We start from the raw sequence: 42,092 nt of genomic DNA on the forward strand, positions 1-42,092 counted from the left end.
GATCAACGCAACCTGAGAAAAATCCTGCAACGGTAAGTGTCGCCTGGTTTGAATTATCACGTTGGAAAACAACGCGGTCGGAAGGAAATGTTACTGAGATTTGGCCAAAACTGATTTTTGAAACACAAAGGAGGATAACAAAAACTTGTAGAAATTTTAATTTCATAAAAATATGTTGATCAGGATTTTACATAACGCAAAGGTTTCCGTTGGGCAAATCTTTGCAAATTGAGTATATAGGTGATTATTATTTTGGGAATACTATTATTTGATTGACAATGGAAAAAAACTACAACCTTTTTCCATTACAATGGCTTTACCATACCCGCCGGCTGAATTTGATAAGGGGCGTATTTCGGATGTTGGTCCAGGACAGATCGTTAGATTTGCACTTGCAGTTAATGACTTGGGTAATTGTGCATATCCGGCCTGGCTTAGTTTGGCAATGCCCTGAGGCACAGTGACTTTATTGTCACTGGTGCTAATCAGATTTATTACATTGGTTAGAGAATTGTTGCCGAGAATAACCTTCGCTCCTCTGGATTCAATCCTCAATGTTCCTATGGAGACAGTCCCGTTATTGATAAAAGTGGAATTTCCTCCTGCCATATTTAGTTCGGAAGATCCCCAGTCCATTTTACTCTCAGTATTCTCATTAATGACATAATTGTTTCCGCCTGTCATATTCACTTTACCCATATACGTAATTGTGCCGCTATTGCTTAGGGTTAAATTCTTGAGCGACATCGGAGGCAAAAGTACATAACTTGACTTTGTAACCAATATTTTACCACTTTCTATTGGTAAATTATTAATTCTGACATTTCCATCAATTAGTAGTGTTCCACCTTCTAAGGTCAGATAGGTGATGGTTGTGTTTCCTGTGACACATCTCTTCTCGCCTTTTTTGATTACAGCATAGTCCTTTGCCGGCTCACAATCAGAAGAATTATTAATTTGTGCTTTCCCGGGTATTGGCAAAAGCAAATGAACAAGGAGAATTATCGTAAAGCTCTGAATAAGAGCTTCGGGCAATGAACGAGGAATTGACATCCGGATTAAGATTTTAGTGTGTGTGTTTGGAAAGGGATTGATACCTTACAGGTTTCTTCCTGTAAAGTTATTGATTAAAAAAATATTATTCGGTAGAATAAGATCGACGGTATAGTAGAAATGAATCGACCTAGATGGTCCTGATATTCTGGATTTATGATGCTGGTAGCCTGGATAGCTACCAGCGTTTTACAGCTTGCTCAGATTTTCGAGCTTATGGAGGAGGGTTTTGATGTGATAAACGATGGTGGATGTGTGTATAGATCTGCCATCAAAATTAGAAGCATATTCGACCGTAAGCAATCACCCATAATGGGGGATTTTGTATTTTACATAGTTTAGATCCGTGAAAATGAAGAAGCTATGCTTAATTTTGTAATGCCAAAATTGAAAGTATGATCCCAGAAAAACTGATACATTATTTCCTGACGCCAGCCATGCGTAACCAACTGCATCCGGAATATGATCAGGTTCGGACCATTGTCAGCGGTACCATTGTCGCGACGGCACTGTTGCTGATTTTGCCAATTCCTTTGTTCTTTTTTCCGCCTACGCTCGTCGGTTATTATGTGCTTGCTTTTTTAGGAATTTGTACTTTGCTGTGTCTGAAATATTATGGGGTTTATTGGCCGCCGTTGGTTCTGGCCCTTATGACAAGTTATTTTGTTATTATAAGAGATACGCTGGAAACAGGTGCCATCGATTCACCGGCTGTCACAACACTATATCTTGTATTACTGACTGGTTTTTGGTTTAATAGAAAAATTGGTCTTGTCATGATCGGATTGAACATTATCGCGATAATGATTATCTATTACGCTGTACCTGAAGCCACTGCTCAGAGTTCGTATGCTGCGGTATCACATATTGTTCTGACGATTTTTTTTGGGGCCTTCTTTTGGTTTGTTCAGGAACAACATGACGCGGCCCGCTTGCAGATACGTGAGCAGCAACATATCCGAATTGACTTATTGAACAGGGCGGTAAAAGACCGGACGCAGCAACTGTCGACGATGCGTCAAAATCTGGCGAGTGATTTTCATGATGAAACAGGAAATATGCTTTCAGCGGTTACCCGACAGGCGGCCATGCTAAGGTTAAAATTGAAAGACCACCCGGCTGTCATTCCGATCGTTGATACAATCATCGCAAACAGCGATCAGTTGTATGCATCCAGCAGAGACTTTTTATGGAGTGTTAATAACAACAGCGATGACCCGCAGGAGCTTTTCGCTTATCTCACCTCTTTTGGTCAGGTGTTTTACAACCAGTTTGATATTGCCTTTTCTGTTCATTCTGCGATCAATTCCGGAAATGAAGCTGCTCAGTTAGAGCCTTTCGCCTCAAGACATATTATCTTCATTTTTAAGGAAGCCATGACAAACGTGGCAAAACATGCCGGAGCGACGGAAGTGGTTCTGGAGATGGCCGTTTATGCAAAACATGTCAGCATCGCTTTAAGAGATGATGGCAAATGGAAAGAGCCTGATGCCGGGATGCAGCATAACGGGCTTTTGAATATGCAAAAAAGGAGTAAGGACAACGGATTTAAGCTCAGCATTTGTGGGAGTCCGCAGGGAACCAGGTTGCAGCTGGATGCTCCTGTTCATTTTACTATTATTGAATCGTGATAGTTTCAGCTATGAAAAAGAAAATAATTATTATCGAAGATAATTGTTCAATCCGTGAAGGGTTTAGCGCGGTGCTTGATACCGTTGAGAATTATGAAGTTGTAAATTTATATGGAAACTGTGAGGACGCGTTGGCAAATTTATATAACGATAATCCTGACCTCGTATTAATGGATATTGAGCTGCCAGGAATGGATGGTATCGCCGGAACTACCAGAATAAAAAAGCAGCTTCCTAATTGTATTGTGCTCATTATAACCGTATTTGAAGATAGTGAAAAGGTTTTCCGATCCTTGTGTGCAGGAGCTGGCGGTTACATAGTCAAAAACTCTAACATATCAGAAATTGTACAGAATATTGATGAGGCGCTAGCCGGCGGTGCTCCGATGAGTTTATCCATTGCAAAAATGGTTGTTCAGTCTTTTCGCCAGCAGCAGGATTCACCTCTGACAGAAAGAGAGACAGAGGTTTTGCAAAGTATAGCCGAAGGTAAAAGTTATTCTAAAATCGCACTGGACCTCTTTGTTAGTAAAGAAACCATCAGGACACATATCAAAAATATCTATCGGAAGCTGGAAGTATCCAGTAAGGCAGATGCAATAAAAATTGCGAATTCAAATAAATGGGTGATAGGGAGACCTCTATAAGCCGATGTCAAACACCGCCTGGCATCGACTTATGAAGCAAATTAAGCCAGATTAAGCCAATATACTTTGACGTTCTTCAAGATACTCAACTAGGCTTTTTAACGTAACAATTTTAGAGTAATCTTCATCGGGAATTGCGATATTAAATTCCTGCTCAACCTGCATCATCAGATCAACCGTATCCAGACTATCAAATCCCAGATCTTTAATAAAATTGGCATTGTCTGAAACCGCGCTGTTATCAACGCCAAAATTATTTAGTATTTTAATAATACGTTCTCTCATGATTTCTCTGGCTAATGTGTAAGATTTACAATTTTCATGGACTACTAATTTTCGTATGAACGAAATTAATGTAGGATTAGTACCGCTAAATAGTGCAAATCGTTCAGTTCATGTCGAATAATTTATTTTAACCTCGCCCTGAAATGGGTAGGGTGTCTTCACACGTACATTTAGAACTGGACTGAAACTGTAAAATTGATGCTCGTAGCTAGAATTTCTTTAACGCAGACCAGTAGCATATAGCGATTAAAGAATAAAAAGTTATTAAAATTTGGCTTATAGCTACTACAACTAATAGGAATATATTTTATTCAAATTTGTCATATTATTTGTGTAGGAATATTTCAAATATTAGCTTGCTTACCAAATCTCAACTTATCAAATTCTTCTTTCGATTTAACCGGTGATTAATTCACAGGCATAGGCGTGTTTAACTTTTACACACCTGCCCTTCGAAAAATCACCTTGAAAATCATATTGTCGAACTGTGGATGCACACCTGAATCGTGCAGCAGAAGGACAATGTCTCATTTTTAAATTTTCTGGTATATCCAAGTATAAAGAAAAGATCCGTGATCCGGCAGACTGGTGATCCGGCAATCCGGCGGCCCCCGAAAAGCCTTAACAGAGTAGGGATACTATTTACATACATTAATAAAATGAAACACAGTTATTTACAGTTCAAGAGAAGTGCTTTTTTATTTCTTATTGCGTCAGCTTTATTTGGAAAGGTTAATGCACAAAGCGATTCTTTGAGATCAGCACGCACGGATGGTACGTTGTCTTTTAATGGTACGGTTACGTATGATGGTACTGGAGCGGGGACTGCTGGTGAGTATGGGACATTCTTTGGTAATTACGCGGGCCGAATTAATACTGCAGAAAAGAATTCCTTTATTGGCGGTCTGTCGGGTTATTCAAATACAACTGGTAGGTTCAACACTTTTTTAGGATACAAGGCTGGTTATAGTAACTCTACCGGAAAGGAAAACACTTTTCTTGGGACTGTTGCAGGCCAGAATAATACTACTGGTAATTATAATGTTTTTTTGGGTGGAACATCAACAGGAACTGCGAATACTACTGGTTCTGCGAACGTTTTTGTAGGTAATGCGGCAGGGGGGGTTAATACCACCGGGAGCAATAATACTTACGTTGGAACCGGAGCCGGTTTATATAATCCTGCGGGGTCAGACAATGTATTTTTAGGAATGAAAGCAGGAATGAACTCCACTGAAAGCAACAAATTAATTATTTCAAATACAGAAACGGTTAACCCGCTTATCTACGGAGATTTCACTGCTAAGAATCTAATCTTTAATGGTAAGGTGGGCGTCAATACATCTGTTTTTCCAGCGTCGGTTGGTGGGGCGGACGTAAGTGCTTATCAGTTATTTGTGAAGGGAGGAATTCTAACCGAAGAAGTTCGTGTGCGTTCAGGATGGGCGGATTATGTTTTTAAGGAGGATTATAAACTGAAACCACTTTCTGAGGTAGAGGATTTTATTTTAAGTCATGGACATTTGCCGAACATACCAAAAGCCAGTCAGGTTGAAAATCAAGGGCTGGATTTGGGTAGAATCTCTGTTTTGCAACAAGAGAAAATAGAAGAGCTAACACTGTACGCCATTGACTAGCAAAGGAAGATTGAACATCAAAAACTGCAATTGGATATTCTGGAAAGTCAGGTTGTTCAATTGAAAGAGTTGATCCAAAGTTTGATCGATAAGAAGTAATCATGCGTAATCGAACTATAAAATTCTTTGAAATGATGAAATGGATCACTGGAAATGAAAAAATCCTGCAACGATTGATGTTGTCTGTCATAGTCATGACTGGCATGGTTTGTATTGGGTTTGCGCAAACTCCATGGAGCGGGGTTTACGGTAATGAATGGTTAGCCGGAAAGTATGGGCAGGAGTGGTTGAAAATTAATGTTAAAAATAAGGGAATTTACAAGGTAACACTACCTGGTAATTTTCAAAACAAGGCCGCTTTTTTACATTTATACCATAGGGGAAAAGAAGTTTCTTTACTAAATGCCACGGCTACTGAAATTCAATTTTACGGGGTACCCAATGACGGGAAATCGGATGAATTGTTATTTTACTCTAGCAAAAACGAGCCTGATACTACTGCAAGGGTAAATACTTTTTTTAGTCTTTATTCTAATGAAAGTGCTTACTTTCTTACATATTCATCTGTTCCTGGAAAAAGGGCCTTAGTAATTGATAGAGTAATGGCCGATATTCCCTCCGAAAGCTATCATGTCAAAGAAGAAATTCAACTTTTTACTGATAACTACAGCTATAGTATTGACGATTCTTTCGAATCACCAACCGTTGCACCGAGCTACTGGATCAGTGAAAAGGGAATGACAAGCAAGGTTTATGGAAAACATAGTACCTTGACAAATCCTAAATTATTTGGTGATTTTTGGACAAAGTTTCCTATCCTTAATCTTTTTGGAAGTGCGGATTGGCAACCAACACTTGAAATTCTTGTATATGGAAGACTTTTGTCAGGTGAGAATGATTTAACCGTAAAAGTGGGCAAGGATTCTCTCACTGTTAGAGATTTAACTTTATCAAATCATATGATTTTCAAGGGGGTAAAGCCGATAAAAAGAGAATTTATTCTAAACGTCTCTTCAGATACCTTGAATTCAGATCTGCGTAACAATGGCTTTTTAAATGTTGGAATTTTTACAAATAAGATGGGAACGAACCCGGACCCACGTTTTTTTACTGTTGGTACCGGGATGTTTTCCCTGTCCTACGCGAAACTAAGATATCCACAGATGTTTTCAATGAATGGCCAAACCCCAGTTTCTTTTGAACTTCGAGCTACCAGTGATACGCTTAGTAAAGTCATTATTCCGGATGCACCAGCTAATGCGAAAGTTTTTGATGTAACAGATTTACATAAGCCACGGATTTTGAAAAGCTATGTTATTAATTCTGAGCTGAATGTAATGGTTTCAAGGAAGGTGAATAAATCACTGACATTGTTGGTTACCGATGATAGTCCGGTAGATTTATCTTCTAATACTACTACAGTGAGTTTCTCAGAGATCTCTCCCTCAGCGTATGACTATTTGATAGTTACCACGGATAATTTGAAATCTGCTGCGGAAGAATATAAGTCTTACCGGGGGTCATCACTAGGAGGTTATATGCGTCCGCTTGTAAAAGAGATAAAAGAAATATATAATCAATTTAACTATGGCGAGCCAAGTCCGGTAGCAATAAAACGGTTTGCTGATTACATGCTTTCAGGCGGTATAAGAGATAATCATAATTTACTATTGATAGGGAATTCTGTTACCATTGGAGACTCAATAACGAAAAATAAAGAACTGCCAGATCAGGTTCCGACTTTTGGGTATCCCGCATCCGATGTGTTATTAGTATCGGGTCTTGCCGGAGTACAGGATGATCTACCAGCCATTCCGGTTGGGCGAATCGGGGCGAACAGTCCTCAACAGGTGCTTAATTATTTGGCAAAAGTAATTGAGTATGAACAAGACACGACGAACAGGGAATGGAGAAAGAATGTATTGCATCTTACCGGTGGTGCGGACGTAGGTCAGCGAGATCGCATGAAGATTTTTATGAACACACAGGCCTCAAAAGTAACTTCGATACCGTTTTCTGGAAATATTGCAGCAAAATGGAAGCAAAATGCAAGTGCTTATCCTTCAGAATTTGTTGATATTAGTTCTGAGGTTAACACCGGAGTGGGTTTTATAAGTTACTATGGCCATGGTTATCCGGGTTATACAGAGCTGAATATGGGGAATGTCTCCGATGTCGGTAGGGGATATTCAGCTTCAAAAAAGTATTCTGTGATGTCCTTTGCAGCCTGTGGTGTTGGAAATATTTTCGTTAGTCGAAGCAATACGCTCGCTAAGGACTGGTTATTAACACCTAATAAAGGTTCGATAGCTGTAATTGGACTTTCCACTTACGGATGGGAATCTGTTGAAACTAAAAACATTCCTTTTCTGTATGAACATATTTTCAAAACTTCTGAGGAGGCCAGAGGAACTATTGGGGCAATTCTTCAAAAAGTGGGAGGTAATATGTATGCAGCCACAAATACTAATGCCGTCACAAACGTTAATTATGTGTACGACTATCAGAACAATATATCCAATGGCATCCATCAAAGAATTTTACTTGGTGATCCTGCACTTCAAATTTTGAGAACCAGTACTCAATGTAAGCCCAGTTTAAACGTGAGTGGAACTGTGGCTTCGGGAGCAAATGATCATAAACAGGCACAAAACTTTCTTATTGTAACAAACACGATTAATTCAGGAGCGGTAGCAAATTATCATGCGGGAACTGAGGTGTTACTTGCAGCTGGTTTTGATGCTTTGAATGGATCTGTTTTCCGTGGATATGTTGAGCCATGTTCTGGTAGTGACGATCCTGCTTCAAGAAAAGGAGTGGAGGTGGCAACTGATACGGTGGAAAACTTAATTGAGCCGGAATTAGCCGTATTCCCAAATCCGTCTAATGGGTTGATTAAGATAGGTTTGAAAAATATACCCGATGGTACTGTCGAAGTTTATGGGGCAGAGGGCTACAAATTTGTCAGTAAATCGTTTTATATGGAAAGAGAAGTTGATGTTAATATCAAAAAGGAAAAGCCAGGGCTCTATGTTATCCGGGTGATTTCTGGTAATAAAGTTTACACCAAAACGATTGTGAAGTTTTAATCATTTCTGTTTCACGCAATTCGGCCAGGATAACGCAATCTTATGTTGTTATCCTGGTTATTTTGTTTTAGTAGATTTTGGAAAAAGGAACAGACCAATTCAGTTACTCACAATGTATTTGATTGCCGGATTATCGGTGCCTTTGTCGAGGTTAGTTATATTAAAATTTTGAAATTCAGTTACCTTTAATATCACCAGGCGTCTTAAAATTATTGGTAAAAGTCGATTCTTTATCAGGAATGGAAGATGTACAATTATTCCAAAGGTTAATTGTAAGAATTACTTGTACAGATATTTAACTTGTTGTAATTTTATCCTCAATTGATTAAAATCTATTAACCGCTGTTTTTCTTTAATCTTAGGTTCTAAGCAATAGTATGGTTATTAATCAGTTAAATAGAAAATATCGTAACAAAACGGGTTCCACATTATGCACAAAAAATCTACTTTACAGGCAATCAGGCTGATCGTTATTGCAGCAATTGCCCTTTTTAATTTTACGCTCCCGATATCAGATGCCTTGGCGCAAAGCCCTTGGAGTGGGGTTTATGGGAATGAGTGGCTTGCCGGGAAATATGGACCTAATTGGTTAAAAATTAGTGTTAGCCAAAAGGGAGTTCATAAAGTTACGCTGCCTGCTGGGTTCCAAAATAAGGCTAATCAATTACATCTTTATCATAGAGGGACGGAAGTTGCATTAATAAGTGCAACTAATACTGAAGTTGAGTTTTATGGAGTTCCTAATGATGGTGCTTCGGACGCGCTCTTATACCGGCCCTTTACAGGAATCAGGGCGAATCCTTATTATAGTTGGTTTTCGGATGAGAGTAGTTATTTCCTGACTTATTTCGCATCACCAACAGAGCTAGCTGTCACACAGCAACAATTTACAGTGTCCGGCACCGCTGAGCCTTATCACTTACAAAGGGATATTACGGTATACTCTAATGACTATACCCATGACGAAACTACAAATCCTGCCAGTATTTCACTAGACAATAGTTTTTTTCAAGACGGAAAGGCGGCCACCGGTAATTTGATCTGGAAGTATCAACCAGATAGTAGATTCTTGACATACATAGGGGATTCTTTATTTACTTTTCCCTTTCAACTTAAGAATTTGTATGAGGATCCAGTATTGGAGCCTCAGGTAGAAGTCTTGATTAACGGAAGAACCTATGCCGGTGTCAACAATAAGGTGAGAGTATCTCGTGGGAAAACTTCCGGAAGCTTAGTATCGTATCCAAATTTCTGGGAATTCTCAGGATTTAATGCTGTTAAGAGACAATTCTCACTGAACTTTTCAACAGCGAATCAAGGTAGCTCCGATATTGACGCGAATGGTAATGGAGTATTTTCTTTGGCATGTACATTTGCCTCAAACTTTCTAACAGCCACCGGCGCTTTTTCAGTCACTTATCTGAAATTTACATATCCCCAGGGCTTTAACATGGCAAATACAAACTCTGCAACGTTTAATTTAATACCTTCCAGTAATAGCAGAAGTTTGGTGAGAATTACAAATGCGCCACTAAATGCGAAAGTATTTGATATTACAAGCCAAGATGCGCCTCGCATAATTCCCACGAGTTATGATGGAACGACATTAGTATTGATGGTTGATAGGATCGCTAATCAAGAATTAAATCTATTTGTGACAAATAATACTTTTCAAGTTGATAACTCAAAGATTAACGGTGTGACTTTTACAGAATATGCTCCTGCTAACAATGATTATCTTATTATAACAAATAGTACACTGCTTTCTGCAGCAAATAACTTCGCAAATTATAGAAGTTCGGCCATTGGAGGCGGCTACAGTACGCTGGTTACGCAAATTAAGGACATTTATAATCAATTTAACTATGGAGAACCAAGCCCTGTTGCTATTCGTAGATATGTTGATTATATGATTCGTAACAGTGTTCGCGAAAAACATAATTTGCTGCTTATTGGCCCTTCGACAACCATTCAATCAAAATTAAAACTACATAGAGAATTGAATGAAGAGGTACCTACAATAGGATACCCTGGATCGGATGTATTACTTGTTGAAGGTTTAACATCCGGTACTGCCGAGGTTCCTAGTATTCCGATAGGAAGACTATCTGCGACTACTACCATCCAAGTTGAGAATTATCTTCAAAAAGTAAAAGATTATGAGGGTCAGTATAATCAAAATTTAGATTGGAGGAAAAGAGTTTATCATGTGAGTGGAGGGTTAAAAGCAGGGGAAAATACCAGATTTGCCAAATATTTGTCCGACTACAACTCGTTGGTCACTAGCAGTCCGTTTTTGGGAAATGTAACTGCAAAAGTGAAGCCAGATGGTGACTATGGTTATCCATCTGCCGGGCTGAATATTCATTCGGAAGTTAATAGTGGTGTTGGAGCCTTGGTCTACTATGGCCACGGTAGCCCCACACAAACCGATTACAATATCGGATATATTTCAGATGGAACTTATAATAATACTGGCAAATATCCATTTTTATATTTTAATGGATGTGGAGTAGGGAATCTATTTAGCGGAAGGTTTTCGCCATATCCGACCTCAACGGATCAGATACCCCTCACTTCGGACTGGTTGCTAGGCCAAAACAAAGGTTCTATCGCTAATATTGCTAATAGTTACTATGCATTTGAAGAAGCATCGCATCAATATATAGGTGCGCTTTACCAGAACCTGTACAAAGCAAGTATGACAATAGGCCAGATTCACAAAGCTGCTGCTAAAATTATAATGGATAGGGGCAATGCTGGGTCGTATGATGTTGCTAGTAATCATCAGTCGTTGCTTCACGGTGATCCAGCACTGCGTCTTTTACTTGTATCAAATCCATTGCCTGTTGATTTAAAATCTTTTGGAGCAAAATTACTTGGCACTGATAGAGTTCAACTAGAATGGATAACTGCTTGGGAAAGAAATAACAGCCATTTCAAGATTGAAAGAAGTTATAACGCAAAGAATTTCCAAGAGATAGGAAGGGTTGAGGGAAAGGTAAATTCTGATTCTGAAAACTCTTACTCCTTTATTGATAGCGATCCAACTCCTGGTATTAACTATTATCGTTTAGTTCAGGTGGATGGAGTGGGCGAAGTTGGAAATGCAGTAGAAAGTAAAATAACTTATTCGAAGATCGTTTCTGTTGAATTGCCGAGCTTAGATAAACTTTATCTGTCACCAAATCCAACAACAGGAAGTAGTAAGATAGAGCATATGAAGTCAATGGAGATAAAATCCTGGAATTTGATAGACATCAAGGGTAATCTCCTTCAGACCAACGGTGTTGGTAATCAAGTTAATCTTTCAAATTATCCTGCTGGGGAATATATTCTAGAAATAAAAACTTCTAATGGTGATATTTTTAGTAAAAAGCTGATCAAGCAATAAGTAAAGGGGAGTTTCAGTTAAGCAGAATTAGTTGGAACTCCCTCAATGAATAATCAATGATTTATTATGCACTATATACCACTCTATCGGTTTCGCTTAACATTACTGTGGCTTGTTAGTCTATTAAGCACTACAATTTTATTTGCACAAGTTCCATGGGGCGGTGTAAACGGTAGCGAGTGGCTAGCTGGAAAATATAACCAGGAATGGCTTAAAATAAATGTCAAGACTCAGGCAATACACAGAGTAACACTTCCGGAGAATTTCAAAAATAAACAGGGGCAATTACACCTTTATCACAGAGGTGTGGAAATTGCTATGACCAGTATCTCTCCGACTCAAATAGAATTTTACGGAATTGGCAATGATGGTGCTTCCGACGCTTTACTTTACAGACCTTATACAGGTGTTAGAGCAAACCCGTATTATAGCTGGTTTTCTGATGAAAGTTCTTATTTCCTTACTTATTCAAACATATCGATTAAATCTATTGAAAAACAAGAAATTTTGTCACCAACTAGTGATGCGGAGCCTTATCATATTCAGGAAGAAATAGTAACTTATTCAGATGATTATACACACGATGAAAGGACAAACTTTGTGTTGATACCTTTGGATCAGAGTTATTTTTCTGCAGGCAAGGCTGCAACTGGAAAGCTAATCTGGAAAAGTAAAAATAGGGATAGTGTTATAATCGGAGATCCAATTTTTTCTTACCCTTTTCAATTAAAAAATCTAGTACGTAACCAAAATATTAAACCTCAGTTTGAAATACTTTTCAATGGAAGAACTTTTAGCAATAACAAAATAAAAATATCTATTGGAAAATCGGCAGAAAGCCTTGTTGATTATCAAAAATTCGTTGAGTTTTCAGGATTTATACCATATAAACAGTTTTTTGACCTTGATGAAAGTACCGGGTATGACGGCACGGGTAAGGGGCAGTTGCAAATAGAAACGGCAAAAGTTACAAATACGTTTAATACAACCGGAGCCTTTTCCGTTACTTATTTAAAGTTAAGATATCCGCAAAGTTTTGATATGTCTAATTCTGGCTCAATGGTTTTTAATTTGATGCCAACGAAAAGTCAATCTAGCACAATCATCATAACAAACGCGCCTCTGAATTCGAAAATATATGATGTTAGCGATTCCGAAAATGTTAGAATAATACCAGGGAATATGAGCGGGTCAACACTTAATACCGTAGTTGCTCGAAAGGCTAATGCTGCAATTAAGTTGTTAGTAGTGGCGGAAGCAACCACTGTACCTAACGACAAAGTCACACCAGTCAAATTTAATAACTTAGATCCATCTACATACGATTATTTGATTATTTCAAGCGATCCTTTGATTGAGGCAGCCAACAAATATAGTGAGTATAGAAAATCGGCATCTGGTGGAAATTATAAAGCTTTGTCATTAAAAGTAACTGACGTATACAATCAATTTAATTATGGAGAACCTAGTCCTGTGGCGATAAGACGCTTCACGGATTATATGGTCAGTAACGGGATCAGAAGTCAACATAATTTGCTCTTGATTGGTATCTCAACTACGATACAATCCAAGATGAGGTTAAACAGAGAATTAAAGGATGAAGTGCCTACGATAGGTTATCCCGGTTCTGATTTGTTATTAGTTGAAGGTTTAGGCGGTGTACCAGCAGATGTTCCGACCATACCAGTGGGTAGAATTAATGCTGTGAGTGTTGATCAGGTAAACAACTACCTTGAAAAAGTGAAATATTATGAATCAGATGCCGCTTCGCCAAGCTGGAAGAAAAGAATTCTTCATTTAAATGGCGGGAAAACTACCAGTGAGGTTCTGGAATTTAAAGCTGCCCTTTCCAGCTTGGTGCCCATAGTGGAAACCGGCGAGGTAGGGGGAGTAGTGGAGGCAGTAAGTAAACAAAATGCAAGTGCACCTACTGAAAAGGCTAACATATCTAAGCAGGTTAATGAGGGGGTAGGTATGATTTCTTATCTTGGACATGGGGATCCTACTATCACTGATTTTGATATTGGTTACATTTCTGACGCTACTAATTCGTATCAAAATTTTGGAAAGTATCCATTGTTGTATTTTAACGGCTGCGGTGTTGGTAATATTTTTAGCGGGAGGCATAACGCAAGCCCAACCGCCGCTGATCGTATTCCTTTATCTTCGGATTGGATAAACGGTAAGGATAAAGGATCCATTTCAATTATTGCTAATTCCTATTATAGTTATGCTGCTACATCAATAAATTACTTAAACAAGTTGTATAGCCTGATCTTTAATGAACCTGTTGAGACCCTTAGTATTGGACAGATTCAACAAAGGGCAGCCTTGGAAATTTTAAGTAAAAATCGAAGTGATTACGATGTGGCTAATATCCATCAGTCATTGCTACAGGGTGATCCAGCTGTTCAATTAGTAAGAGTAAGCAAGCCAGATCTCGCGGTTGATCGTTCGGAGGGGGTATTCATTGTTTCTGATGCTAATAATATCAGCATAGGAGAATCTAAGTTGATAAAGACTGGGATAATCGTTTCCAATGGGGGTAGGTATTTTAAGGAGCAGAAAGTTCCGGTGCAAGTTACCTACTTTTATAGTGATGGTTCGAAAGCAATTAAGAAGAACGATTATCCTTCAATAGCTTTTAAAGACACTCTTTATGTCGTAACGGATAATATTAAGCCATTAGCGCGCATTGAAGTTAAAATTGATCCAGACAATTTAATTAGTGAATTACTGGAAAACAACAATATTTCTGAGCTATTGGTAGATTGGGAATTAGCAAAAGCCAATTCGCTATATCCTGTCGAAAGTGCTAGGGATAATATAGCTCCTTTTGTAAATGTTACTTTTAATAATGTGAGAATTGAAAATGATGAAATAATTTCCCCTAAACCCGTAATTGATATTACATTAACTGACAATAATAGTTTTTATGCTGATACGACTTTACTTGATGTATTTATAAAAGCTTGCGGAGATGATAATTGTGATTTTAAGAGGCTTTCTTTTTTTACTAATGATATAAAAATTACTTCCTTAAATTCGAAATCATTCACACTAGAGTTTACCGGGTCTAATATGATAGAAGGAATTTATGAATTATTGGTCGTAGGGAAGGACATAGCAGGAAATAGCAATTCTCCTGGATACAGGGTTCGATTTTCGGTATCTGATGTTGCGAATGCTGTTGAGCTTATTGTCTCTCCTAATCCTGCCACGGATTATGTTCGTTTCAAGTTTAGAGGAGCTTCTGATGATATGAGGATAACAAATGTTCTGATATTTGATTTAAAAGGAAATATTGTAAAAGATGTTATTTTACCAATTGCGATTTCTGAGTGGTTTTGGATTCCAGATATAACTTCAGGGCTCTATTCGTATAAAATATTAACATCAAATTCAAAAAGTATCAAGCAGGTTTATAGTGGAAAAATTGCACTGATAAGATAATGTCGCTATGGATTATAAAAATCCTGAGATGAAACCATCCTTCTTCAATATGTCAAGCCAAATAGCAAGGTAAATTGTTTTAGTTACAAAATAATTTACCTTGTTATAATAATGAACTGGGAGATTATCTTTAACTAATATTTTGACACATTTGTCGAATTTACTTTTTTCCACGAAATCCCAGACTTCGTTATTGTAAGTCAGTAAATCTTGGCTTTGTTCGTAAAGTTTTAACGCAGTAATTCTACCATATAGACCAAAATTAGCTTTGCTTACTCTGGTTCTCACATTTTCGGGCAAAACCCCTTTCATAGCCTCTCTAAAATGCCCTCTTCGAAGTCCATTGTCATATTTAACTTCGCTAGGAACGAATAAACATAATTCAAAAAGTGACTTGTCGTAAAAAGGAAATTCATGATGGGTTCCATAATAATTATCCAGCGTATGAAATTGCTCATTGATTAGTACAGACTGGATTCCAAAAACACTGTCGTATTGGTTTGCATATATATCCTCAGTCCCTCGGTACAATGGAAATTGATAATTCACCTTCGATTGGGGGTCATGTGATACTTGTCTGGATGATATATTCGACGGTATACTAAAATATGTGTTCATTTTAGTCAAACCTTTTGCTATAAAGAATTGAAGTGGTATTTTAAAAAAACGAGATACTTTACCTACTAGTAAGGCTAATTCAAGGGTCTTTAAAGATTCTCTTTTTCTTAATAATAGTGCAAAAAGTAACTCTTTCACCAAATCTGACTCAGTTTTTTCATCATTATATCTTAGGCTTTGATGTGTAGGGGCAGAAAAAATTTCTTTAAGCCTATTCCATTTCCCCTCATTAAAAAGGTTGAAAATAAAATCTCCTCCGTAGCCGACTATTGAGTCGCCAGCGTGACCGCTAAATAATGTTGTGCAGTTGGATTCTAGGGCTGTGTGTATAACACTTCTATTCAAAGAAGAGCCATTTAGCATGTATTCCGGGTGCCCATATAGGGATGTGTGAAGAACGGAACTCTCGAATAAATTATCGAGTGGAGGGGTTATAATATGATGTTTTGAGTTAATATGTTCAGCAACGCTAATGGCAAAGTTGCTTTCTTCTGTCAAACTGGTACTGGTCTCTGCGTATATGGTATGAATTGAAATTTCAGGTTTAATCATTTTTATAAGACAGCATATTGACGAAGAATCAAGTCCGCCACTCAATGTAGATGCAACGCTGGTAGAATTTCTAAGTGAGTCTCTAACTGAACTTTTTAAAAGTACCTTAAATTCTTCTCCAAATTCCTCTTTACTTTTAAGTGGGACCCAACGTAAGGGATTAAATACCCAAAAATCAGTATAATAGCTATGATTTGGATTGATCAGCAGAGACTTTCCAGGCTGCGCATTTTTAATGTCATTGTAAAACGTGTCAGAAGAGTATAACGAGCCATCAGAGCTCCATTCTAAATAGTTATTTATACTGGAAATATTTAGGCTTCGATAAGATCGAACAATGTCCAATTTAAGAAGAGCCGTTAAACTGGATGAAAATGCAAAAAAGTTGTTTAAGATGTGGATATAATATAAAGGTCTTACTCCAAACAGGTCTCTTGTTAAGGTAATTTCCCCACTGTCCGCATCGTAAATAATTATTGACATTTTAAATGAAAAATATTCTTCTCTAAGATATTCTTCCAAAGCATATAATGAAGAAAAACCCACTGGGAAATTAATATCCAGTGGGTTTACAATTTCAAGATTGCTATCAGTTTTAATTACCAGTAACTGTTTGCAAAAACGACTTTTTTCTTCATCAAATAAGAAATAGCCCGTTTCAAACTTTCTTAATGTTAAGCCGCGTAATAAGCCATAATCAGAGAGATTATTACTCCTATTAAAACAAAAACAGCCTAAAATCATCAAGAATTAATTAGATAACATTTTAACCAATGTTTCCGCCGACCCCTTGAAAATCTGTACTTCCGCCTTTTTGACCGCGGGTCAACTTAGCAACAGATCCTTTTTTTAATAAAATAGGCTTAACATACGTCTTTTTCGTCTGTGTAGAGTGTAGATTAACCATTTTTTGCTGTTTTAGAAGTTTATTATAAATACGGTGTAAAATTAGCAGGTTTTTTTTTATTTCCAAATCTTGAGCTTTAAAATCCAGTCAGATTTGTAATATGAAAGGGAAATAACTGATAAGAGGTAACAATTAAACATTTTACACAAGAAAGAGTTTTACACAAAATGCTATTACTTTAACGATTAATTTTTGAATAATTTGTTGAAAATTTACATTGGGGTGGATGATCAATTAGTTCTTTCCATAACTAATGATAACTTTATTTCTTCTCTTCCCGGAAGCAATTATCTTGTAGCCTTCTAATTCTCCGTTGTTTTGTAAAAATTCAAAATCCGCTTCATTTTCAGAAATCAGTCCAACTCCCTCTGCATAATACTTTACTGCTAAATTATATTTTATAAGACCCGTCGTATCAAGTCGTTCCTCGACTTTAACCGTATTTTTAAATTCCTGATTGCCATAAGCAAATGGTACCCCGATCTCTTGATATTTTGACTTGTAGCCATAACGATAATCCTTGTCATTCAGATTAAAATACATAAATGCATTCCATTGCAAGTCTCGGCTTATCGGAAAAACCAATGGTACATTTATCTCATTATTTAAATCAACAACTATTTTGTCTGGCACGCGTTGAACTCTGTACTCTCTATTTTTTTGCCAGAATCCCGATTCGCTGGCTCGGGAAGAACGCGATATCGTGTATGTGTCAATACCAGATTGATCTGTTGTTAAACTGATTACTTCGTCTTTTTCTTGAAATGAGTTGACAACAGAATCTTTTTGTCCTGATGAGTAAATTACTTCATTAACTTGATAAATAGAAAATTGACCAATCGATAAAGGATAGTAGTCATAAGGACTTACAGATGACACAGATTTGTCATTACATGATTGAAATGTTAAAACGAAAAGGATTAAAGCGATTTTTAAAAATCGCTGATTACACTTTTCAGAGTAGCATGTGTTACTTTTCACTAGATGTAAGTATTTGATTTAATAATTTGCAAACAAAGAGTTAAATCCCTTAGCCAAGGTTTCTATTTTCTCAAAAAATTTCTTCTTCGCAAAGATAGTTACAATAATATTATCAAGCAGTTTATGAAATGTACCGTAACTGATTATTGTTGGTCCTTCCGCTCCGCCAACTTCTTCTTCAAAAAACCAACCAGAACATCCAATCCCGTATCAAAACGTGTATTGTTGTTGATAATCATATCAGCTTCTGAACGTAATGGCAGGATATATTTGTCATACGTTGGTGCCACGTGATGTTCCCAGCGATACAAAACATCATCCAGGTCATAACCCCGCTCGTTATTATCACGAATAATCCGCCTTTTTATTTTAACATGTTCTTTCGCATCAACGAATATTTTTAAATCAATAAGACGCGCAATATCTGGGAAGTAAAGAACGAAGATTCCTTCTACAATGATAATCGGGCGCGGCTCAAAAATTAAAATCTCTGGTTTGATTAGCGGATTATTAAATGTGTATTCTTTCTGCTGAACTTCACGGCCTGCTCTTAACACAGCAATATGTTCAGCAAAAAGATGATGGTCGATTGTTTCCGGCAGGTCAAAATTTTCAACCCCGTTTTCGTCTCTGGGGATTTCATGAATCGGGCGGTAATAATTGTCCTGGGAAATCCGGCAAACATCTTCAGGCGCGAAAGAGTCTATCAGGCATTTCATGAAAAAAGTTTTTCCGGATGCGCTGCCGCCTGTGATACCGATGATATAAGGTTGTTTTTCGTGGGGTGTCATTTTCGTTAATTTTCGGATTCGCTCCGGATTTGCACACAAGGTGTGATTTATGATTGTAGTCAGGTATGTTTAATTGATGATCGCAAGTTTCCCAGCTGTTTTCTCTTTTCTATCGGAAGATACAACGATTATTAAATAAATTCCGCCCCTTGCCCGTCTGCCAGTGTAATCATTCAAATTCCAGGACGCGGTTCCTCCTTGTGATCGCGTTTCGAAAACCAGTCTGCCGGAAAGGTCTGTTATTTTAACAATAGCATTATCGGTTAGTCCTTTAAGTCCAAGATTACCTTCAAATTCTGGTCTGACAGGATTTGGGAAAATCGTTACGGATGATAAATTTTCCTGCGCAATGGAGGCATCACTCCGGTAGACAACCATGCCGTTTGGCGTATCAACAAACAGCAGACCGGTTTCCGCCTCGAATGACAAATCTTTTATCAAAGTAGAAGGCAAAGGGCTGTTCTCAGACGTGAACTGTCTGAGAAGTTCTGTTCCATCCGCTGAAAACTGAAATATTCCAGTCTCAGTTCCAATCCATTTGCGATTTCCCGGTTCAACGACTATTGCGTTACAACGTTCGTTGGCAAATAATTTACGCTGGCCATAAATGGGCAAAATCGCATCCAGGCGCGAGCCGTTTAAAACCTCATCAGCGATAAAATATCCAATGCCGCGTTCACTGGCAAACCAGATCAATCCGTCCGTATCAACGGCCAGACTATGGATGATCGAAGAGGGCAAACCGCCATTTCCTGGTGCCACTGAAAGAATGCGCTGTTGATTGTTTAACGGATTTTTGACAGAAATTCCACCACCTAAATAAGACGGCAGTTTTGTCCATACCAATCCGTTTAAATCAATGACGGAAGAATCCATTTTGACAACGATAGTTGTATCTCCTTCGGAGGGACTGTAAGATTTGAAAGCTCCGTCTTTGTTGCTCAACAAACCTTGGCGTGCGTCAGCGGTCCAGAAATATGTGTTGTTTAATATTGACGAACCTAAAAAGTTAAATAAAGGATTTTCGTAAACATCAGGTTTTTCCTTCCCAATATCCAGAATTCTGTCTGATAAGGTAACAAGATTTTTGGAGAAGGAAATTGTCGGGCTCGAAGAAGCATACACCAATTCCCAGTTTCCATTTTTTCTCTTAAAAATCCCCTGACCATTTAGACCTGCATATAAATTGCCATTTTGGAAAGAAACGGAAACTGGCTTGTAAGGTGTTGAAATGGTTTTCCAGTTCGCAAAATATTGTCTGTTAATATTTGCAGACAATGACGTTCCGAGTAAACCGTAGGAAGTTGCGGCAAAAAGCGAATCATTCGTAAAAGTTATGTCAGTGACCTGTGCCTCGGTCCCATTTGCTCCGATATAACGATAATTTTCAACAACCTCTCTTAATTTAGGATCTGTAACGATAATCCCGAAACTGGTTGTCAGGTATGCCCTGTTTTCTCTAAAAAGTATTTTGCCGATTTTTTTATTGGCAGGAAGGTCAGGAGAATCCAGTAAAAACGGCCAGTTGATCACTTGTTCTGCTTCCTGATTTTCATTTAAATAAACAAGATCCAGATTTCCGTTACGATAGGCCAGCAACAGCAACTTTTCAGTGGAATCATATGCCATAGCACTGATCCCAACGTCATGCAGGCCGGTTGCTTTTGAAAAGATTGTAACCTGATCATTATCCGGATCGATACTAAAAAGTCCGTTATACGATGAACAGAAAATTTTGTTTTCAACTTTTAAAACTAACCTGGTGGAGCGGTAACTGAAATGCGTTTCCCAGGATCCAAGTGGGATATTTTGGGCGATCGAACAGGTATTTAAAAAACCCAAAAGCAAAAGCAGTTTAAAGGTGCGTATCATTCCGCTTCTTCTTTTGGGTTTGTAAATTATTTATCAACGGTAACAATGGCTGAGCCTGTGGCAACGCCAGTTCCGCAACCACTTTTCAAAGAACTGATGGTATATTCCGTTGTAACTTTTGGGGAAACAGTAATTAAATATGGATTTAAAAAAGTACCATTCACAGCGGTTCCATCCGATAAAGTGAAGGACCAGGGCGGCAAGCCGTTTTTAAATTTAAGTGTGATACGCGTAGATCTGCCTCCCGAAATAAAAGCTTTTCCGGATACTTCACCCACAGCTTTATTATTGGCAATCACTCTGATCTCCTCCTCTTTACTTGAAACCGCAGGCGACGACGAGATAATTCGGATTTTCTGAGCTCTTACTGTATCGCCGGGCGACACAGCGGAGGTAACTTTTGCGGTAAAAGTCGTCGGTGTAACAGTTGTAGGCAGGTCAACGAAGCGTCCGCTTTTATCCGTTATCTGCACGACAAAGCGGTTGGTTGTGGAATAGCGGCCAACGGTTTTGTAGGGAATTTCAATTGTACTTCCTGCGCATACCATCGATTGTGGTAATTTTTCCATCGTGATACTGGCCGGTGGCGTGGTAACTGTTACTTTCGCACGTCCTGAGAATTTTCCAACGCCGCAAAGGCCTCCTGCTGATGAAATCTGGAAGTTTGTATCGTGATAAGGTTTCACCGTAATCTTATGCGGTGAGTCCATGATATTGTTTTCATAAGTACCATCAGATAATAATACGAACCATGGTCCTCCACCTTCAAAACGAACATGTAAGTCTCCGGATCCGTTTTCCGGCAGATGCAGAGAATCCCTTTGTAAAGTCGCCACGGTTGGTGCGGCGATGCTGATATTGGCAACCTGACTGATTAAGTAAGGAGCAGATGACATCACGCGTAAACGATAATCGCCCGGCTTGTACGTGGTGGGGATTTGCGTCGTGATATAACCTGTTGTATCCGGTGAAGATATTGTTTTGAAAGCACCTGCGTGGTCTGCAATCTGGACTACAAATTTATTTCCTGCTTTAAATTTTCCGGTTGCACTAAACGGAACCTGAAAAGGAATACCGGAACAAAGCCTGACCAGCTTATCAACTTCTTTTAGTTCCAGTTTAGGTTCAGGATTGTCATCCACGTTGACGATCGGTTCGCCTGTTGACGTTCCGCTGCCGCAGGCATTGGAAATACCGACAATGCTGTAAGCCTGAACATGCGTGGGTTTGACAGTCAGGTAATGGGGATTTGATAAGGTTTGGTATACCGTTGTGCTATCCGAAAGGCGGAAAGACCAGGGCGCGGTGCCTTGCAGATTAATTTTCAGTTGAACTTCCCGTCCGGGCATTACCCGAACAGCCTGTGTTCCGTCAATAATTTCAATCCTGGCCGTTGGTGTTTGTAATAAACGGATAGGAACTTCCTGACTTTTAATAACGGGAATTGTGCTCAGGACTTGAATTTTATATACTTCCCCACCAATTTTATAGGAGGGGATAACGGCGCGAATCGGCCCTTCTTTGCTAGGCAACGAAATTGGGATAGACCTTCCAGCGGGATCAATCAGGTGAACGATGAAGTTATTGTCAGCATCAAAAGGGCCTTCCGGAATAAAGGGAACGGTAATTGTTGTGCCCGGACAAACGGTCAGATAGGATAAGTCGCCGGTTGTTATTTTATAAGCATAAACGGTATCACCATTTGCCTTTGCAGCCTTCAAAACCTGCTCCTCCGCCTGTGCTTCTGATAAGGTATCAGCAACAACTTCATTTGAATTTTTATCTTGTTTTTCCTTAGGACTGGTTAAAGTACTGTCGGTTTGCGGCGTGGAAGGTAATTCCTGCGCGTGCACCCACGTCGTGCTTATGGACAAAGCAAGGAAAGCAATGATGAAGAATTTTGACATGTATAGTTGTTGAAACTTAATAATTAACGAATTTGAATATCAATTCATGGCAACAAGTGTAGTCCCTCTTAAAACAGGAACGACGTCATATAAATCTTTCTGCAAACAATAGGCAATATCTTTATGAATGCCCAGACGCTGTAATCTTCTGACATGTGATGAGTTTGAAACGGCGCCAAGCAAATTGTCCTTACTCTGATTGTAAAGTCTTTGTGCCATCAGCGTACCATCTTCTCTTAACATAAACTGATCTTTTAATTCCTCAGCCAGGGCTCCTGCAAACAAAGTGTCTTCCAGGTTTGGCCGGCCTTTCCAGCCTGCGCAAAGCACCAAAACATCATATTGTTCAGATCTTAAATGATTTGCCAACGCACCAAGATTTAAGAAAGCACCTACCATCACTTTTACCGCCGAGGCCCGTGCTTTTGCAATAGACAACGTTCCATTGGTCGTCGTCATTGCAATTTCTGATCCAATTAATCGCTCGTTCATATAACTGAACGGAGAATTGTCAAGGTCAAAACCTTCTACTTTGTGCGCATCACGCTCAGCTGCTGCGATGAAACCTCTGTCTTGCAGGAGTTTACATTCTTCAATGGTTGCCACTGGTGTTATACATTTTACACCATAGGCCAGGCCGGTAACCATGCAGGACGTCGCCCGGAAGATATCGGCTACGACAACAATTGAATTATCAAGTTTATGTAAATGCAGTAAATCAGGCGTCAAACAAACATCAAGGTGTTTCATAATAAAACAAATACGGAAAATTAAGTATCAAAGTTTTTGAGATAATGGATGATACCGGATATTGGTTTTTGTCCGGTATCAGATTTTTTAACCTTTTACGAAAGGTAATTTTACGACTTTCGCTTTCAAAAGGCGGTCTCTCACCTTAACAAAAACTTCGGTATCCGGTTTGCTGTAAGCTGTTGGAACATAACCCAAACCAATTCCTTTCTGCAAAGTTGGCGATTGTGTTCCTGATGTCACGTCACCTAATTTATTTCCTTCGGCATCGCACAATTCGTAATGCCCGCGTGGGATACCGCGATCGATCATTTCAAAACCAACCAGTTTATTTTTTAAACCAGCTTCTTTCTGGCCTTTCAGATTTTCTGAGTTGATGAAATCTTTCGTGAATTTGGTAACCCAGCCTAAGCCGGCTTCCAAAGGTGAAGTTTTGTCATCAATATCATTTCCATACAAACAGAAGCCTTTTTCAAGACGCAGAGTATCACGTGCACCTAAGCCAACCGGCTGTATATTAAATTCTTTACCTGCTTCAAAAATAGCGTTCCACATTTTTTCGGCATCTTCTTTTTGAATATAAATTTCAAATCCGCCCGCACCGGTATATCCCGTTGCTGAAATAATCACCCCTTCAATATCAGCCATTTTCCCGATTTTGAATGTGTAATATTCCATGGAAGCCAGGTCAACTTCGGTAAGTTTTTGTAAGGTCGCCGTCGCATTTGGTCCCTGAACAGCGAGCAGACACAAATCATCAGAAAGGTTTTTCATTTCAACACCTTCTGTATTATGGCTCTGGATCCAGTTCCAGTCTTTTTCAATGTTGGAAGCATTTACCACAAGAAGATATTCCTCTTCATTGTATCGGTAAACCAACAAATCGTCCACAACGCCACCATCAGCGTTTGGCAAATAACTATACTGCACTTTTCCATCAAACAAAACAGAAGCATCGTTAGCTGATACTCTTTGGATCAAATCAAGTGCTTTGGGGCCTTTGACGCTGAATTCCCCCATGTGTGATACATCAAAAACGCCGACATTATTGCGGACTGTGTGATGCTCTTCCATATCTGAAGAATAACGTACTGGCATCTCAAAACCTGCAAAGGGTACTATTTTGGCACCTAGTTGAACATGGACCTGATGTAGGGGAACAGTTTTCATAAAATGGATTTTGGTTCTCTTTAAAGTACAAAAGTATGAAAAGCAGAACAAAGCGACGCAAAAATGTATGTTTAGAAATATAGCTAACGAGGTTTTTGAAGTATATTGTGAAAAAGTATGCTTTAAGGCTTCTGTTGAAGTCAAAAATTGAAAAATTAATCTATGAAAAAACAAATATTACCATTCGTTATTCTTTCACTTTTCCATCTGAGTACCAAGGCACAAACGGCAACTTTCAAAGGAGAGGTGATTGATGACCAGATAAGCATCGGATATGGTGTGGTGACGGGTGATGTGGATGGAGATGGCAAGCCGGATATTCTGCTGGCGGATAAAAAAGAGATCGTCTGGTATAAAAATCCCGGGGTGAAAACTGGCAAGTGGATTCGTCACGTGATCGCAAAAGATTTAACAGAGCAGGATAATGTCTGCATAGCAGCCCGTGATATTGATGGTGACGGAAAAGTTGAAGTTGCCGTTGGCGCGCAATGGAACCCTGGAGAGACGAAAAATAGTAAACTTTCCGGGGCCGTATTTTACTTATCGCCGACGGAAGATCGCACTCAGCTTTGGGAGCCGGTACGCCTTCATCATGAGGTGACGATTCACAGAATGCATTGGGTGAAAAGAACGGATGATACTTTCCAGCTGATCGTACTTCCGTTGCATGGCGAGGGAAACGTGAATGGAGTAGGAGCGGGGGTAAAAATGATTGCTTTCGATGTACCGGAAAACCGCAAAGGTCTTTGGGGTTATGATCTTATCGAAACAAATATGCACATGACGCATAATTTTCAGCCGATGGAAGTTTCCGGGCGGTTTGCAGGTTTGGCTGTTGGAAGTAAGGAAGGTGTTCAGGTTTTTCTTAATGGTGCCGATGGCTGGGCTCCTTCGGGAAACTGGATGGTGCCGGGACAAGGCGTTGGTGAAATCCGAATGGGGACTCTTGGCAAAAACCAATTGTTTTCTACAACCATTGAACCTATGCACGGCAACTCGCTGGTCGTTTACTCGAAGGATAATCGGACCGTATTGACCGATAAAATGAAAGAAGGGCACGCACTGGCCTGCGCTGATTTTTTTGGACAAGGCAGAGACCAGATTGTTGTTGGTTGGCGAAATCCAAACGTCGCTGATATTATGGGTGTACGCATGTTCGTAGGTATGGATCCGGAAGGAAAAAAATGGCAGGAATATTCGCTGGACGATAAAATTAAAATTGCCTGTGAAGATCTGACAGTGGCGGATCTGGATGGTGATGGAGATTCGGATGTCATAGCTTCCGGACGTTCCACGCACAACGTCGTAGTATACTGGAATCAAAAAAAGTAAACTGAAAAAATAAAAAATGCGGGGAGTTACACTTAATTTTTTTAGTGTCACTCCCCGCATTTTCATTTATAAAAGAATCTAGGCTACCTCGGGACTAAGTTTTTGCTCCGTCCAGTTGATAATGTTTTCTGCTGCCTGAAAACCAATCGCAATTACTTTCGCATTTTGAGCTCCGTCGTAACCCATTGAAAGATGGAGTATTTCGTAGGCATCCGCGAATGAACCCATCACTTTTTTATCTAATTTTGATAATTCAAGCTGATACCACTCAACACTTTTACGTGCATTGCTTTTCTTATTTCCAAGCAATGCATCCAGAGCGAGCAGCACACCAGTATATGCGGTATGTCCTGCCATTTTGATATACTTTTTATCCTGGTAACGCCCATCTTGCTTTTTTGCCTTTTCGCTTAATATTTCTTTCGCATTAACTACATGGCGACGGGCTTCTGAAATTGAATACATGTCTTATATCTTTTGATTCAAGTATGTTGTGTGTTTTGATAGTCGTCTTTTATCAAAGATAACAAAAAAGAAACGTCAACCTTTTGAAGGCTGACGTTTCAGTATGTATTCCAAATTCGCTTAATCTTACAATTAATCTCTTCTTCCCATTAACAGACTTACGTAATATAACAAGGTTGCAAGGGAACCGATTGCAGCAACAAGGTAAGTTCTTGCTGCCCATTTCAAGGCGTCAGCAGCCATTACATATTCTCTTTCGTTAACAATCCTGTTGTTTTGAATCCAGGCCAATGCTCTGTTACTCGCATCGTATTCGACAGGAAGGGTGATGAAACTGAACAAAGTTGTCACAGCAAACAACGCAACACCGATCGCTAATGGAATTGGCGTTGTGTTTAACAACAAAACACCACCCAGAATAACCCACTGCATATAACGCGATGAAACGCTTAAAAACGGCACCATTTGTGAACGGAATTTCAACCATTGGTAAGCCGTCGCGTGCTGCACAGCGTGACCACATTCGTGAGATGCAACGGCTGCTGCGGAAACGCTTCGTCCATGAAATACATCGGGACTAAGGTTAACCGTTTTGTCCTGCGGATTGTAATGGTCAGTCAGCTGGCCTTCCACAGATACTACTCTTACATCGAAAATATTACTGTCCCGAAGCATTTTCTCTGCAATCTCGCGACCGCTCATGCCATTGCTCAGGCCAACTTGTGAATACTCTTCAAACTTACTTTTCAATCGCCATTGCACATACATGCTCACTGCCATGACGAGTATAATCAATACATATGAACCAGCCATATTTCTCTTTTTAGTTTTGTTAAGAAAATTAAAATTTACACTTAAACGAGCGTAACTATCTGCGTCTTAAATCCAAGATACACCATTCCTAATATCCTTCCTTGATCTTTTCAATAAGTGCCGAAGTTGAATAACCCTTTACCAAAGCTATCGTTTTTACCTCTCCTCCATTAGCAAGAACAAAATCTGCGCCAGCAATTGTTTCGACTGTATAATCGTCACCTTTTACCAAAATGTCAGGTTTTAATGCCTCAATTAACTGACTTGGGGTTTGTTCGTCGAACAAAATGACAGCATCGACAAAGGACAGAGCTGCCATCAAACGTGCTCTGGCATATTCATTTACAACCGGACGAAGAGGGCCTTTCAAGCGGCTCACGGAGGCGTCAGTATTCAATCCCAAAACGAGACGACCGCCCAAAGCGTGTGCTTTTTCCAGATAATCGATATGCCCTAAATGTACGATATCAAAACAACCGTTGGTAAAAACCACTTTTTGCCCGGCTCTCTGCCAGTCTTCTATAACTGTTTTGGCTTCTTCTAACCGTAATATTTTATTTTCTGTTGCATTCATCTTTGAAACTGATTTCAGGTTTTATGACGGACTTAGCTATTCTGGGTAACAACTACGGGCTCCTCTTCTGTCTTATTCCGGATTAAAACGTAGAGGAATGCAAGTGCGCCGACCACGAGCATAAATAACATTTGTGTGCCGTGGATGAAAGTTGCCAGCGTAATCCCGTCCTTTTGTGTCAAACCATAAAGCACCATAACACTTCCAACCAGTAAATGATAAGCACCAATTCCGCCTTGCGTGGGTGCGGTCATGCCGATTGAACCAACAACCAGCAATGTGAGTCCAGCCAATAATCCAAGTTGAGAAGTTTCAGGAATACAGAAAAATAACACATAAGATACCAGGTAATAAAATACCCAGATCATTACCGTACTCAGGAAAAACATGCCGGGGTTTTTGAGTTTTCTGACGCTTAACAAGCCTTCTAGCATGCCTTGCAGAAAAATCGCTATTTTCTGAACGATGGCATTTTCCATCAGTTTGTTACGCAAAGAAGCATTGCGGAAAATAACAATCGCTCCAATAATAATAGCAAGGAAAAGCACACCAATAATAATCAATATCGGACTTGTGCCAGTACTCGCCTGTCCGTTTCCTTGAATTTTGCTTTGAAAAATTTCGGTAAAAAAACTGCTTAAACGATCGAATTCGAGAATGAAATTTAATCCGATGAGTCCTAAAAGAATGATAACATCAAAAATACGTTCAGCTACGACGGTACCGAAGCTGAGATTTACAGGAATTCGTTCCAATCTGTATAAGGTTCCGCAACGGGTAACTTCGCCCATTCTTGGCACTATGTAATTGGCAAAATAACCTGTTAAGACAGAAATTGAACTGTTGACAATTCCCGGTTTGTAGCCCAGCGGCTCCATCAGCATTCCCCACCTCCATGCTCTGGTGACGTGGGCGCAAAGTAATAGAAAACATGAAATCGCCATCCAACGCCAATCGGCCTGACTAAACCTGTCGAGCATATCTGCCAGATTGATATCCTTGAATACAAACCAAATCAGACCACCCGCCAGTCCCAGCGAGATAATGTAGCGTAAAGCGCTTTTCATAAATTAAATATTGATGATGAGTAAGTTAGTTTTAACCTCGTGCTGTAACGCTGATAATCTCGTTGTTCTGGTCAGGAAAAACAACCATCGGTTTGAAGGTTTTAGCTTCCTCCGGCGTCATGCTCGCGTATGCAATGATGATGATAATATCGCCAATCTGCACCTTGCGGGCCGCAGCACCATTCAAACAAATCATTCCTGTTTTGCGCTCTCCTGTAATAACATACGTAACAAATCGTTCGCCGTTGTTATTATTAACAATATGTACCTGTTCGTTTTCAATCAGTCCCGCAGCATCCATCAAATCCTCGTCAATGGTTATACTTCCTACGTAATTCAATTCGGCCTGAGTCACCTTCACACGGTGAATCTTCGATTTCATTATGGTTATTTGCATTACTCAGCTAGATGAGTGAATATTAATATTTTCGCATATCAGTCCGGCAAAGTTACAGGAATAATACACAGCCTTCAAAACATCAGGCTATCAGGCGTAGTTCCAATTTTTAAATGCGGTTTTGTGGAATGGATGTCTCGTGATTTAAGTACCTGCTAATCAAATTAGTATGTGATTATTTGAGCGATATCAAATCCTGATTGAAATCTTAATTATGAATTAATTGAATATGCTGTTCACTTACATCCGAACATCATTATATTTAAGCCCTGATTAATTCAATTCAGTATGATTTAATGAAACAACGCTTTTGATCAATATTAACCTTTATTTTAATACCAAAACCCGATGAATACAGAGAATGAACCAAAAGGGGTCACCCGTCGTGACTTTATACAGAAAACGACCGCAGCGGCTGTGGGAAGTTTCTTTATTGTTCCCAGAAACGTTCTGGGCAAAGGATTTGTAGCGCCAAGTGACAAGTTAAATATTGCTGGTATTGGCGTGGGAGGAAAAGGATTTTCGGATACCAATAATGCATGGAATAAAGGAGCTGAAAATCTGGTTGCGCTTTGTGATGTGGATTGGAACCAGGCTCAAAAGAATTTCGAGTTGCATCCTACCGCCAAGAAATACAAAGATTTCAGACGCATGTTTGATGAAATGGAGAAAGATATTGATGCCGTTACGGTTTCAACAACCGATCACATGCATGCAATCATTGCCATGGCTGCCATGCAAAGAGGAAAACATGTGTATGTACAAAAACCGCTGACGCATGATATATATGAAGCACGTATGCTTACTGAAGCGGCAAGAAAATATAAAGTCGTGACCCAAATGGGAAATCAGGGCGCCTCGAATCCTGCTCAGACCCAGATGAAAGAATGGTTTAAAAAGGGCCTGATTGGTAATGTGCATGAAGCGCACGTTTGGACGAACCGCCCGGTATGGCCGCAAGGGATTCCGGTACCCGTTGGAAAAATGCCTACACCGGAAGGATTGGATTGGGATCTTTGGGTAGGTTCTGCGGAATGGGTAGATTATAATCCTGCCTGGCATCCATTCAAATGGCGTGGCTGGTGGAATTTTGGAACAGGTGCATTGGGCGATATGGGATGTCACCTGATCGACCCGGCGTTCAGAACACTTGGTTTGGGTTATCCGACAGAACTGGAATGCAGCGCTGGTTCAGTTTTTATTAAAGACTGGACACCGGAATATATTCCAGAAGGCTGCCCGCCGTCTTCTCGTGTTCAATTGAAATTCCCTGCAAACAAAATCAATAAATCAGAAGTTACGCTTACGTGGCATGACGGCGGGTTGCGTCCTTTCCATCCGGATTTGATACCGGCGAATGATCCGCTGGGTGAACCAGATAGCAGCAATGGAGTTTTGCTGATTGGTGAAAAAGGGGTAATGACTTGCGGAACGTATGGAAAAGATCCGAAAGTGTATCTTAAAAACGGAACGAAACTTGAATATAAGGATGGTGACTTCGGCAATAAATACACCGTAATGCCTGAATTTGGGCACCATGTTTCATGGTCTGACGCCTGTAAGGCGGGTTACCAAAGCAAGGAACACAAAGCGTTAACGTCATCTTTCGACTATGCCGGTCCTTTAACTGAGACTGTTATTATGGGTAACCTGGGGATTCGCAGTTATAACCTTCGTCAGGCCAGAGCTGATGGAAAAGGGTTTGACTATCCGGGCCGCAAGAAACTCTTGTGGGATGGTAAAAATATGAAGATCACCAACTTCGAAGAAGCGAATCAGTTTGTGAAACGCACCTATCGCGGTGACTGGAAACTTGAATCATAAAATTATTTCTAACCAAAAAAGGCCTCATTCGAGGCCTTTTTTGGTTAGAAATATAAAAGTCTAAAAAATGATGTTATCGATCAATCGAACAGAACCGAGGTAAGTAGCGATACAAAGCGCTGTAGTTCCTTCATTTCCGATGGTATGGATCGGCTGTAAAGTTTTTATATTAACGACTTCAAAATAATCAAGTTCGAAACCGGCAAGTGCGTGAAATTCCAGTTGAACAGACTCTTTCACTTCATCAATAGCCTCGCCTGCGTTAAGTTTCTCTTTTGCATCCAACAGTATCTTGTAGATAATCGGAGCATGCGCTCTTTCTTCTTCACTAAGACGTCTGTTGCGGGACGACATCGCGAGTCCGTCCGTTTCTCTTATCGTAGGACAAATGATCAGTTCAAGATTAAAAGAAAGATCTTCAACCATTCTTTTGACGATGGTTACCTGCTGTAAATCTTTTTGTCCGAAGTAAGCGCGATTTGGTTCAACAATATTAAACAGCTTTGATACGACAATCCCAACGCCGTTAAAATGCCCTGGTCTTGAAGCGCCTTCCATAACCGTTTCCAGTAATCCAAAATTGATTGTCAGCACTGGTTTTTCAGGATACATTTCCTCAACCGATGGAGCAAATACGGCGGAGCAACCGGCTTTTTCCAGCATCGCGCAATCTTCCTCCAGTGTTCTTGGATATTTTGCCAGATCTTCCGGGTTATTGAACTGAGTAGGATTAACGAAAATGCTGCAGACAACAATATCATTTTGGATTTTTGCAGCCTCTATCAGCGAAATATGGCCTTCATGCAGTGCGCCCATGGTCGGGATTAAACCGACGGATTGATTTTGGAGACGTAATTGAAGAAGGTAATTTTTTAAACTGTGTATTGAAGTAAAAACTTCCATGAATTGTCTTATATAGTAGGGAAGGTGCAGGATTAATACCAACTGAACCTGTTTTTCCTAGTTATGAAAAAATGGTTAATCCGGCTTGCTCGCAGGGGGTTTCTAAAATATTTGGCATAGATAAGCCCAAACTCTGCGCAATATTACAATTAGTTTTGAATTTCTATTGAAAATGCAGATTTTTTTATGTAATTTTGCAAAACTTTTTTTCACAAACTGCTTTTAATATCTATGGACAAACTACGAATCTTGTATGTAGCCAGTGAAATCAATCCTTTTCTCCAGACCACAGATGTTGCCGATTATGTAAGAAGACTTCCGCAGGCAATGCAGGAGCGCGGAGCAGAGATAAGAATTTTGGTACCTCGATTTGGTCTAATCAATGAGCGTAAAAACAGGCTTCACGAAGTAGTTCGATTGTCAGGAATTAATATTACGGTTGGTGATGAAGAAAAACCGCTAATTATCAAGGTTGCTTCTATTCCAAACGCAAAGCTTCAAGTTTATTTTATAGATAACGATGATTATTTTCACCGTAAATCTGTATTCTTCGACAAGGAGAATAATTTCTACGATGATAACGACGAACGTGCAATTTTCTTTTGCAAAGGCGTTTTAGAAACAGTTAAGAAACTAGGTTGGGCTCCTGATGTTGTTCATTGCAACGACTGGATGACTGCTTTGATACCGATGTATCTTAAAACAACTTATCGCAATGATCCTATGTTCAAGGATACGAAAAGTGTTTTCACTGTTCATAATAATGCTTTTGATTATAAATTCGATGCAGATTTGATGAGCAAGGCGAAAGCGATTGACGTGAGTGACGAGGCTTTGTCTCACTTGCATTCAGCCGATTTCGAAGGTTTTGTTAAAATTGGTTGTGCCTACGCTGACGCAGTTGTTAAAGCAGAGGAACATTGCAGCGATAGTCTGAACCAGATTTTTAATGATGCACCTAAACGTGTAGAGCTTGACGAAGAGGATGAAAAATTCTCAGAATCTTACTACAATCTGTATACTGATTTGATGAGCTAGTCAGATAAAATAATATTGAAGCGGCGGCCAGATTCTGGTCGCCGCTTTTTTTTATGCTGACTTTTTATGAAATAGGCTTTTCTGGTTAATAAAGGTAAATTTCCAGATCATCATGGAATGATACAATCGCTAATTTTTAATATTTTTTAAGATATAAATCCTTCATAATGAATATACTGGGTGTGTTCGAGCACTCACGAGAAATTGGATAATTTTTAGTATTTTATTTGTTATCGACTTCTTATTCACATTTATTTGCACCTAATATTATACACACATTTACTAAACATTAACAAATTTATGTGCGGAATTGTCGCTTATATTGGATGTAGGGAAGCGTATCCATTAATTATCAAAGGCCTGAAAAGACTTGAATACCGGGGATACGACAGCTCAGGCGTTGCATTGCTGGATGAAGGAGAATTGAATATTTATAAGAAAAAGGGAAAGGTTATTGACCTGGAAAGCCAGCTGGTTGATAAAAAGCTAAGTGCAAAAATTGGTATAGGTCACACGCGTTGGGCAACCCATGGTGAGCCGAATGATGTAAATGCGCATCCGCACTTCTCAAATGATCACAAATTGGCCATTATCCATAATGGTATTATTGAAAACTATGCTTCGATCAAGCAAAACCTGATCAAGAAGGGCCACGTTTTTCAAAGTGCTACAGATACAGAAGTTCTCATTCATTTTATTGAAGATATTCAAAAGGAAACAGGCACTTCGCTTGAAGAAGCAGTAAGACTGGCGTTGCTCGAAGTTGTGGGTGCTTATGCGATTGTTGTCATGTCGGTAGATTTTCCGGACCAGCTCATCGCTGCGAGAAAGGGGAGTCCATTGGTTATTGGTGTTGGTAAGGATGAGTTTTTCTTTGCTTCCGATGCTACACCGATTATTGAATACACCAAAGATGTTGTTTATCTGGATGATTATGAAGTTGCGGTCATTCGCGATGGAAAACTCAGTATTCAGAATCTTGATAACACGCAAAAGGTACCCTATATTCAAAAACTTGAAATGGAATTGGAAACCATCGAAAAAGGTGGTTATGATCATTTCATGATCAAGGAAATTTTTGAACAGCCACGTTCGATTGCCGACAGTATGCGTGGGCGTGTAAGGGCTGATGAAGGACATTTGCAGCTTGGCGGATTAGCTAATTACATTGACAAACTGGCCGCCTCCGACAGGATTGTGATCGTTGGCTGCGGTACTTCCTGGCATGCAGGTTTAGTCGCTGAGTATCTTTTCGAAGAGCTGGCCAGAATTAACGTGGAAGTAGAATATGCGTCTGAATTCCGTTACAGAAATCCGGTTATTAAAGAAAATGATATCGTAATCGCAATTTCCCAGTCTGGTGAAACAGCAGATACGCTGGCAGCGATTGAACTTGCAAAATCTAAAGGTGCGACTATTTTTGGCGTTTGTAACGTCGTCGGCTCATCAATCGCGCGGGCTTCCCATGCAGGTGCCTACACGCACGCCGGTCCGGAAATTGGTGTTGCCAGTACGAAAGCATTTACTGCGCAAGTGACTGTATTGACTCTGATCGCCATTGCAACTGCAAAACGGAAAGGCACGATTTCAGAAGAAACGTATCGTCAGCTTCTGGTTGAACTGGAAACAATTCCTGCAAAAGTGGAGCAGGTGTTTGAAAATGCATCTAAAATTAAAGAGATCGCTTTCATCTTTACCTACGCCAGAAACTTTATTTACCTCGGCCGTGGTTTGAATTTTCCCGTTGCGCTGGAAGGTGCTCTTAAATTGAAAGAAATTTCTTACATCCATGCAGAAGGATATCCTGCGGCAGAAATGAAACACGGACCGATTGCGCTCATAGATGAGGATATGCCGGTTGTTTTTCTGGCAACAAAAGATAGTTCCTACGAGAAAATCGTATCCAATATTCAGGAGGTAAAAGCACGGAAGGGGCGTGTTATTGCAATTGTTACGGAAGGTGACACGCTTATTCCAACAATGGTCGACTTCGTTATTGAAGTACCAAAAGTACATGAAATACTGACGCCGCTGGTATCTGTAATTCCATTGCAATTATTATCCTATTACATCGCCGTCATGCGCGGGCGGAATGTGGATCAGCCAAGAAATCTCGCAAAATCGGTTACGGTGGAATAGATTATCGTTTTATAACTTGAATAAAATAAGAAACCCGTCCCGGTGACGTTGGTTTCTTATTTTGCTTAAGACAGGTTCGGTTCGTCAGTAAGTCAAAATATTGTAAAGCTCTTTTCGTTAGCTTTGCAGTCAAAATTTCCTTTAAGAGAAATCACCACATCAATGTTTAATCGTCTTCCTGGTTTTTTAATTTATATCATCGTAACAACGCTGCTTTTTTCCTGTGGAAAGGAAGAGCAGGCTTATGTGCCTAAACCAAAAGGATTTAATCGTATTGATCTGCCGCCGCAGCTTTATCAGAAGTTAACTGAGGACCGACCTTATTCCTTTGAATATTCAAAATCCGCGAGAATTCTGCCTGATACTTTCGCGCTGGCAGGGAAAGACTGGATATTTATATACTATCCGAAATTTAAAGCCAACATACAGCTGACTTACAAGCCGGTGAAAAATAACCAGCTATTGTTGAAAGATTACATCAACGATTCTTTTAAACTGACCGGTAAACATCAGGTCAGAGCTTCATCTATTCAGGAGCAGAGATTATTGACAGACAACAATCTGACAGCTATGATTTTCAAGATCGAAGGTGATGTTCCCAGCCCGTATCAATTTTATACGACAGATAGTACCAGGCACTTTTTACGTGGTGCGATCTATTTTTCAACGGCTACAAAGAATGATTCCTTAACCCCGGTGATCGATTTCATACAAAAAGATATGATCCACCTTCTCAATACGTTACAGTGGAGATAATCTCAACAAGAATATTGTTGTGAAAAATATAAGGATGTATCTTTGAAATTAATACTTAACACTTCTCAAAAAATGGCCAGAAAGCAAATTAAAAATCAGCTCCCACTCGATTTTTCAGTACGCGGAAACAGAATTATTCTGCATCTGGGACAAACGGAGAGTCAGCGCTCTGCTAACCAGCTTTTTGAGGGTTTGGTAAATGGAGAATGGGTGATTGAACCGGCCGGAGAAGTTGCAGATGTTTCGTATGCGCAGGATATAGTGCATCAAATTGGTCATAAGTTGCCGTATCCTGAAGGGATTAAAATCGCACAGCTTCACAATATTGATCCGATCTTCAAAGGTTTTTCATGTATGTATCATCAAAAAGGGTGGGTTTTTGTGAATGCGGCTTCTGAGATTAACGAGCGCAATTATCATATTCACTTGCTTACTGTCTCACTCGGTCTGCACAGCTCTTATGCAAATCTGGTTTCACTTGCGAACCGTTCTGAGCAACTAATTTTTGAGGCGCTGTTGCCATACAAAGATGTCGAAAGTTTTTTCAGGGAGGATATTTCAAAAATTCCTGCCTTTTTAGCATCTGATATTGCCAATTTTTTCAAAGTTCCTTTTCCAATGGTGCTGAAACGGGCACTGCAATTGAGGATTATTACGGACGAACAATACCGCAATTTCATGACTGTGAAACCTGCCTCTTCCGCAAAACCAAGAGAGCTTTTTATATCCAAAGAGGGGAATATTGATGATCTGGAAGCTCAGTTGTTTGCGGAAGGTTTGGGCGAAGGAGAATAATTTATTTCTAAACATCCATATTACTCAGGTCGGGCAGCGGACTAACGGACGACCAGCCTCCATCTACGATCAGGCTTTGACCGGTAATATGTCCGGAATGTGGTGAAAGTAAAAATAGTGCTGCATTGGCTATGTCCTCACAGATTGCAGGTCTGCCCATGGGTGTGATTGCCGACCATGTTTTCGGGTATGTTGGATCTGTTGTTAATGTCCTTTCGGTTAAGGTCGCTCCGGGCGCCACTGCGTTGATCGTGATCCCGTGAGGAGATAACTCCAAAACCAGGTTTTTTGCAAGCATTTCCAATCCTGCTTTTGTCATGGCATAGGCACCCAGAAATTGATGTGACTGGTGTCCAACAACTGAAGACATCAACAATATTCTTCCTCCAGATTTTTGTGAACGCATCTGTCGGGCCGCTGCCTGGGTAAGCAGGAAAGATCCCATGAGATTTACTTCAAGAACTTTTTGCAAATTCTCTTTTGGATAGTCAAAAAAATCTCCAAAAAGCGTAATGCCGGCATTAGCAACAGCGATTGTCAGTTTACCAAAACAGCGGACAGCTTCCTCAACCATGCCGTCTATAATTTCTGAATTTGAAGCGTCTCCTGCAAATGCAATACATTCTCCACCCAAATCACGTATCATTTTAGCTGCTTGTGCGGCAAGTTCAGCATCAGCATCATTCAAAATTACGCCGGCTCCCTTTGCAGCTAGTTGTTTCGCTATTTCAAATCCAATTCCCTGTCCCGCGCCGGTTACAATAGCTATTTGATTATTAAATAATTGGGTGCTCATAATTTTTCATGGATTAGGTTTTGTTTTTCGCCTGTTGATTAATATCTCTTGACTTTTGGTTTTTTACCGGTCGGACGGCGAAAAAGCCGTCCGACCGGGTCGCTCAAATTCAGATTTGTATACGAGCCACCGGTCCGACGGTTTTTTTTACCGTCGGACCGGTAACAAACCACTGCAATAATTACATTATTTTATCTAAATTTTCCTTTGAAATAATTCCGTTAGAAAGTTTCAGAAAAGCAGAACCATCATCAGGTAGATCAAATAATAAACGTGCTTTTGCCAAATTGCATATTGTATAACTTCTTGATGACGCATAGTCTTTTACAGAACTAAACTCCCAATTTTCAATATCTCTCACTAGTCCGGCTCTTAATGGATTCTGGTGTATATAATGAAAACAAGTTTCCGCATATAAAGCATTACTTTCTAACGATTTGGCTTTTGTATGCTGTTGAAATAACGAGCCAGTCCTGTTTTCTTGTTTATTAATGGCTTGCGAATACGAACTTAAAATGGTTTGAATAGCCTTATTAATTTGGTCATCGGACAAATTTTTCTTCGTTTCTATTAGTAAATGAAAGTGATTTGGCATCAGGCAATACGCTAACAAATCACAGTATTTCAGTAAGTGTGCTTCGATTTTTTTGAGGAAATAAAGATAGTTTGCGTAAGTAAAGAAAATCTTCTGGCTATTATTTCCCCGGTTATACACGTGGTATAGTGTGTTTGGTTTAAATTCCATGAAGTGTGTGTTAGTGTGTAATGTTTTTTACCGGTCGGACGGCGAAAAAGCCGTCCGACCGGGTCGCTCAAATTCAGATCTGTCTATATGCCACCGGTCCGACGTTTTTTTTACCGTCGGACCGGTAAAAAAAACTTTAATGCATGCCAACAAATTAATCCCAACGCATCAATGTGAATCCCGCGTCACCTTATCACCCGATCCTCCTTTCAGGAAATCGAGATCAGCACCCTCATGAGCTTGCATCACATGTTTGATATGTAAATTCACATAACCGCGATTGTAACCTATATCGAGAGGTTTCCATAATTTGCGTCGCTCTTCCAGTTCTTCGTCAGAAACTTCCAGGTTCAGTTTCCTGTTTTCGACATCCAGTTCGATAAAATCACCATCCCTTACCAAAGCGAGAACACCGCCCACAGCTGCTTCCGGAGATACATGCAGAACAACAGTTCCGAAGCCCGTTCCGCTCATCCTTCCATCAGAAATCCGTACCATATCAATAACTCCTTTTTCCAAAAGTTTTTTAGGCAACGACATATTTCCAACTTCCGGCATACCCGGATAACCTTTTGGACCAACATTTTTCAGCACAAGAATGCTGTTTTCATCCACATCCAGATTTGGATCATCCAGACGTGCCTTGTAATCGTCAATATCTTCAAAAACTACTGCCTTTCCGCGATGCTGCATCAATTCAGGTTTTAGCGAAGCCGACGGCTTGATCACTGCACCATGAATGCTCAAATTCCCCCGAACGACTGCCAGCCCGGTAAGATCTTTTACAGGTTCTTCCAATGTTGCAATAACTTCCGGATCGAAACACTCGGCAGATTCGCAATTTTCAGCTACTGTTTTTCCATTGGCCGTTATCGCATCTTTATGTAAAAGAGAAATCATCTCTTTGATTACCACCGGCAGGCCGCCTGCGTAATAGAAATCCTCCATAAAATATCCACCTGATGGTTGCAGGTTAAGAAGCAATGGTATTTTTTCGCATAATGCGTTGAAGTCATTCAAAGAAAGTTCTACCCCGATTCGGCCTGCAATCGCCAGCAAATGGATTACAAAATTTGTCGAACCGCCAATTGCAGCATTCAGCATGATGGCATTCTCAAAAGCCTCGCGCGTTAATATTTGTGATAATCTCAGATCATCTTTTACCATCTGAACAATGCGACGACCGGACAATTGAGCAATCACTTTCCTGCGGGAGTCGGCAGCTGGGATTGCAGCATTCTCTGGTAAAGTCAGACCAAGCGATTCCACCATACAAGCCATCGTTGAGGCAGTTCCCATCACCGCGCAATGTCCCTGGCTACGGCACATACATGCTTCTGCTGTCGTTAATTCATCCTGCGATATTTCGCCCTTCCGATACATTTCGCTAAAACGCCATACGTCGCTGGTGCCAATTGTTTTTCCACGATAACGGCCCGTCAGCATCGGTCCTCCCGATACGACGATCGTAGGTATATCCACACTTGCAGCACCCATTACAAGCGAAGGCGTAGTTTTGTCGCAACCACAAAGCAGCACAACCCCGTCAAGCGGATTGGCGCGGATAGATTCTTCCACGTCCATACTGGCCAGGTTTCTGTACAGCATCGCCGTTGGTTTTATCAATGTTTCACCCAGCGACATCACCGGAAATTCCAATGGAAATCCGCCGGCTTCCCAAACTCCTCTTTTCACAGATTCAGCCAATTCACGGAAATGGCCGTTGCAGGGTGTCAGTTCAGAAAATGTGTTGCAAATACCTATAACAGGGCGTCCTTCAAATTCATCTGCCGGAAATCCCTGATTTTTCATCCATGCTCTGTATATAAAACCGTCCTTTCCTGACTTACCAAACCAGCCGCGGCTGCGCAATTTATTTTCTTCCATTATTCGCCAATGTTTATATTCGTTTAAGTAAAGGCATAAAGTAGTTAAATATAATTCCGCTCATCCTTTAAAATGTAAAATATAGTATCTTCGTTAAAACACGTGCTCCCGGTTACCTATGATTTCATCAGATAATATCAGATCACTTTCGTTAAAATTACTTACCTGCTTTCTCTCTGGTATGCTTGCAATTCCGGCATCTGCGCAAATCCACAACGGACAATTTCTTGAAAAGCTTCTCAAAAAGCACTCGCAGCATTTGACAAGTGTCCTGGATAATCCTGATAAGTACGAAGTCCAGATTCTGTATACTAAAATTGACAGAAATAAGAAAAACGAGCCGCATTTTACGACCTACGGATATCATGTCAATGACAAACAATATTTTTATCCGGCGAGCACAGTAAAATTACCTGCCGTTTTGCTGGCTTTGGAAAAAGTCAATAAACTTAAAATTGATAAAAACACACCGATGCTTACCGGTGCAGACAGACCGGAACAAACTGCTATCAATGCTGATACGACCGCCGAAAATAAGTTGCCCTCTGTTGCTCATTATGCAAAAAAGATTTTACTGGCGAGTGATAATGATGCTTTTAACAGGTTGTACGAATTTATAGGACAGTCAGATTTTAATGATTCTCTGCATGCGAAGGGATACAAAAATGTAAGAATTACGCATCGGTTGGAATCATCCATCGGGACGGAGAATAATCGTTATACCAATCCTGTGAAATTTGAGAAGGATGGAAAAGTGATTTATGAACAGCCAGGGAAATATTCGGAAAAAAAATATACTGCAAGTGAGACAATCAAAAAGGGTAAGGGATATCTGAAAAATGGCAATCTGGTAAACGAGCCGTTTGATTTTACTGAGAAAAACTTTTTTGCGTTAGAAGAACAACATAAGCTTTTGAAAGCTATATTTTTCCCGGAGTCGGTTCCGGCACGTGAACGATTTGATCTTTCAAAAGATGATTACAGTTTTCTGTATCAATATATGTCGCAGTTTCCGGTTGAAACGGAGTTTCCCGCGCATTATACGGATGACTATTACGATGGATATTGTAAATTTCTTCTGTTCGGCGGAACAAAAACCCGCTTACCGAGACATATTCGATTGTTTAACAAAGCAGGAGATGCTTATGGATATCTGCTGGACAATGCCTATATCGCAGATTTTGAGAAAGGTATTGAATTTATGCTGACTGCGGTGATTTATTGTAATGAAGACCAGATCTTCAACGACGACAAATACGATTACGAGACAGTTGGTCTGCCTTTTATGCGGGATCTTGGAAAAGCAGTTTTTGATTATGAATTAGGCAGACACCGTCCGACGCGCCCGGATTTGAGTAAATTTGAGGTTAGATACGACAAATAATCAGGAGACTTTGAATTTCGGCTGTGGAGCGGTCTGGCAAAGATATAAATTGATCAAATGTCCTGTTATTAATAACGCAGAACCAAGGTATCCCAGCCATTGGAAAACAATATTGCGTTCTTCAAAAATTAGCGAAACAGCAAAAATCGCCAATGCAACCCATAGGAAAAGGTTCACAAAAGAATTCTTGTGCCCACGCGTTGCAAAGTATACGGCTACGGCGTTTATTAAAATAAATAAGTAATCAAGGGATATAAAGCCAATGTGCGCGTGGTGGTCATGACCAAAAGTTGAGCCTAATGCAAGAACCGGCATGGCTATACAATGCACAATACAGAGCACAGAGCCAAGTATTCCTATATAATCCGCTTTGTTGTGAGTATGGCTGATTTTCATGCGTAAATACAATAAGGTTGCAAAAGTAACAGTAATCTGTATTA

Annotated in this window: 34 protein-coding genes (1 of these 34 only partly in view); 13 read left to right on the top strand and 21 right to left on the bottom strand. The window is 39.9% G+C overall.

Translation table 11 applies throughout. The annotated features are described in order from the left end of the window. Nucleotides 1-166 carry the 5' end (the start) of a T9SS type A sorting domain-containing protein gene (locus AC1XUO_RS27520; RefSeq protein WP_483333054.1) on the bottom strand. Its footprint begins 2,318 nt before the window's first position, so the window shows 166 of its 2,484 coding nt (coding positions 1-166); it begins with the start codon at nt 164-166; its stop codon lies beyond the left edge, outside the window. A gap of 98 nt (nt 167-264) precedes the next feature. After that, nucleotides 265-1,053 carry a hypothetical protein gene (locus tag AC1XUO_RS27525; RefSeq protein ID WP_483333055.1) on the bottom strand — a complete coding sequence of 263 codons (789 nt, stop codon included), beginning with the start codon at nt 1,051-1,053 and terminating at the stop codon, nt 265-267. Between the two features lie 395 nt (nt 1,054-1,448). On the opposite strand from AC1XUO_RS27525, the gene AC1XUO_RS27530 reads away from it, so the two are divergent. Both AC1XUO_RS27530 and AC1XUO_RS27535 read left to right on the top strand, forming a co-directional pair. Beyond that, nucleotides 1,449-2,684 carry a sensor histidine kinase gene (locus AC1XUO_RS27530; RefSeq protein ID WP_483333056.1) on the top strand — a complete coding sequence of 412 codons (1,236 nt, stop codon included), beginning with the start codon at nt 1,449-1,451 and terminating at the stop codon, nt 2,682-2,684. Between the two features lie 11 nt (nt 2,685-2,695). Then, nucleotides 2,696-3,331 (top strand): response regulator, encoded by a 636-nt coding sequence (locus AC1XUO_RS27535; RefSeq protein ID WP_483333057.1) that lies wholly within the window; start codon nt 2,696-2,698, stop codon nt 3,329-3,331. A gap of 51 nt (nt 3,332-3,382) precedes the next feature. On the opposite strand, the gene acpP is transcribed toward AC1XUO_RS27535, so the two are convergent. Continuing rightward, on the bottom strand, nt 3,383-3,616 hold the full coding sequence (acpP, locus tag AC1XUO_RS27540; RefSeq protein ID WP_483333058.1) for an acyl carrier protein: 234 nt from the start codon (nt 3,614-3,616) through the stop codon (nt 3,383-3,385). Nucleotides 3,617-4,275: 659 nt separating this feature from the next. On the opposite strand from acpP, the gene AC1XUO_RS27545 reads away from it, so the two are divergent. The 4 genes from AC1XUO_RS27545 to porU2 (AC1XUO_RS27560) all read left to right on the top strand — a co-directional run bounded on the left by AC1XUO_RS27545 (nt 4,276) and on the right by porU2 (AC1XUO_RS27560) (nt 15,189). After that, entirely contained in the window at nt 4,276-5,253 is a 978-nt protein-coding gene (locus AC1XUO_RS27545) for a hypothetical protein (RefSeq protein ID WP_483333059.1), read from the top strand. Between the two features lie 131 nt (nt 5,254-5,384). Further along, a complete protein-coding gene (gene porU2 / locus AC1XUO_RS27550; RefSeq protein WP_483333060.1) occupies nt 5,385-8,342 on the top strand; it encodes a putative type IX secretion system sortase PorU2 in 2,958 nt (985 codons plus the stop codon). Nucleotides 8,343-8,772: 430 nt separating this feature from the next. Then, nucleotides 8,773-11,736: a putative type IX secretion system sortase PorU2 gene (gene porU2, locus AC1XUO_RS27555; protein WP_483333061.1), complete on the top strand. Its 2,964-nt coding sequence runs from the start codon at nt 8,773-8,775 to the stop codon at nt 11,734-11,736. 66 nt (nt 11,737-11,802) lie between these two features. Next, a complete protein-coding gene (porU2, locus tag AC1XUO_RS27560; protein WP_483333062.1) occupies nt 11,803-15,189 on the top strand; it encodes a putative type IX secretion system sortase PorU2 in 3,387 nt (1,128 codons plus the stop codon). A 12-nt stretch (nt 15,190-15,201) separates the two neighbouring features. On the opposite strand, the gene AC1XUO_RS27565 is transcribed toward porU2 (AC1XUO_RS27560), so the two are convergent. The 8 genes from AC1XUO_RS27565 to gcvT all read right to left on the bottom strand — a co-directional run bounded on the left by AC1XUO_RS27565 (nt 15,202) and on the right by gcvT (nt 24,737). Then, entirely contained in the window at nt 15,202-17,103 is a 1,902-nt protein-coding gene (locus tag AC1XUO_RS27565; RefSeq protein ID WP_483333063.1) for an asparagine synthase-related protein, read from the bottom strand. 22 nt (nt 17,104-17,125) lie between these two features. Further along, nucleotides 17,126-17,266, bottom strand: coding sequence for a lasso RiPP family leader peptide-containing protein (locus tag AC1XUO_RS27570; RefSeq protein WP_483333064.1), 141 nt, complete (start codon nt 17,264-17,266; stop codon nt 17,126-17,128). A 234-nt stretch (nt 17,267-17,500) separates the two neighbouring features. Next, complete coding sequence (locus AC1XUO_RS27575; protein ID WP_483333065.1) at nt 17,501-18,247, bottom strand: hypothetical protein; 747 nt, start codon at nt 18,245-18,247, stop codon at nt 17,501-17,503. A gap of 143 nt (nt 18,248-18,390) precedes the next feature. Beyond that, a complete protein-coding gene (locus AC1XUO_RS27580) occupies nt 18,391-19,038 on the bottom strand; it encodes a uridine kinase family protein (protein WP_483333066.1) in 648 nt (215 codons plus the stop codon). Nucleotides 19,039-19,107: 69 nt separating this feature from the next. Continuing rightward, nucleotides 19,108-20,910, bottom strand: a complete 1,803-nt coding sequence (locus tag AC1XUO_RS27585) for a PorZ beta-propeller-like domain-containing protein (RefSeq protein WP_483333067.1) — start codon at nt 20,908-20,910, stop codon at nt 19,108-19,110. 26 nt (nt 20,911-20,936) lie between these two features. Continuing rightward, nucleotides 20,937-22,817, bottom strand: a complete 1,881-nt coding sequence (locus AC1XUO_RS27590) for a hypothetical protein (RefSeq protein WP_483333068.1) — start codon at nt 22,815-22,817, stop codon at nt 20,937-20,939. A 39-nt stretch (nt 22,818-22,856) separates the two neighbouring features. Beyond that, nucleotides 22,857-23,567: a 2-phosphosulfolactate phosphatase gene (locus AC1XUO_RS27595; protein ID WP_483333069.1), complete on the bottom strand. Its 711-nt coding sequence runs from the start codon at nt 23,565-23,567 to the stop codon at nt 22,857-22,859. Nucleotides 23,568-23,654: 87 nt separating this feature from the next. Next, on the bottom strand, nt 23,655-24,737 hold the full coding sequence (gcvT, locus tag AC1XUO_RS27600) for a glycine cleavage system aminomethyltransferase GcvT (protein WP_483333070.1): 1,083 nt from the start codon (nt 24,735-24,737) through the stop codon (nt 23,655-23,657). Between the two features lie 162 nt (nt 24,738-24,899). Between gcvT and AC1XUO_RS27605 the strand changes: the two genes are divergently transcribed. Further along, complete coding sequence (locus tag AC1XUO_RS27605; protein WP_483333071.1) at nt 24,900-26,069, top strand: FG-GAP repeat domain-containing protein; 1,170 nt, start codon at nt 24,900-24,902, stop codon at nt 26,067-26,069. A gap of 78 nt (nt 26,070-26,147) precedes the next feature. Here AC1XUO_RS27605 and AC1XUO_RS27610 read toward each other — a convergent pair whose 3' ends face one another. From AC1XUO_RS27610 to panD, 5 genes are all read right to left on the bottom strand, one after another. Continuing rightward, the gene (locus AC1XUO_RS27610; protein WP_483333072.1) at nt 26,148-26,534 is read right to left on the bottom strand and encodes a DUF5618 family protein; all 387 of its coding nucleotides are present in this window, start codon (nt 26,532-26,534) and stop codon (nt 26,148-26,150) included. A gap of 132 nt (nt 26,535-26,666) precedes the next feature. Then, a complete protein-coding gene (locus AC1XUO_RS27615; protein WP_483333073.1) occupies nt 26,667-27,347 on the bottom strand; it encodes a zinc metallopeptidase in 681 nt (226 codons plus the stop codon). 88 nt (nt 27,348-27,435) lie between these two features. Next, nucleotides 27,436-27,921, bottom strand: coding sequence for a D-glycero-beta-D-manno-heptose 1-phosphate adenylyltransferase (gene rfaE2 / locus AC1XUO_RS27620; RefSeq protein ID WP_483333074.1), 486 nt, complete (start codon nt 27,919-27,921; stop codon nt 27,436-27,438). A 32-nt stretch (nt 27,922-27,953) separates the two neighbouring features. Continuing rightward, the gene (locus AC1XUO_RS27625) at nt 27,954-28,988 is read right to left on the bottom strand and encodes a lysylphosphatidylglycerol synthase transmembrane domain-containing protein (RefSeq protein WP_483333075.1); all 1,035 of its coding nucleotides are present in this window, start codon (nt 28,986-28,988) and stop codon (nt 27,954-27,956) included. Nucleotides 28,989-29,019: 31 nt separating this feature from the next. Further along, nucleotides 29,020-29,385: an aspartate 1-decarboxylase gene (gene panD, locus AC1XUO_RS27630; RefSeq protein ID WP_483333076.1), complete on the bottom strand. Its 366-nt coding sequence runs from the start codon at nt 29,383-29,385 to the stop codon at nt 29,020-29,022. 348 nt (nt 29,386-29,733) lie between these two features. Between panD and AC1XUO_RS27635 the strand changes: the two genes are divergently transcribed. Further along, nucleotides 29,734-31,209, top strand: coding sequence for a Gfo/Idh/MocA family protein (locus AC1XUO_RS27635; protein ID WP_483333077.1), 1,476 nt, complete (start codon nt 29,734-29,736; stop codon nt 31,207-31,209). 60 nt (nt 31,210-31,269) lie between these two features. Here AC1XUO_RS27635 and panC read toward each other — a convergent pair whose 3' ends face one another. Further along, on the bottom strand, nt 31,270-32,112 hold the full coding sequence (gene panC, locus AC1XUO_RS27640; protein ID WP_483333078.1) for a pantoate--beta-alanine ligase: 843 nt from the start codon (nt 32,110-32,112) through the stop codon (nt 31,270-31,272). A gap of 231 nt (nt 32,113-32,343) precedes the next feature. Here panC and AC1XUO_RS27645 point away from each other — a divergent pair, with 231 nt between their 5' ends. The 4 genes from AC1XUO_RS27645 (at nt 32,344) to AC1XUO_RS27660 (ending at nt 36,840) form a co-directional block, all read left to right on the top strand. Further along, nucleotides 32,344-33,150, top strand: a complete 807-nt coding sequence (locus AC1XUO_RS27645) for a glycogen/starch synthase (protein WP_137339094.1) — start codon at nt 32,344-32,346, stop codon at nt 33,148-33,150. Between the two features lie 300 nt (nt 33,151-33,450). Then, nucleotides 33,451-35,289: a glutamine--fructose-6-phosphate transaminase (isomerizing) gene (gene glmS / locus AC1XUO_RS27650; protein WP_483333079.1), complete on the top strand. Its 1,839-nt coding sequence runs from the start codon at nt 33,451-33,453 to the stop codon at nt 35,287-35,289. Between the two features lie 162 nt (nt 35,290-35,451). After that, entirely contained in the window at nt 35,452-36,045 is a 594-nt protein-coding gene (gldD, locus tag AC1XUO_RS27655) for a gliding motility lipoprotein GldD (RefSeq protein ID WP_483333080.1), read from the top strand. A gap of 72 nt (nt 36,046-36,117) precedes the next feature. Then, a complete protein-coding gene (locus AC1XUO_RS27660; RefSeq protein WP_483333081.1) occupies nt 36,118-36,840 on the top strand; it encodes a hypothetical protein in 723 nt (240 codons plus the stop codon). A gap of 7 nt (nt 36,841-36,847) precedes the next feature. Here AC1XUO_RS27660 and AC1XUO_RS27665 read toward each other — a convergent pair whose 3' ends face one another. The 3 genes from AC1XUO_RS27665 to AC1XUO_RS27675 all read right to left on the bottom strand — a co-directional run bounded on the left by AC1XUO_RS27665 (nt 36,848) and on the right by AC1XUO_RS27675 (nt 40,268). Next, nucleotides 36,848-37,636 carry an SDR family NAD(P)-dependent oxidoreductase gene (locus AC1XUO_RS27665; protein ID WP_483333082.1) on the bottom strand — a complete coding sequence of 263 codons (789 nt, stop codon included), beginning with the start codon at nt 37,634-37,636 and terminating at the stop codon, nt 36,848-36,850. Between the two features lie 181 nt (nt 37,637-37,817). Next, nucleotides 37,818-38,381 carry a transposase gene (locus tag AC1XUO_RS27670; RefSeq protein ID WP_483333083.1) on the bottom strand — a complete coding sequence of 188 codons (564 nt, stop codon included), beginning with the start codon at nt 38,379-38,381 and terminating at the stop codon, nt 37,818-37,820. Nucleotides 38,382-38,549: 168 nt separating this feature from the next. Further along, complete coding sequence (locus AC1XUO_RS27675) at nt 38,550-40,268, bottom strand: IlvD/Edd family dehydratase (protein WP_483333084.1); 1,719 nt, start codon at nt 40,266-40,268, stop codon at nt 38,550-38,552. Between the two features lie 118 nt (nt 40,269-40,386). On the opposite strand from AC1XUO_RS27675, the gene AC1XUO_RS27680 reads away from it, so the two are divergent. Continuing rightward, complete coding sequence (locus AC1XUO_RS27680; RefSeq protein WP_483333085.1) at nt 40,387-41,652, top strand: serine hydrolase; 1,266 nt, start codon at nt 40,387-40,389, stop codon at nt 41,650-41,652. Here the strand turns inward: AC1XUO_RS27680 and AC1XUO_RS27685 are convergent. Further along, nucleotides 41,653-42,092 (bottom strand): MerC domain-containing protein (locus AC1XUO_RS27685; protein ID WP_483333086.1); only part of this gene is annotated, 440 nt, incomplete at its 5' end. It lies immediately after the preceding gene.

Source organism: Dyadobacter sp. HNCC25DJ186 (assembly GCF_056895235.1).

Bases quoted from the DNA above. Each gene is read 5' to 3' on its own strand.
- AC1XUO_RS27525 (WP_483333055.1), bottom strand. From the start codon at position 1,053: ATGTCAATTCCTCGTTCATTGCCCGAAGCTCTTATTCAGAGCTTTACG.
- AC1XUO_RS27530 (WP_483333056.1), top strand. From the start codon at position 1,449: ATGATCCCAGAAAAACTGATACATTATTTCCTGACGCCAGCCATGCGT.
- AC1XUO_RS27535 (WP_483333057.1), top strand. From the start codon at position 2,696: ATGAAAAAGAAAATAATTATTATCGAAGATAATTGTTCAATCCGTGAA.
- acpP (WP_483333058.1), bottom strand. From the start codon at position 3,616: ATGAGAGAACGTATTATTAAAATACTAAATAATTTTGGCGTTGATAAC.
- AC1XUO_RS27545 (WP_483333059.1), top strand. From the start codon at position 4,276: ATGAAACACAGTTATTTACAGTTCAAGAGAAGTGCTTTTTTATTTCTT.
- porU2 (WP_483333060.1), top strand. From the start codon at position 5,385: ATGATGAAATGGATCACTGGAAATGAAAAAATCCTGCAACGATTGATG.
- porU2 (WP_483333061.1), top strand. From the start codon at position 8,773: ATGCACAAAAAATCTACTTTACAGGCAATCAGGCTGATCGTTATTGCA.
- porU2 (WP_483333062.1), top strand. From the start codon at position 11,803: ATGCACTATATACCACTCTATCGGTTTCGCTTAACATTACTGTGGCTT.
- AC1XUO_RS27565 (WP_483333063.1), bottom strand. From the start codon at position 17,103: ATGATTTTAGGCTGTTTTTGTTTTAATAGGAGTAATAATCTCTCTGAT.
- AC1XUO_RS27570 (WP_483333064.1), bottom strand. From the start codon at position 17,266: ATGGTTAATCTACACTCTACACAGACGAAAAAGACGTATGTTAAGCCT.
- AC1XUO_RS27580 (WP_483333066.1), bottom strand. From the start codon at position 19,038: ATGACACCCCACGAAAAACAACCTTATATCATCGGTATCACAGGCGGC.
- AC1XUO_RS27585 (WP_483333067.1), bottom strand. From the start codon at position 20,910: ATGATACGCACCTTTAAACTGCTTTTGCTTTTGGGTTTTTTAAATACC.
- AC1XUO_RS27590 (WP_483333068.1), bottom strand. From the start codon at position 22,817: ATGTCAAAATTCTTCATCATTGCTTTCCTTGCTTTGTCCATAAGCACG.
- AC1XUO_RS27595 (WP_483333069.1), bottom strand. From the start codon at position 23,567: ATGAAACACCTTGATGTTTGTTTGACGCCTGATTTACTGCATTTACAT.
- gcvT (WP_483333070.1), bottom strand. From the start codon at position 24,737: ATGAAAACTGTTCCCCTACATCAGGTCCATGTTCAACTAGGTGCCAAA.
- AC1XUO_RS27605 (WP_483333071.1), top strand. From the start codon at position 24,900: ATGAAAAAACAAATATTACCATTCGTTATTCTTTCACTTTTCCATCTG.
- AC1XUO_RS27610 (WP_483333072.1), bottom strand. From the start codon at position 26,534: ATGTATTCAATTTCAGAAGCCCGTCGCCATGTAGTTAATGCGAAAGAA.
- AC1XUO_RS27615 (WP_483333073.1), bottom strand. From the start codon at position 27,347: ATGGCTGGTTCATATGTATTGATTATACTCGTCATGGCAGTGAGCATG.
- rfaE2 (WP_483333074.1), bottom strand. From the start codon at position 27,921: ATGAATGCAACAGAAAATAAAATATTACGGTTAGAAGAAGCCAAAACA.
- AC1XUO_RS27625 (WP_483333075.1), bottom strand. From the start codon at position 28,988: ATGAAAAGCGCTTTACGCTACATTATCTCGCTGGGACTGGCGGGTGGT.
- panD (WP_483333076.1), bottom strand. From the start codon at position 29,385: ATGCAAATAACCATAATGAAATCGAAGATTCACCGTGTGAAGGTGACT.
- AC1XUO_RS27635 (WP_483333077.1), top strand. From the start codon at position 29,734: ATGAATACAGAGAATGAACCAAAAGGGGTCACCCGTCGTGACTTTATA.
- panC (WP_483333078.1), bottom strand. From the start codon at position 32,112: ATGGAAGTTTTTACTTCAATACACAGTTTAAAAAATTACCTTCTTCAA.
- AC1XUO_RS27645 (WP_137339094.1), top strand. From the start codon at position 32,344: ATGGACAAACTACGAATCTTGTATGTAGCCAGTGAAATCAATCCTTTT.
- glmS (WP_483333079.1), top strand. From the start codon at position 33,451: ATGTGCGGAATTGTCGCTTATATTGGATGTAGGGAAGCGTATCCATTA.
- gldD (WP_483333080.1), top strand. From the start codon at position 35,452: ATGTTTAATCGTCTTCCTGGTTTTTTAATTTATATCATCGTAACAACG.
- AC1XUO_RS27660 (WP_483333081.1), top strand. From the start codon at position 36,118: ATGGCCAGAAAGCAAATTAAAAATCAGCTCCCACTCGATTTTTCAGTA.
- AC1XUO_RS27665 (WP_483333082.1), bottom strand. From the start codon at position 37,636: ATGAGCACCCAATTATTTAATAATCAAATAGCTATTGTAACCGGCGCG.
- AC1XUO_RS27670 (WP_483333083.1), bottom strand. From the start codon at position 38,381: ATGGAATTTAAACCAAACACACTATACCACGTGTATAACCGGGGAAAT.
- AC1XUO_RS27675 (WP_483333084.1), bottom strand. From the start codon at position 40,268: ATGGAAGAAAATAAATTGCGCAGCCGCGGCTGGTTTGGTAAGTCAGGA.
- AC1XUO_RS27680 (WP_483333085.1), top strand. From the start codon at position 40,387: ATGATTTCATCAGATAATATCAGATCACTTTCGTTAAAATTACTTACC.